The sequence below is a fragment of the Corynebacterium sp. HMSC14H10 genome, assembly GCF_001807105.1.
GTDB classification, from domain to species: domain Bacteria; phylum Actinomycetota; class Actinomycetes; order Mycobacteriales; family Mycobacteriaceae; genus Corynebacterium; species Corynebacterium jeikeium_D.
Genome location: NZ_KV787453.1, coordinates 1 through 49,360 on the forward strand (window position 1 = coordinate 1; position 49,360 = coordinate 49,360).

Below are 49,360 nucleotides of genomic sequence, written 5' to 3' on the forward strand. Positions count from 1 at the left end.
CGGAAAAGACACACTTTTCTTTACTTAACCGGCTCTTCGGAATTTTGGGTGTAGATGGGTTTGGTGATCGGGGTGTGTTGAAGTGGTCGGACGCGATTGATAGAGTAAGCCCGGACTCATTACGGAAGTTGGAAATCCCACATGCTCAAAAGCTGGCTGTTACTGATCGGGGCGGTTGTTGCCGAGGCGCTTGGCACCATGTGCCTGCGTGCAGCCGTTGATCAACCGCTCTATGCCATCGGGGTGGTCATCGGATACATCATTGCTTTCACCCTCTTGGGACTCGCCCTGGGAAGAGGTATTCCAATCGGCATTGCCTATGGAATTTGGGCAGCAGCCGGAGTTGCCCTGGTCGCGGTTCTGGGTGCCGTGTTATTCCATGAAACGCTCAGCTTAACGGCGATCATCGGCATTGTCACCATCATGGCCGGCGTCTTCATTGTCCAAACCGGCCAGCGCGATCCAGGCAAAGCTGAGGTGTTGGAATCATGAGCTGGCTGTTTCTGTCCTTTTCGATCGTTTCTGAAATTATCGCTACCCTGAGTCTGCGTGCTTCGGATGGCTTTCGGAAGAAAATCTGGATCCTGCCACTCGTGGTGTTCTACGGGCTCGCTTTCTTTTTCTTAGCGGTTACTATCTCCTACGGCATGCCGGTGGCCATTGCCTACGGCATCTGGTCAGCTATCGGTGTCGCGCTCATCGCAGTGCTGGCGCGGATCATCTGGAAAGAGCCGTTAACCCCGCGCATGATCTTGGGACTGGTGCTGATCATGGCGGGGGTGGTGCTCGTCGAACTGGGGTAAGCGCTATTGGGCCCGAGCGGCGCGAACCTGCTGCTGGATAGTCTCCATGACCGAAGCATCGGCCAAGGTTGTGGTATCACCAATCTCGCGGTCTTCGGCGAGATCTTTGAGCAGACGGCGCATAATCTTACCCGAGCGGGGCTTGGGGAGGTCAGTGACCACGGTGATTGATCGCGGTGTCGCAATCGGTCCGATCGCGGCACGAACATGATCACGCAGGACCCCGACGGCGTCGTCGAGTTGCTGAGCGCTTTCGCGCAGAATCACAAACGCCTCGATCGCCTGCCCGGTGGTTTCATCTTGGGCCCCGACCACAGCGGCCTCAGCAACCATCGCATGGGCGACCAACGCCGATTCAATTTCTGCCGTCGACATCCGGTGCCCGGAAACATTGAGCACATCATCGACCCGGCCCAGGACCCAAATATCGCCGTCCTTATCGAATTTCGCGCCGTCACCGGCAAAATATACGCCAGGGTACTGTGACCAGTAGGTTTTCTGATACCGTTCCTCATCGCCCCACAGGGTGCGCAGCATGCCGGGCCACGGTTCGGTGATCACCAGATAGCCACCGTTGCCGGGTTCTACCGGAACGCCGGCTTCGTCATAGATATCGGCCGTAATGCCGGGCAGGGCGCGCATCGCGGCCCCGGGTTTCGTGGCGGTCACCCCGGGTAGCGGGCTGATCAGAATATGGCCGTTTTCGGTCTGCCACCAGGTGTCCACGATCGGTGCGTTATTGCCCCCGATGTGCTCGCGGTACCACATCCACGCTTCGGGGTTGATCGGTTCACCCACGCTGCCCAACAACCGCAGCGACGACAGGTCATATTCGGCCGGGATATCGCGACCCCAGCGCATGAACGTACGGATACTGGTGGGCGCACAGTACAGAATCGTCACGCCGTATTTCTGCACGATCTCCCACCAGCGCCCCCGATGCGGAGTATCCGGGGTGCCCTCATACAGCACCGAGGTGGTCGCATTGGCCAGCGGCCCGTAGACGATATAGGAGTGCCCGGTGACCCAGCCGATATCGGCGGCCGTCCAGTAGATATCGGTTTCGGGTTTGATATCAAAAACCGCCCAGTGGGTGTAGGAAACCCCCACGAGATATCCGGCTCTTCGGAATTTTGGGTGTAGATGGGTTTGGTGATCGGGGTGTGTTGAAGGCGTAAAAAGAGTCGAGGTCTTCCGAAGATGGAAGTGACGAAACCACACATCTGAAGAAAGACCTCGACATGCACCAGCTTACCTTCTCGCGCCCAGATCTTGATGCCTTTTGCCTGCTGAGCAATTCCGGCGTCACCGTGACCGGTCAACACGTCACCGCCGAGCAAGCCGTGCTGGAATGTCGAGTCGTGGAGGCCGATCAGTTCTGTCGGCATTGCGGTGCTGAAGCCACAGTGCGAGGCAGTGTGGTGCGCAAAGTCACGCATGTGCCGGTGGGTTGGCGGCCCACCCACTTGCATGTGCGGTTACGCCGCTACCGGTGCGATACCTGTGCCCGTGTCTGGCAACAAGACACCACATCCGTGGTGGCTCCGGAGGCCAAACTCTCGCATGCTGCCGCGTTGTGGGCGTTGAAATCGGTAGTCATCGACCGGTTATCCATTGCCCGGGTGGCGGCCAATCTGGGCGTGTCCTGGCATACCGCCAACGACGCGGTGCTGACCACGGGTCGGCGGTTGCTCATTGACGATCCCAACCGGCTCAATGGGGTCAGAGTGTTGGGGGTCGATGAGCACGTGTGGCGCCACACCCGCTGGGGTAACCGGTATGTCACCGTGGTCATCGATTTGACCCCCGTGGCAGACCGCACAGGCCCGGCACGGTTATTGGATATGGTCCCGGGCCGGTCCAAACAAACCTTCATCACCTGGTTAGAAGCGCAAACCAGCGCGTTTCGGGCCGGCATTGAGATCGTGGCCATGGATGGGTTCACCGGGTATAAAACCGCAGCAGCTGAAACCCTGCCTGAGGCCACCACGGTCATGGATCCCTTCCATGTGGTGGCCCTGGCCGGTCAGGCCGTGGATAAGGTTCGACAACGCATCCAACAAGCCACCCTGAGCCGGCGTGGTCGCAACGGGGACCCATTGTATGGGATCCGCAAAGTGCTAAAAACCGGCAAAGAGTATCTGACCGAACAACAACAAGCCCGCCGGGATGCCGTGTTTGCCAACCCGGACCATGCCCCGGTCAAGACCACCTATGACATCTACCAAAAGATTGTCGCCGCCTACCGCAACCCCAACAAGAAGCAAGCCAAAAAACGGTTCCGCAAACTCATTGCTTCCATCAGCCACGGGGTCCCCAACACGCTCAAAGAGCTGCAGACGTTGGGCCGGACGATGAAACGCCGGGCTGATGACATCTTGGCCTACTTCGATCATATCGGCACCAGCAACGGTCCCACCGAAGCCATCAACGGCAGAATCGAACACCTGCGCGGTACCGCCCTAGGCTTCCGCAACCTCACCCACTACATCACCAGAGCACTGCTGGACACCGGCGGATTCCGAACCAAAATACACTCATTTTTACGATGAGCCACTTAACCCCTCTTGGCGCGGGGGTTTTTGCATTGGAGCGACGAAAAAGGACCCAAAAAGGACGCGAGCACCCTTTAAACCAAAGAACCCCAGGCCGGAAAACTTCCTGACCTGGGGTTTTGGAGCCGGAAACGGGACTCGAACCCGTAACCTACTGATTACAAATCAGTTGCGCTACCAATTGCGCCATCCCGGCAACTTTAAAGCGACCTTTTGGCGTTAGCCGTCGCTGGCTCGAAAGAATCAGAGTCAACCTGAGAATCGAACTCAGCTGTGCCGCTGACAGGCGATTGTACAGGTTGGCAAGCAGAAGTTAAAAACGACACCACAGGAAAACTGCAACCGCACTTCTTGAACACTTTTCCACACGCTAAAAGCCCCGCTCAGATAGGCAAATTCACCGCCTCAAAAACGAATTAAGATTCTCGGTCACTGACGGGGTAGTGTGACTATCGCTAAATCACTGGGGCTATGTTTCTGCAACGTCTCCGCATCGCGTCTTTGCAGCATCACTGCAATGCACCCCAGGCAGTATCGGGGAAAGGAAGTGTCGACATGTCATTCGCTGGTGACAGCAATTCCAACGCCGGAGAAAACTCCGCTGCGAAGAATGATCTCTACGACGCTGAAGCCACTGTCTCTTACGACGACACTCCGCAGACCCAGTTTCCTGCAATCGAAGGTCAGTCCACCTTCAAGCAGCGCGTGATTGATTTCGTTTCCGGCCCAACGGCAACTGTCGACCTAGTGCACTCGACTACTACCCCGCTGCCGCTGGCACCGATCGATTATTCCGACCCGAGTCAGGTCACGGCCGTACTCGATCTCGCTGCTCGCATCGGCGGGCTATTGCTGGCATGTGGCTCGGGCAACCGCGATACCGAGCTACAAATTAAGGCCGTGACCTCAGCCTATGGCCTCACCCAAATCCAAGTCGATATCACGTTGACCTCCGTGACGGTCTACCACCTCATCGGCGCGCGCCGTACCCCTATTACCGCGATGCGCGTTGTCACCGCACCAGTGCCCGACTTCGAGCGCTTGCGTCACACCGACCGTGTCATCCGCCGAATTCGCGCGGGCCACCTGAGCTTGGAGGAGGCTATTGAGGCTATCGACAAGGTCGAGCGTGAGCCCGCAAAATACCGCCTCCGCGTCATCTACACTGGCTGGGCATTGCTGGCTTCATCTGTGACAGTGCTGCTCGGCTCGAGTTTCGAGGTCGCCCTTATCGCGGCTGCGGTCACACTGGCCATCGTCATCGTGATTGGTGAACTCGCTGCCCGCGAGTTGCCCACATTCTTTCAGAATGCAGTCGGCGGTCTCATTGCCACGCTCTCCGCTGCTGTGCTCAATGCGGCGCAGGCGTATCTCCCCTTTGAGATGCAGCCATCCAGGCTGATCGCCTCGGGAATTATCGTGATGCTCGCCGGCCTAACCCTCGTGCAAGCACTGCAAGACGGCATCACCGGCGCACCTGTGACTGGCTCCGCGCGCTTCTTCGACACCATGTTGTTGACCGGCGGAATCGTCGCTGGCATCGCAATGGGCATCGAGTTTTCCGGAATGCTGGGCATTCCGCTTCCCGACGTCATCGCGGGTTCTGACCTCAACCTGGCACAGGCGACAGTGAGGGTGATAGCGGGAACTACCGCCTCAATCGCATTTGCGTTGGCCTCGAATGCTGGGTTCACCGCGTTGTCAGTGTCCGGAACGGTCGCTCTGCTGGGGTCGATGACCTACTACTACGTGTTGACTCCACTGGGAGTTCATCCGGTGACCAGCGCAGGCGCGGCAGCAACGCTGATTGGTCTCATCGGTGGCCTGCTGGCACGACGTTGGTCCATCCCGCCGCTGATTACGGCAGTGGCAGGCGTAACCCCGCTGCTTCCGGGTATGACGATCTACCGCGGTATGCACGCACTGCTGCACGACCACCCGACCAAGGGGTTTACGGCGCTAGCCTCAGCGCTAGGCATTGCGACGGCACTAGCTGCGGGTATTGTCCTCGGTGAATGGATGGCGCGCAGGCTCCGTCGCCCTCGCGCACTGCGCGAAGACAGTGGCCTGACCCGTCCAATCCGGGCCGGTATGCGTCGCATCCGTCCTGTGAATCCGCGGAACAAGCCTCGCCGTCCACGCAACTACCGCTTCAAGGGCGGTATGAACCCGCGTGTGGACTAGCCATTCCGCGGGGCAGCCACTGCTCAATCCGCGGGACAGCCGCTGCGTGGACTAGCCGTATCCATGGGAGCATTATCCACACCGCGCGACCTATCAACAACGTGGTAGAATAAGGTTTTTGAATTGTAAGTAGCGCTTAAAGCTGAAACTGCGTCATCACAATCCCATTCCTTCTTCACTGAACTCGGTTGAGCTCAGTGCCGGGAGCATGTGGCGAGATGGCTGGCAGAAGTAGGTGTATGGGGCGCAATTAAGGCCATGCTTGCCAGGAGGATTCGTGCCACCGAAGGTCACAGACACTCGCACTGCTCAGAACGAGGCTCTTCACAAGGTCGAAGAAAAGACCGCTGCTGGCGCACGGCGAATTGTTGCTACCTTCGCCGAGGATTTCTACGATGCCGTCACTCTGATGTGCATGCTCGGAGTGGAGAAGGAAGGCCTGAGCTTCAAGAAGGTTCACGAGGAATACGAGAAGGAAAACGCTCCGAAGACCGCAAAGCGCACACGCAAGTCCACTAAGAAGACTGCGAAGAAGTCGACCAAGAAGGCCGCAAAGAAGACCACTCGTAAGACGGCGAAGAAGGCTGCCAAGAAGGCCGCTAAGAAGACGACGAAGAAGGCTGCTAAGAAGACCACCAAGAAGGCAGCTAACTAACGGGGTCACGCAGCATGGGTCGGAGCGGGAAAAAAGCGGTTGCCGCAGTAGCTGTCGTTGCGGCAGTGTCCATGACGGCTACCGCATGCCAGGCAAAGCCGGCAGCGGAGATCGTCGGCAAGCAATGGCAGATAACCGCGATCTTTGATGACCCAAACCTGCCCCACGGTGTGCCGGACGGAACTCAGGCGCCGACTATTACGTTGGGGCAGACAACATATACCTTCGCTGATTCCTGTGGCAACGGCTCTGGTTCGCTGCAGTGGAAGGGCGAGGCGGTCGAATTCGGTACCCCGGAGCAGACTCGCAGTTTGGACTGCTCAGACCAGGCGCAGACCTATTCGGAGCGTTTCCACAAGATTGTGGCGGGCGAATTCGTCTACACGCAGGACAACAATGGTCTGCGCATGCGAGAGATGAAAGACCCCAAGCCAGGCGAGGATCGCCGTGGCTGGACTGCGACAACTTCGGGTTACACCGAGGGGCGCTGACGCCACTTCTGATCGACAGGCGCATCGGTGCCGGGGTGAGAAACCCGTGCGTAAGAACCGCGGTGGTAAATGAGCGGATTGATTTCTTCACGCTTGCCGATAGCCACAATATCCGCCGTCACAATCCAGTGATCGCCGCCTTCGTAAACATCGACGACGGTGCAATCAATCCACACGGAGCAGCCGTGCAATAAAGGGTTGCCCAGCTCAGAGCGGGTCCACTTCCCCGTCTTGAACTTTTCGCCATTACTGCGGCCGAAGGCTGCCGAGATATCCTCCTGATCCTCGGCCAACACATTGACGGAGAAGCGTCCAGCGTTCCGTATATGCGGCCAGGACCGCGAGGTCTTCATGACAGTAAACAGAACCATCGGTGGAGTGAGACTCAGCGAGGAAAAAGACTGGCAGGCGAAACCGTACGCTTCGCCTTCATCCTCGGTGGCGATAATGGTCACGCCAGTGGTGAACTCACTCATCGCGCCACGGATAGACATTTCATCCAATTCGACGGGGCCGCCAAGTTCGACATGGTCGTCGCGGGTAGCTTCCGGACTATTGAGAGCCGCAGCTGATCGGTCGGTGCTCGAATTTGTTGAATCTGTCATGTAATAGACCTTAATCTGAATCCGAACACAGTAAAGACGAGGTGGGGTTTACCACCCCAAGAGCCCCCGATAGCGCCACGATGTTGTTACCCTCGTCGGCCCGCTACCCGGCTGACGGTGCCGACGGCGCTGCGGTTGTCGATCCAACGACAAACTCAGTCTCCAACAAGACGCGAGGAGCGCGACCGCTGTCCTCGCGTGCGGCCTCAAGCTCCTCGGCCAGCGCGCGGCCGACGGCAATGCCCTTCTGCCTATTCGGCTGAATTACAGTGGTCAGCTTGTGGAAGAGGGCGCGCTCGATTCCGTCAAAGCCTGTGATGGACAGGTCCTCCGGAACACGAATTCCGTTCTCCTTGGCATATTCCAAGACCGCAATTGCCTGAGTATCCGTGGTACAGACCACCGCCGTGAGATCCGGGTTGTCGGTCAGCAGCTGGCGAGCCGCATCGCGGTTATTCTCGCGGTCATTGAGGTGACGCTCGATGATAGGCACATCTGCCTGCTGAATACCGGCCTCGGCAAGCGCTTCCAGCGCACCTTCGACGCGGTTCTTCTGCACCTGGTGATGAGCTTCTGCCAGCCGCTTCTCCGTGACATATCCCGAGTTCGGGGTACGCGACAATCGCACTGACAAGATTCCCACCTTGCGATGTCCCAGTTCAGTCAGGTGTCGCACCGCGGGCTTGATGGCCTCACGGTCATCGATGCCCACAAACGGTAGAGCCACCGCATCTGCAGGCTGGTCGCACACGACCGTCGGCAAGCCACGGGCGCGCACGGCAGCGAGGAACGGGTCGTTGTCCGCGACGGAGTAGACCACGAAACCGTCGACCACCGCTTGCCGAATCAGATTGAGATCTACGTCCCCGCCCTCCTCGGAGGAAGCTGGAATGACCAACATGGAGTCGCCCATTTCGCCGAGCTCCTCTGCGAGGCCGGCGAGAAAATCCACCGACGCAGGGTCTTCAAAAGCGAACGGGAGGTGCTCGGTGAACAGCACGCCGATGGCGCCAACCCGGCGCATGCGCAGACCGCGAGCCATTGGGTCCGGCCCGGGATAGCCAAGCCGCTCCGCAGTTTCCAAGATGTGCTCCCGCAACTTCTCCGAGAGCTGGTCAGGGCGGTTGTACGCGTTGGACACAGTCGTGCGCGAGACCCCAAGTTCTGCAGCGATGGAAGCCAAGGTGCCACGACGACGCCGACTTTGCACGGAATACCGACCCTTCTTGAAAAACCAACAGCGACTGCCCGCTCAGATATCTTCGTCCAGCTACCTCAGGTAGAAAACCTCGATTTTATGGAAAAGAACTACAACGAGCATCACACGCATCTAATCGCGGACAACTTTACCCAACGAATGTGCGCGACTGTCATTTCGGCCACTCCGGCAGAGGCCCGCCTTGTGACTGGGTCTCCGCAGCCCCTACTATGTTCTTTGAACTAAAAGACAACTGTTTTCAATAGCGGTTGATGCTCAGGAGCTGAATAAAAGGAATAATTCAGCCCGCAACAGGATTGGATACATATATGAAGGCACGCTTTTCCACGCGCATCGCGGCGCTAGTCGCCAGCGCCGGCCTCGTCGCAGGTCTCGGCGCATGCTCCAGCAATGATGACAGCGCTACGTCCGCGGGCAAGTCCGAAGACACCATTAAGGTGGTCACCTCCACCAAGGTCTGGGCAGACGTCGCCGACGCAGTCACCGACGACGAGAAGGTCTCCATCGACCCGATTATCGCGTCCAACGACATCGACCCTCACTCCTACGAACCGGCCGCAGCCGACATGGCAAAGGTAGAGGACGCCGATATTCTCGTCGCAGGTGGCGGGCATTACGACGCATGGCTGACCTCCTCTCTGCGTGACGCAAAGGACAAGGTCATCATCTCTGCGCTGCCGCAGGAAGAAGGCCATGACCACGAACATGACCATGATCACGAGGGCCACGACGACCATGATCACGAGGGCCACGAGCACGACCATGAAGGCCACGAGCATGATGGCGAAGGTCACGACGACCACGAAGGCCACGAGCACCACCACCATGACGGCGAAGCCAACGAACACGTCTGGTACGACACCGATGCGGTTGAAGAAACTGCAGAGCAGCTCGCCGAAGCTCTGACCAAGCTGGGCGCCAAGGCCGACACCAAGGCCGTCGATAAGGAAATCAAGGACATCGAAGAGGCCAAGAGCAAGCTCAAGGCCGCTAAGGTTGCTCAGGTTCACCCGCTGGCCGATGACATCCTGAAGGACACGAAGGTCGAGGACATCACCCCGAAGGGCTACCGTCAGTCCACACTGAATGAGTCCGAGCCGTCGGCAAGCGATGTCAATGAAATGCTGAAGCTGATTGAGTCCGGCGAGTTGGACTACCTCATCGACGCACCGCAGACCCACGACCAGGTCTCGCAGCGACTCGTCGAGGCTGCCAAGGCAAAGGGCGTTAAAATCGTCGATGTTTTTGAGTCGCCGAGCGCTGACCAGTCGTTCTTTGACCTCTACAAGAAAACCCTTTCCGATATGGAGTCCGCATAACTTTGCCCTCACTGACTTTTACTGACGCAGCCGTCGAGCCGCTGTGGTCCGGTCTCAATTTGAATATCGAGCCCGGCGAGTTCTTGGCCATCCTGGGCCCCAATGGCGTCGGCAAATCCACGCTGCTGACCGCTGCCCTTGGCATGCGCCAGCTGACTCACGGTTCAGTAAAAGTCGACGGGAACCTCGGCTACATTCCACAGCAGCGGATGTTCGAGCCCTCACTGCCCATTCGGGTTCGCGACCTCGTCGAGTTGGCGGCCGGCAAGAACCGCTCCGCCACCGACGAAATGCTGGACTTTGTCGGCGCGGGCGGTATTGCAGGCCGTCGCGTCGGCACGCTCTCTGGCGGTCAGCAGCAGCTTGTCCGTCAGGCGCAGGCGCTCGTTTCGGCACCAGATTTTTTGCTTTGCGACGAGCCTCTGCTCTCCCTCGACCCTGCGGCGCAACGGACCACGGTCGAGCGCCTGGACCGGCATCGGAGGGAAAACGACACGGCAGTCGTCTTTGTCACCCACGACATCAACCCCATCCTGGGCGTCTGTGACCGGGTGCTCTACCTGACGCCGCACGGACATGCGGTCGGGTCAGTCGAGGAAATTATCACTTCAGAGACGCTCTCGGAGCTCTACCAAACCAACATTGCGGTTGCCCGTGTCGAGGGAAAGCTGGTTATCGTCTAATGACCCTACTGACTCAGTATTTCTCCGACACCGCTGCTCTGCTCCAAGTCGGGTTCGTCCACAATGCTCTCATCGCGGCAGCTCTACTCGGGCTAATCTCCGGCATCATTTCGCCCCTGATCGTCATGCGACAGATGAGTTTCACGGTCCACGGCACCAGCGAGCTGGCACTCATGGGCGCATCCGCGGCTCTATTACTGGGTGTCAGTGTCAGCAGCGGTGCCATTATCGGTTCGGTGCTCATCGCAATAGTCCTGGCGGCACTGTCGCTTCGAGGGCGCCAAGATGCGGTCGTGGGCGTGGTCTTGAGCTTCGGCATGGGCTTATCGGTGCTGTTTATCCACCTCTACCCCGGCCGGACAAGTACCGCGTTTTCACTTCTCACCGGCCAAATCATTGGTCTGACTGACACTTCTCTATGGACGATGGCCATCGTCGCGGTCATCGTCGTCGGCGGCGTTACCTGGAAATGGCGCCCGCTGCTATTCGCCTCCGCCGACCCCATCATGGCCGCCGCCTGTGGTGTCAACGTGAAGGCGCTATCGATTTACTTCGCGATTCTCACCGGTCTCGTCGCCGCCCAGGGCGTACAGATTGTCGGCTCTCTGCTCGTCATCGCCCTCATCATCACCCCTGGTGCTGCGGCCGCATTCGTCACCGCCTCTCCTGTAAAGGCCATCATCCTGTCGACCATCTTCGCCGAGGTCGCGGCCGTCGGCGGCATTGTTCTCTCACTCGCACCGGGCATCCCGGTCAGCGTTCTAGTGACGACAATCGCATTTGTCATCTACCTGATCTGCTACGCCATCGGAACGGTGCAATCGCGCAAGGCAACGCGTGACGACGTCCAGGCTGCCAAGTGGAGCAAATAGACACATACGCTTTTCGGAGTGGCTTTTAAAACAACAAAAACATCGGGCAGCCCCTCGAGTGACGATTGCGGAGAAGGTGCGCACCTTCCCTCTCGCCACCGAGGGGCTGCCCGTATTTTTGCTGGATTCTCTAAAAGCAGACTCCAATACCCCCAGCTCTTTTTAAGACTGCGAGACTGCCGAAATGGGTTGCCCCGGCAGACAGAAAAACTAACGCTGAGGATGTCGTGGTCTGACATCTCAGTGACCCAAAGCTAGCTGTACAAGCCACCGCTAGGTCCGTGCGCTTCCCTAAACTACGGCCAATTACGCCCCCATTTCTAGGAGCATGATATGCCCGCCCTCCCCTTCAGGAAACTACGGATAATTTTCTGTTGGAAGTGATAATAACGCCGTCATTTCTGCAGCGCACGCCGGAAATAGAATTATCTTTAAAGCGCTGAACTACTGGGGGTAGCCATAAGTACCGGCCGCCATTTAGAACGCAAAATACCCCACGTAAACGCCATTACTATAACGAATTGATAATGGCGCCTACGGGGGTATCAAATGCGCTACTGACTGCTCTTAGCCCGGCGCTGGCGGGCAAACTCACTCAGAGTCACACCGGCAGCAACGGAAGCATTGAGAGACTCAACCCAGCCAGTCATCGGAATGGACATGATGGTGTCACAGGTATCGCGCACCAGGCGCGAAAGCCCCTTGCCCTCAGAGCCGACGACCACAACCACCGGGGTGGTGCCGTCGTAAGTGTCCAGAGTGTGATCGCCACCGGCATCCAGTCCAACGACCTGATAACCAGCCTTCTGGAACTGCTTGAGCGAGCGCACCATGTTGGTCGCCCGCGCAACCGGCAGACGCGCAGCAGTACCAGCAGAGGTACGCCAGGCGACGCCCGTAATGGCAGCCGAGCGACGCTCCGGAATCACCACACCGTGACCGCCAAAGGCCGCCACCGAGCGAATGACCGCGCCCAGATTACGGGGGTCGGTGATGTTATCCAGGCAGACGATAAGGCCCGGCTCCCCGGTCTTGGCCACCGAATCAATCAGATCTTCGACAGATGCGTACTTGTACGGCGGAATCTGCAGGCCGATACCCTGGTGCATAGTGTTGCCGGTCATGGTGTCCAACTCGTGGCGGGGTACCTCGCGAATCGGGATACCACGGGAGTTAGCAATACGCACTGCCTCCTGCAGGCGCTCGTCATTGTCGGTACCCAGCGCCACAATCAGCGCTGCCGCTGGCACCTTTGCATGCAGGCACTCCACGACCGGGTTACGGCCAACTACCAGCTCGGTGCCATCCCCCTTGCGCTCATGACGCCCCGAGTCACGGCGGCGCTTCTCTTTCGCCCGCTTATGAGCTGCGTGATAAACGCGGTCCTCTGCTTTCGGGGTCGGCCCCTTGCCACGCAAGCCACGCTTTTGGCCACCGGAGCCGCCAACGTTCTTCTTGCTTGCCTTGCGCACCGCACCACGACGACCGTTGCCTGCCATAGCTACCTGCTTCCTGTTGTTAATAGTTTTCTTTAGCTTTAGTCAGCGACAGACCATGCTGGACCATCCGCGGTATCAGTTACCTCGATACCCGCTTCCTTCAGACGGTCGCGCACAGCATCAGCCGTAGCCCAGTCCTTCTCGGCACGAGCCCGGGTGCGCTCCTCCAACTGGTGCTCAACCAGCACACCGAGCGCATGCATTGCTGCATCAGAACCAGAATCGGAGGTTGCCCACTGCTCATTCAGCGGATCGAATCCAAGGACTGCGGCCATAGCGCGGACAGCACCGGCAATCTCCTTGGCCTTGGTCTCGTCGCCGTCGGCAAGCGCCTGATTGCCCCCACGGACAGCGTTGTGGATTTCCGCGAGCGCGCGTGGGACGGCGAGGTCGTCGTCGAGCGCTGCTTCGAACGCCGGCGTCCACTCACCGATTTCGATATCGCCGAGCTTATCGACGGCACGGTGCATAAACGCCTCGATACGACGGTAGCCCGCTGCCGCTTCCTGCAGAGCCTCCTCGGAGTACTCCAGCACGGAGCGGTAGTGCGCACTACCGAGGTAGTAACGCAGCTCAACCGGACGAACCATGGTCAGGATATGCGGCACGGACAACACGTTGCCGAGCGACTTCGACATCTTTTCGCCGGCCATTGTGACCCAGTGATTGTGCATCCAGTAGCGAGCAAAGCCGTCGCCGGCTGCGTGCGACTGCGCAATCTCGTTTTCATGATGCGGGAACTGCAGGTCGAGGCCGCCACAGTGGATGTCGAACTCCGAGCCCAAGTAGTAGGTGGCCATGGCGGAGCACTCCAGGTGCCAGCCCGGCCGGCCATTGCCCCACGGCGTCGGCCACGAGGGCTCGCCCGGCTTGGCAGCCTTCCACAGTGCGAAATCGTGCGCACCGCGCTTGCCCGGAGTATTGGTCTCGCCCTGCTCCATCTCGTCGACGCGGTTGCCGGACAGGCTGCCGTAGTCGCTGCCTTCAGCCTTGGACCAGGCATCCACGTCGAAATAGACGCTGCCATCGACGGCGTAGGCGAAGCCGTTATCCATCAGACGCTGCATGTACTCCACCATCTGAGTGACATGCCCGGTAGCACGCGGCTCAACGCTCGGCGGGAGAACACCGAGCTGGTTGTAAGCCCAGGTAAATTCACGTTCAAAGCGGGAGACCCATTCCCACCAAGGGCGGCCGTGCTCGGCGGCCTTGTTCAAAATCTTGTCATCGATATCGGTAACGTTGCGCACAAAGGCGACGTCATACCCCTTGGCGATCAGCCAACGGCGCAAGATATCAAAGGCCACGCCGGAGCGAACATGGCCAATGTGCGGCTGAGCCTGCGGGGTCGCACCGCACAGGTAAATGGAGGCATGCCCCTCGCGGAGAGGCTCAAAATCCTTCAGTTGGCGGGTTGCGGTATCGAAGATTTGAAAAGTCACAGCCCCGAGCATAGCGGGGAAATAGATACGGGTGAAAAAGAGAAAACGGCTAGCGCACACGGGCAATGTGTGTGCGCTAGCCGTTAACCGGAAAAGTTCAGAAAATCCCTACTGGAAGGAACCGGGGAAGGGAAACGACTTATGCGTCTGCGTCCAGATCCACCGGCTTATCGTCGGCCTCGTCCTTCTTCTCACCGGCGGCACCTTCCTGTGCCAGGGCGCGGTGACGCTCGATAGTTGCATCGACGCGGGCAAAAACTTCCTCGACCTTGGCCTCATCAACGCCGTCGGCAAGCGCGAGCTCACCGACGAGAACCTGGCGAGCCTTGCTCAACATACGCTTTTCGCCAGCGGACAGACCGCGATCCTGATCACGACGCCACAGGTCACGAACTACCTCAGCGACCTTGTTAATGTCGCCCGAACCCAAGCGCTCCTGGTTGGCCTTGTAGCGACGGGACCAGTTGCCGGCCTCTTCCACGTCGGTCTCACGCAGAACGGAGAAAACCTTCAGCAGCCCCTCTTCACCGACAACGTCGCGGACACCGACCAGCTCGGCATTCTTGGCGGGCACCTGGATATTCAGATCACTCTGCAGAATCTGCAGTACGAGGTACTGAACGGTCTCACCGTTAAGCTCTCGTTCAATGATGTTTTCGATTTTCGCAGCTCCGTGGTGCGGATAAACTACGGTATCGCCAATGCTGAATTCCATGTAATGCACACGCCCTTTCCAACGGCCTTCCACCCTATCATGTCCCCCCATGATTTTACGGGTAGTATGAGAACATCTTAGGAAGACACTAAGGTGTTCTTTAAATACTGAAAATCCTATCGCCCATCCTCAAGCTACTGGAGGAAATCTAGTCATGGCCTTCAAGTCCGTACTTCGCCGCAGCGCTCTCATCACCGTCTCCGCAGCATCCGCAGTTGCACTTGCTGCTTGTGGCGCCGGTCAGATTTCGCAGACCGCAAATCAGCACCCGGCTGTCGACGGTGCGATGAACGGCGGCGAAGATGCTGCCGGCAAGGGTGCTGAGAACACCAACTCGGCTCTTGGCTTCGTCAACATCCGCGACGCTCATATCCTGGTTGACCCGGAGGCTGGTACCGCTGGTCTGAAGTTCTCCGCCAGCAACCAGCAGCGCGCTACCGAGTCGGTCTACAAGCTGAAGTCCGTCACCGTTGAAGGTATCGGCGAGGTTGAGCTGAAGAAGGTCGCTGAGACACCTTCCTTCGCTAAGGCTGCAAAGGGCGAGGACTCCCTGCCGCGTGAGTGCCAGATTGTTGCCGGCCCGAAGTCCGTCATCGATCCGCTGGCTAAGACCGCCAAGGACAACACCGGCTGCATCGCGTACTACACCAATGAGCTGGACCCGAGCACCCTGGTTGGCGACAAGAGCAGCGCTGCTGGCCAGAACCGCGAGGCCACCTTCGAGTTCACCGACCCGCAGGGCCAGACCAACACCTACGACCTGGACATCACCATCTCCGCTGACATTCTGGAAGCTGGCGCACCGAACCGCGGTGCTGACGGCATGATTGAATCCAAGTAATCGCAGCACAGTGGTGTTCCTGCGCTGTTCGCGCGCAGCGCACTTTTAGGCGCTGGTACAGCGCAGTCCTGTCCCGCAAATAACGCGAGGCGCTTCATCGAGCGGGCATGGGCGATTGGTCGCTTGATACGGGTCACGGCAGTACAGTCATCCTTGACACAAGTCATTGACACTGCCCTGGCCCGCTCTCGCGTATCTGGGGTAAATTTTCTCGCGACATTTCCCGCACATCCCGCACCAAACGTTGTCGGGTCTGTCGCCCCCTCGTTTGAAGCAAAGGCGGTTGCACCGTGGCCAAGACCAAAGACGAAGCCTACGAATGCTCGGCATGCGGTTGGCAGGTGTCGAAATGGGTTGGTCAATGTCCCAACTGCAAAGAGTGGGGCACACTGGAGAAGGTCACTATCCGCTCCAGCAGAGGGAAGTCCGGCTCCACCCTTGAGGACAAAATCGCCACCCGGGCAGCCAAGCAACGTCGCCGGAGTGCTGCCACAACGGAGCCCGGCACGCGAGGTGACCGTCGTAAAGCATCTTCCACTTCCGTCGCGGCTGAGAGCCAGCGTTTAGCACAGCGCGCGCTTGACGACGATGCGGAGGAACGTTTCCTCGCCGAGACATCCGCAACAGATCGAATCCCCACTTCTTCTTCTGAGCTGACGGCCATTACCGGGTTTTCCGCCAAAGCTGCGCACGCGGTGCGCACGGGCATCGGTGAGCTGGATCGGGTGCTCGGTTCGGGTATTGTGCCGGGTTCGTTGGTGCTCTTGGCCGGCGAGCCGGGGGTTGGTAAGTCGACGTTGCTGCTTGAAGTGGCCTATCGCTGCGCGGACGGCGATTTGGGGCCGACACTTTACGTCACAGGTGAGGAGTCGGTCGGTCAGGTGCGACTGCGTGCCGAGCGCACTGGCGCGCTGTCGGACTCGCTGTACCTGTCGGCGGTGTCGAATATCGAGGACGTCATCGATCTGACGCTAGAGCTCTCCCCCGGTCTGCTCATTGTGGACTCCGTGCAGACGATGCGTGCCGACGTCGAAGGTGCTCGCGGTGGCGTTGCTCAGGCCCGCGCCGTAACCTCTGCCCTGGCGGCGTTGGCAAAGGAGACCGGGACTGCGATTTTCTTGGTAGGGCACGTGACCAAGGACGGCAATGTGGCCGGCCCGCGCACGATGGAACACCTCGTTGATGTGGTACTCAACTTCGAAGGCGATAGACACTCGGGGCTACGCTTCTTGCGGGGTCTGAAAAACCGCTTCGGCAGCACCGATGAGGTGGGCTGCTTCGAGCAGACCGCGGGCGGTATTGCGGAAGTTGAGGATCCCTCGGGGCTGTTTTTGCATCACCGAACACCGACCTCGGGAACTGCAATTACCGTGGCCATGGATGGCCGCAGACCGCTGCTGGCGGAGGTGCAGGGCCTGGTAATCAACACCGAGGCACATAATCCACGACGCAATGTCTCTGGTCTCGACCCGAGGCGCGTGCCGATGGTCGCGGCCGTGCTGACTGAACACGGTAACTTCAAGCAGTTGGCCCGCATGGAGATGTACGTGTCCACCGTCGGCGGAATGACGCTGTCGGAGCCTGCCGCGGACCTGGCGATTGCGCTGGCACTGGCCTCATCCATGACTAAGCGGACCTTCCAGGACAAAACCATTGCACTCGGCGAACTGGGGTTGGCCGGCGAAGTGCGGCGAGTGACCGATTTGGAGTGGCGCCTTAAGGAAGCTCATCGAATGGGCTTCGACACGGCAATTGTGCCCAGAGGCGCAAAAGGCCCGGCAGGGATGCAGCTGCTGGAAGCAGCCACCGTTGCCGAGGCCATTGAGCTTGGGTTAGGAGCTAAGCGCTAGCGCATGTTGAACGTGTAGGCGTCAGAGTTGTTGTCACCAATCACGCCGTAGAAGATGTACGACCCGGAGGGAACTGGGACCCGGTCTTCTTCGGAGCACTTGTTCGGCGCCGAGGTCAGACGCGACCAGGTGGCGGCATAGTTGACTTCCTCGCCCGGTGCCAATACCAGTTCACCGTGGCCTTCGGAGTCATTGCAATCCACATCCGACCAGACTCGCTCATACGTTGCCAGGTCGTACACCTCGAAGCGCAACTGCTGCTCATCAAGGTTCACGCGGCATTCACCGCCGGTGGGATTGTGGACGGTAATCGCCAGAGTCGGCTGCTCATCGCCGTAGTTCGGCTGATCCGAGGTGGCCGTCACCTGCAGATCTGCAAGGGTACAGTCCTTTTTGCTCGCAAGCGCCGCCTGAGCGTCATCCTTCGCGGAGTCTTCGCCTTCCTTGTCGCCCTTCTTGGCGTCCTTGTCAGACTTGTCGTTCTCCGAGTCCTTGTCAGACTTAGGCGCGTAAGGTTCCTTGGGCTGTTCCGGAGGAGTCACCTCTTTCCCGTCATCCCTGGTGACATTCACCGGTTCAGAATCCTCGCTGTCCCGGTTTACCAGTGCGGAAATACCCCAGCCCAGGAGAACGAGGATGATAACGAGCAACACCGCCGCGGCGATACGCCGACGCCGGTAGATTTCTGGAGGCAGCTTATTGGTCACACATTTAGGTTAGCGGGTTCTCGCTGACTCCATGGGTAACGACGGTCTCAGCGCGTCCGTCCTCCAAGCGGTACCGCATACCGACAACGCCTACCTCGCCGGTCTCCAGTCGCGACGAAATCTCCGGAGAGCGATCAATAATGTGATTAACAATCTCGCGCACGTGGCGACGCTCAAATTCGTCGATTTCAGTCTCGCCATCCTTGCGAGCCGCCAGCAGCGACGGGGTGACCTTTTCAATCAGCACACGCTGGAAACCACCCGGCAGTTCGCCACCATCCAGTGCATTCTTCGCCGCAGCCACAGCGCCGCAGGACTCGTGACCGAGAACAATCACCAGCGGAACTCCAAGACCATCAACTGCGAATTCCAGCGAAGCCAGCACCGACAGGTCAGTAATCTCACCGGCAGTACGGATTACAAATACATCGCCCAAGCCCTGATCGAAAATAATCTCCACCGGAGCGCGGGAATCCGAGCAAGCCAGCACAACGGCCTTCGGCTTCTGCCCCTGCGTCAGCTGCTTACGACGAACCAAGTCCTGGCGAGGATGCGCAGTCTTGCTCTCGCAGAAGCGGAGGTTTCCGCGCACCATCGATTGCCATACACTCTCAGGAGTCCTCTCAGAATTGCTCATAGCTATATTGTGCAACGACTCTGCTGTTTATGGGAAAGCGAGAATGTAGATTGACCTCTGCAATTAACCAATCCGACGACTTCGACGAACACGTCGATGCCGCCTTACGTGATTGGTATCGCACCAACATGCGGCCACTTCCCTGGCGCGAAGAAGGCACTTCACCATGGGCTGTGCTCGTCAGCGAAGTGATGAGTCAACAGACTCCCGTCGCCCGCGTCATCCCCTCCTGGCGCGCCTGGCTGGAAAAATGGCCCACCCCAGCCGATTTGGCAGTCGCGCCCAAGGATGAAGTCCTACGTATGTGGGGAAAACTCGGCTACCCCCGACGTGCACTCCGGCTGCGTGAATGCGCAGAAAAGATCGTCGAAAAGCACGACGGCGAAGTGCCGAGTGACGTGGACACGCTGTTAGCCCTTCCGGGGGTAGGAGACTACACCGCTCGGGCGGTAGCGGCGTTTGCTTTTGGCTCGCGCACGCCGGTGGTGGACATCAACGTGCGCCGCGTACTCCGGCGACACCGCCAGGGCACGTACCTTCCCGGCATCGCCAAACGCGCCGACATGGCGCTCGTCGAAGAGTTGCTACCACTCGACCCCACGACTGCGGCCGAGACTTCCGTCGCGCTCATGGAACTCGGCGCTACCGTCTGCCGAACGACACCCGAGTGCGAGGCCTGCCCCATCGCCACCAGTTGCGTCTGGATTGCCGCCGGTCGCCCCGAACCCGAAGACCACGAAATCGCCGCTGCTAAACGGCGTGTGCAGAAGTTCGAAGGCACCGACCGCCAAGTCCGGGGATTGCTTCTCGACGTGCTCCGCGCTGCCGACTCCCCCGTCGAACAGGCCGCTCTCGATGCGGTCTGGGATGATGCACACCAGCGTTCCCGCGCACTGTTTTCCCTGCTTGACGACGGACTAGCGGAGCAAACTCCCGATGGCCGCTTCCAGTTGCCCCGTTAAAGCCGAGGCAATGCTCCGGTAAAGACCAGATTCGGACAAGTGCGTTGCCTAGAATTAGGAACATGAACACCTCGCTCCATCGATCTCAGCGCCAACGCTGTCTCTTTGGGGCTAGTAAGCGCAGAATTGCACTGAGCATGGTGCTCGGAATTTCTCTGATTGGCACTAGCGCGGGTGGGATCAGCGGTTGCTCGGCGGTGGATGGACTAGGTTCCATCGACTTCGGCTCCTCAGATTCTGACTCTTCTGCGGTGAAGCGATTGCCTCCGGGGCAGGTAATTACGCAGACACCATTTCCGGTCAATGCGCCCGCACGCGCACAGCGGGTCGTGTTTTCCTCCACAGGTGCACGCGACCACCGCCAAACAGCAGTATCTGGTACCGTATTGCAGCCCTATGCCCGCTGGTCGGAGAAGTCCCCACGGCCTCTGGCGGTGATTGCGCCGGGGACTCTCGGGATGGCCGATAACTGTGCCAGTTCGGTTGCGCTGCGCTACGAAGCACCTCCGACGCCTCCGGCACCTCAGTTGCTGGCACAGGGATGGAATGTTGCCATCGTGGATTACCAGGGGCTCGGCACGCCCGGGGTACATCCGTATCTCAACCGTGAGGTTGCCGGGAATAACACGCTCGATATGGCGCGAGCGGCTATTGAAACTTTACAACTACCTGCAGATACTCCCATTGCGCTGTTCGGCTACTCACAGGGCGGAGGTGCCACCGCTGCAGCCGCCGAGCTAGCCGATGAGTACGCCTCGGAGTTGAACATCCGCGCTGTTTACGCCGGGGCTATTCCGGCCGATCTCACCGACACTGCGCTGCATATTCGCGGCTCGGCGTTGGCGGGGCTCGTCGGTTACTTCATGAACGGCTTGATTGCAGAGTACCCAGAGACAAAAGAACCAATCGAGCGCATGCTCAGCCCACTGGGGCAGGACTTCCTGAAGCTCACCGCCGATGAATGCATTGGCGCCACTGTCGAACGTTGGCCTCGCAATGACACCAAGGCATTTACTGCCAATGACTTGGGGATAGCGGAGAATCTGCGCTCGCCCGAGCTCTCCCCCGTCGTTCGACGCCACGTGGACGAGCAGGCTCTGGGCACAAAGACTCCCAGTATGCCCGTGTTCGTTACCCATAATGCATTGGATGATGTGTTACCCGTGACGTCGGCACGCGAGCTTGTGCAGAAGTGGCAAAAGGCCGGCGCCGACATCACCTACGTGGAGGTCGAGACTGACCTCGGTGATGGGACGCACGGCCTTGCCTACGTGCTCACTCACGAAGAGATGCTTGCCTGGGTGAATCAGAAAATGGGGTACTAGCGGCGACAACCGCCACTTTCCTCCATCTAGCAAGTACAGCTACTTTTTCTTCCAGCGACCACGGAAGGTTAGGCCCTTGCCCAGTCGGACGGTGTACCCGCCACGGCTGTTAATTGTCACTGGACCGATACGCTTAGAACCAGAGACTCCCGAACCCGAGTAGTTCAGCCACGTGTCCTTGTCCAGGTTCTGCTTCTTGCGAAATTGAATCCCCATTTAGTTCTCTCCCTCGGAGTTATCAGATTCGGCCTCTGCCTCGGCAGTGGCCTGATCGGCAGTACTTTTGATGTCGCCAGATACAAACGCTCAGGATACCGTCAGCGCTGCCGAGAACGCCCGTCATCTTCCTCAGAATCGGCCAAGGCACCGCTCATCGGCATCAACGTTACCGACCTTGCCTCATATTGGTGAAGGTAACTTCGCCTTGCAGATGTCGTTGAACTCGCCGTCCCTGCGCCATAGATGCCTCAATCCGTTATTTGTGACCGCCCCTAGTGAGCTCATGAAACCGGCCACCGCCACAGCGCGCCGAACAATGACGACAGCTAGTTAGTGCAAACCGCCCAGGGATGCGAATGGCTCCTCGGCCTGGATGTCGTGCAAGGGCACGCGCACCCAAGGCGAATCACTGTGTGCGAGCAGCTCGGTGAGCCGTTGCGATTGATCCTTCATCGCAGCGGTGACGTCGGGCTCACCATCACTCGCCCAGATCATTCGACCCCACCAGAAACTTGCGGCTACGTCAGCCCACGACACGAAGTAGCGCTGCAGCGCCGCCACGGCCTTGTCTGAAATCTGAAGGAACTCTTCTGGAGAGATCCACCCCAGCTCCGTTGCCGCGCCACCAACGCTGTGAACACGGATTATGTCCCATGCGCGAGTAGTGGCGGGCAGTGCCGGGGCCGCTGCTTTGGCAAAGCCCTCCGAGCGCAACATCCGTACAAGGTAACGGAACTTATGTTCTGCACCACGCGGATCCACGCCTTGGACAACAAAGAAGTCTTTCAGAAACTCGATTCGCTCCTCCATCTCTGCCTCGAGCTCGTTCTCAGAGATGTCCTTCACTGCATATGCGAGCGGTAAAAGCAGGTCATTTTCCACGTGCTGGCCACCTTCGAGCAGAGCATCAATAACCTGATACGCTTCCTGTGCACCAGTGACCCCCCAGTTTTGCTCGAGAGATGTTTTGTAGTACTTGGCCGCCCTTGCGTTGATGGCCTCAACCCCTAGCGGGGTCGCAAACGCCTTATTGCTCTTGTACACCATTCCCCAAGAGTGGCGGCGCACCTCATCTTTGCTCGGCGCCGGTTCCGGCCATGGGAACTTTGTAAGGCGGTAGATCCAAGTATCATCAAACTTTGCTGGCGTGAACGTTGAGCTCATACCCACAGAACGTACCGAGGTTTCGGGGTTGAGTCAGCGTTACTTCACACACCACCCCACACCTGGGGTGAGTTATGCCATAGCACTGAACGGCAGGCGCGGTTTTTATTGTGTTGCTAGTCTCGTGTGCATGACAGGACCCCAAATTGCATTGACCGACCGGCCAGATCTCGGTGCCGCACTTGAACGTACCGGTAATTCCGGGATTGTGCGCACTGCCGCCGTCGCTGTTGTAGAAGGTCTTGGTGTCGACGAGATTGTGCTCGAGGCCGCCGCCACGAAAGCAAGTGGGGTGGATGGTGCCGCGTTTGTCACCAACCGCAGGATCCTCGTGACCGCCGATAAGAAGGATCCATCCCATTTTGAGTTCCTTGAACTTGACAACCTGGGCAACGTCACAGTTCTGCCTTACAAGGGCGGCTGGGCCGTCGTGGCCCAGCTCTACAACACATATAAAGTGTGGAGCGGTTTCACAGAAAAGGCTGCGAAACGTGTGCAATTTGCCGCCCAGTGGGCTCTGACCGCAGGCCGAGAGGCACGAACTGAGGCCTCGCGTGCAGTGTCGTCAACTGAGCTGTTTGAGCGATGGAAAGAAAACAAGCACCGTCTCAATCGCAATAGCTTGGAAGAGTTTGCAGAGTCGATGCGCTCCCTGTACTCCGACATTGATTCACGGTGGTGGACTGAAAAATGATTCGACTTGCATACCCGGGTTCGCCCGACCGCTTAAATGGGCCAGAAGACACATCACACATCGAGCAAAACCTGGCTATTGCGCAAAATGGCTATCGCCATTACATCAAGCATGGCTCGTTACTAGAAACTGGAGCGTCTCCAGCAAATACGACGGCCGCCTCAAGGTCGAACGCCAGCGCGGGCACGACAGGTGCCCAGACCAGCGGCGCATCGAAAGGTCTCAGTGTAAAGAAGCAGCTATTACTCCTTCCCTTAGTGATAGCGGGCATCGTGGTGCTAGCGATTGCCTACGTTGCAGCTAAAGACGCGCTCTTTAGTGACAAGTCAGACGAGTCCGCTGCTCCCGCACAGTCCGCCGCTGAAGCACCTGCCGATCCCGGCGCTTCCAACGGTGGCGCCACCGGTGCCACTGGTGGGGATACCGCTGGCGGCCTCACCCCTGCCGACCACGCACCCGAACCGATTGCTAGTTTCGTGCGGGCCTGCACAGACTATGAAGTGGTGTTTAGCTACTATGGTGCGGATAGCGCCCCTGCCCCACAGGCAATGGGTACCAACTGTTCCGTGGATACTACGAAGGCACCCGACGTTGGTTACGTAGTCTTCACCGATGACCCTGCCGCCACCGCCGCCGTTCGTGACGGCAAGCCCGTCTTGGATGCCGTTGAGATTCCGGCAGAATCAACGCGCGGTTCCACATTCAAGGCGCAGAGAGTGGAGTCCCTCATCACAGTTGCGGAAATCCTCCCAGAGGACCAGGGAATCGTTGAGTACATGATCAAAAATGATGACCCCGAAGTGGCAAAGAAAGCATTGGTCGACCTCGGCGTGGCCAAGTAAAACTACAACTATCCGCGCTTTTAGGAAAGACCGCATATAGACACACTGCCGCCCCAGTTCCTCCCATAATGGAGTCGGAACTGGGGCGGCAGTGTTCGTTGGTACTGCTAGCGGCTAAACCTCTTAGAGCGACTGGCCAGCACCCGCACCAGCCGGTGGCGGGTTGTGGCCGTCGTCATCGGAGTCGACCTCTGCCTCGGCAGCGGCTTGGTCAGCAGCACCTTCGATGTCGTCGGCTTCAACGCTCAGGGTGCCGTCAGCATTTCCGAGAACGCCCTTGTCTTCCTCGGAGTCAGCCAGAGCACCGCCGTCGGCATCAACGTTACCGGCCTTGCCCTTGTTGGTGAAGGTGAACTTCGCCTTGTCGACGTCCTTGGACTCGCCATCCCAGCCTTCGACATCGATGAAGACGGTCTCGCCGAGACCAACCTCACCGTAGAGAATCTTCTCGGAGAGCTGATCCTCAATCTCGCGCTGGATCGTGCGACGCAGCGGACGGGCACCGAGCACTGGATCAAAGCCACGCTTGGCCAGCAGGTTCTTGGCGCGGTCGGAAATCTCCATGGTGATGCGCTTCTCGTCGAGCTGGTCGCTGACGCGGGCCAGCATGAGGTCGACCATCTGGACAATCTCAGCCTGGCTCAGCTGCTTGAAGACCACAATCTCGTCGATACGGTTCAGGAACTCCGGACGGAAGTGCTTCTTCAGCTCGTCGTGGACCTTGTCCTTCATCCGCTCGTACTTGCCATCTTCATCGGCCTCGCCGACACCCGAGAAGCCCATACCAACAGCCTTGGAAATGTCGCTGGTACCCAGGTTCGAGGTGAAGATCAGAACCGTGTTCTTGAAGTCCACCACTCGACCCTGCGAGTCAGTCAGACGACCGTCTTCCAGGACCTGCAGCAAGGTGTTGTAAATCTCCTTGTGGGCCTTCTCAATCTCGTCGAAAAGCACGACGGAGAACGGCTTGCGGCGCACCTTCTCGGTGAGCTGGCCGCCCTCTTCGTAGCCGACGTATCCGGGAGGAGCACCGAAGAGACGAGAAGCAGTGAAGCGGTCGTGGAACTCACCCATATCAATCTGAATGAGTGCGTCTTCCTCACCAAAGAGGAACTCGGCCAGAGCCTTCGACAGCTCGGTCTTACCAACACCGGACGGACCAGCGAAGATGAACGAACCGGACGGACGCTTCGGGTCCTTCAGGCCAGCACGGGTACGACGAATAGCGCGGGAGACAGCACTGACAGCCTCTTCCTGACCGATGATGCGCTTGTGCAGCTCATCCTCCATGCGCAGCAGACGCGAGGACTCTTCCTCGGTGAGCTTGAACACCGGAATGCCAGTCCAGGAAGCCAGGACCTCCGCAATCTGTTCCTCGCCAATCTCAGCGATGGTGTCGGACTCGCCCGCACGCCACTTCTTCTCGCGCTCGCGGCGCTCTTCGCCCAGCTTGCGCTCCTTGTCGCGCAGACCAGCTGCCTTCTCGAAGTCCTGCTCGTCGATGGCGGCTTCCTTCTGGCGGCGCACATCGGCAATCTTGGAGTCGATCTCCTGCAGGTCAGCCGGGGCAGTCATGCGCTTGATGCGCATACGAGCACCGGCCTCGTCAATAAGGTCAACAGCCTTATCCGGCAGGAAGCGGTCGTTGATGTAACGATCCGAGAGGGTAGCTGCCGCAACCAGCGCCTTGTCCGAGATGGATACGCGGTGGTGAGCCTCGTACTTATCGCGAACACCACGCAGAATCTCGATAGTGAGATCCACGCTCGGCTCCGGCACGTTCACCGGCTGGAAACGACGCTCGAGAGCGGCGTCCTTCTCGATGTGCTTACGGTACTCATCCAAAGTGGTAGCACCGATGGTCTGCAGCTCACCGCGAGCCAGCTTCGGCTTCAGAATCGAGGCCGCGTCAATTGCGCCCTCTGCAGCACCGGCACCGACCAGCGTGTGAATCTCGTCAATAAACAGAATGATGTCACCGCGCTGGTTAATCTCCTTGAGCACCTTCTTCAGACGCTCCTCGAAGTCACCGCGGTAACGGGAACCCGCAACCAGGGAACCCAGGTCGAGGGAGTAAAGCTGCTTATCCTTCAGTGTCTCCGGCACACGGCCGTTGACGATGTCCAGCGCGAGGCCTTCCACAACGGCGGTCTTACCAACGCCCGGCTCACCAATCAGCACAGGATTGTTCTTGGTACGGCGAGAAAGAACCTGCATAATGCGCTCGATTTCCTTCTCACGGCCAATGACCGGATCCAGCTTGCCCTCACGTGCAGCCACGGTCAGGTTACGACCGAACTGATCGAGCACCAGCGAACCGGACTGGTGGTTACCCTCCTGCACACGAGCGCCGGAAGTAGCACCGACTGGACGCTGCTCCGGAGAACCATCGGACTCATCGCCCTGGAAACCGCTGAGCAGCTGAATAACCTGCTGACGTACGCGCGGCAGGTCAGCGCCGAGCTTAACCAGTACCTGAGCGGCAACACCTTCGCCCTCACGAATCAGTCCAAGCAGCAGGTGCTCAGTACCGATGTACTTGTGCCCCAGCTGCAGAGCCTCGCGCAGAGAGTACTCCAGCACCTTCTTTGCACGCGGAGTAAACGGCACGTGACCGCTCGGCGGCTGGGAGCCACGACCAATAATGTCGACTACCTCAGAGCGCACAGCATCCAGGGAAATGCCCATGGACTCGAGCGCCTTGGCAGCCACACCGTCGCCTTCACTAATCAGGCCGAGCAGGATGTGCTCCGTGCCGATGTAATTGTGATTGAGCTCGCGTGCCTCATCCTGTGCCAGGACGACAACGCGACGTGCTCGGTCCGTAAACCTCTCGAACATCACTGCCCTTTCAAGTGTCTATTTTTGCCGTAATTCAATAAAGGTTGTTTCACCTAGCTTAAACGCGACGCGTCGCAGATTAATCCCTATAGCCGTACGCCAATAGCGAACAGTCTGGTCAAGAGAGGTATCACTGCTCATACGGCAGCAAAAGCTCCCGGCGGCAATGCCACCGGGAGCTAATGGGAAACGACGTTATCCCCCACACAACTAGTCAGTTTCGATTGCGGTCCAAAAATCAGGTTGAACTTCACCACGGCACTGTTGCTTCGGAGAACTGAAGTACAAAGTGCCGTTCTTGCCCTGAACTACGATGCCGTTAAAGAGGTACTTCTTACCTTCCTTCAGCTTGAAAACATCCAAATTGGCATCAAAGTCAGCAAAGGTTCGCTCAACCACTTCACGTTCTTCGAGATCTACCTCGAACATGTTGTAGTCAGGCTTAGCCTTGTCACTCCACGATTCGGTGGTCTGACAGCTCCAAAACCCATACTTCGCGGAGCCATCACAGAAAACTCGACCATCATCGTTGCCGTACGAAACGAGGTCCGCATGAATCCTCGGATACTTCGTAGCTGCATCGGCGACGGACGGATTGACAACAGCAAGCGCAGTGGCGGCAGTGATTGCGGCGGCTACAGCGGAAATCTTCTTGGTGAACATGATCTCAGATTAAAAACTCTCGGACACAAAAGAAACGGGAGTTCTCCCCGGGGAGTTCTCCCCTAGCTAAACCATGCTGGACTGCCCAAATCTGGACAGTGGTGCCATCAAACGCACCACGATTTATCCGCTTATGTCACCGGCACAATGCAGTCAGAGAGCGATGCTGTCCAAAGCAGCACGGTCAGAGCGCATGGCAGTCTGTGACGCACCGAGAATGGATTTATATCAATGGCTTTCAAACTATTCAGCTTCCGAAAGACCTTCCGCCCCACCCGCAACTCCCGGGTTACGCTATCGCGTTCTGGCCTCGGATATTCCTATCGCATGGGGCCCGTTCGGTGGACGAAGAATGCCCGTGGCGGCCGAACCACCACTGTGAACACGCCAATTAAAGGATTGACTTATCGCAAGTACCGTCGTTAAGCGAGCAGTTTCAAGTCGTCTGCAGTGACCAATCGTGCTTCGATTGCAGCGACAACTACCAGCTGCAGACGGCTCTTTTGATTAACCCGTTGCCACTCCTTGCTTGAGACCAGCCCCTTGCTCAAAGCGGATTCAAAAAGTGCGGTGCGGTAATGCTCGACTGCCTTTGCGGTCTTGCCTCCCAGCTTTCGGCCGGCCTCGGCATCGGTGCATGAAACCATAATGGTGTCGATTCGGCCGCGCAGATAATCCTCCGCATATGCAGCGATCAGAGCACGCTGGCGCTCCGGCAGCTCCCCAACCGAGATGGTTTCAGTCCCGTCAGTTGGCAGCACGACCTTCGCATCGGCGTGCTCAATATCCTGTTTAATCTGAATTTCGTACTGGTCATCCTTGACGGAAAAGCGGATGAAATACTCCGGGTAGCTCAAATCAAAACGCTGTTGCGGAGCCAGCCGGAATGACCGCGACACCTCCGGAATGTGCACCATTGCAGTCACGTGCTCGCAGTTATTGAGCAGAAACCACATTCCGGATTCCGCATACACATACATTGCTATGCGGTGCATGTAGCGGTTATCTTCGCCCACTTTGAGGTCGGCGTCACGCCCGATGGTCAATCCCTCACTCGGATTGGCAACAATCGCATCCCCACACAAATTATCAACCACAAGTGTTGGGAGCGATGTCACGTTGACCAGGCCTTTCTCTCGCACCACCAGCCACCAACCGCGAATCAGGAACCCTACCCAACGCTCCTGGGGGAATCGCCCAACGACGGCTGAAGTGACTGGCATTCATGATAGTTATCCGAAATATAACAAATATTCTCGGCGTTATCGCTTAATTCGTCGTGGTTTGCATTGCCCACGCCGCCACCGTGTCATAGGCAGCAGGACAAGGATCGCCTTCACTCAAAACGACAAATACCGGACGAAGCACTTCGGGACTGGATGGCGCAGAACTTTCCGCCGGCTGAACCAAGCAGTAATTAATCGGCCGTGTTGCCTCGGAACCTTCGCTGTTCACAGCTTGAAATGAGCCTGACGTTTGTAGGACATCCAGCCGGCGACCATCGGGCTCCATTCGCAGTTTCACCACTTCAGAGCCAGCTGGTTCAGCCACTGACCGGTTCTTGCTCACGGCATCCAGAATTTCACCCCGCCATTTGTCATTTTCAGCCTCTGCAATCGGCTTCTTCTCATCAATACCGTGGCGAAATGGCAGCAAGAATTCATCTGCCGAAGCAAACTGCGTCGCGTGATATGCAGCACCGTTGAATGTTCCCATCCGCTGAATCCCCTGCCAGCTCTTCTCACCGATGGGGACGTCGCTTAACGACGTAAGGGTCCATCGGTCACCCACCGGAATCCGAGGCCCCTTCGCCAAATCGGGAGCGCGAAGTCGCATCGGTTCCGCAGAACCTCCGATAGCTACTGGCTGTGCCAAGTGCTTGGCACTAAAGAGACCGCCATCTCCAATGCCGCTACGTTCGGCAACAACAATGCCACCACCAATAAGGCCTAGACATGCCACTACGGAGAACGCTGCAAGGGCTTTCTTCCGGTTCTTCGGATTGCGAACCTCGACGGCACCACCATTTAGCGCAGCAATGAGATCGCTAATAAACGCATTGCAGGATTCGTAGCGTTCATCGGCGTCAACCGCCAACGCCTTGGCGAAGACCGAATCAACTACCGCACCGAGGTTGGTAACCGGTCGCTTACCGCAGTGCAATTGCCGCGCACTGGCCGCGTCAGTAGCTGGAAATGCCTTATATCCCTGCAACAGCTCGAATATCGTGCACGCAAACGCATACTCGTCACTAGCTGCACTAATGCAACCCTTAGTGAAGATCTCTGGCGCCATGTAGGGCAATGAGCCGGCAACACGATTGGTCACGCCAACACTGTCGATTTCAGTGGCGGTTGATACACCGAAATCCACAAGCGTCGCGCTTAACACAAGCCCCGACGAATCTCGCTCTACGACGATATTTGATGGTTTTACATCACCATGAATCACCGCTGGTTCGTGCTTTGCTAGCCGATCTAGCGCGGTAGCAATCTCCACACCAATCGACATGACCTCGCTCTTATCGAAAGTGCGCGGCGGATATTCGGCCAGTTCAGCGCCCAACGAATTACCGCTAATAAGAGTCATGGTGAACCAAAGCAGGTTCCCGGCTCGCCCGCCATCGAACACGGTCACAACGTTGGGAACGTGAACAGTGGCTGCGATAGAAACCTCGTTCTGGAACAGTGCCTCCATTCGCTTAGAAGCACTGGCCTCTTCCGGCAGTGGGACGATTTTCAGTGCTTCGTTTCGGCCCAGCTTGGGATTTCGTACTCGAAAAACAGTCCCCATATTGCCGGCACCGATGAGAGCTTCAACCTCGTAGCCCTCAAAAATATCGCCTACCTGGGGAAGATTAGTCATCGGTTCCGTTGCCCAGACCCATCGAGATTACCCACCATAATCTGAATCCCAGACTCAGAGCGGCAATCATAATTAGGCGAAACTTCTTGGCATTCCATCGTCAGTGGCTGACCGTCATACTCAATCTCGATTGTCGTCTGCTTTGGCAGTGTTCCTTGCTCTTGCCGCTGTTTACTGAGCGCCCGCACTACCTCGTAATATGCTTCACAGTCCATATCGGAGCCCTGGTTTGACCAGGCACTCTGCAGCATCGGGCACGTCGGATCAACGGTCGACGCTAAGACCTCTGGGTCTACGAACCGATCGTCGGCAGGCGGTGCGATTGTAGTCGAGGTTGGTTCCTGATCATCGCCCACATAGTAGGACGGCGAGACTTCCACTTCGGTGCTTTCAGTGGTTTCAAACAACCCGTCGGCGTTATCCTGCTGGTTAGAGCGGAAATTTAGGATCCAGACCACCATTGCCAGGATGACGACAACCAGAATGGCGAGCACGAACAGCAGAATCTTCCGATTTCGACCATCAGTATCGGAATTTGCACCGCTGTCAATGTCATCGACGCCCGGGATTAGAGTGCGATCGTCGGTCATCAGTTATCTCCTTGGCTGACAGAAACCTTCATCATCGTCGTGCGAGCAGCCGAAATCTCTTCCTCATTCATCACACCAATGCGCACGTGGGATTCGATTGAGCGACCCGATGGAACGTGAGTGCCTTCCACGGTAATCATGCCGTCTGCTGCTACAAAGAACTTAACCTGAATTGGCTGACCCTTGGGCAACGGCGGGATACCTGTCAGCATAGATTCCGATCCACTAATGATGTCATTGAGAGCGACATCTTCGGATGGAACGTCACTGGCCTGCTGATACAGCGTCAAATCTACTTCCTCTTGGCCATCAGCTACGGTCGAATACTCCCGGACCACCGGCTCAGACAGGGGAATCATGTCATTCTGGTTGACCAGATAGTCGATGTACGGGTTGTTCAGATGATCGACAACTCGAATGCCAATCGACTTTGGCAATACATTTGCCACCTTCTTCTCCGACAGCGCGGCTAGCTGCCCGGCGTCAATCCCTGTCTCAGCCGCGATCTGCGCAATTGACTGCTGTTGGACAGCAGGGCTGGACTCAGCATTAACCACTCCCCCGAGCTTGCTGATCATCGCAGCAAGGGCAGCACCCTTAGCAACGGCTAGATCAGGCTCAACCAACAGTGGCTTCTTACCCGTCAGACGCTCCACCAGTTTGGTTACGGCGGTCATTCGCGAAGATCCACCCACCAGGATGACCTCATCAATTGTCAGTCCCGGCTCCTTTTCCTTTGCCGTCTCCAATACACGGGTCAAAGGAATCTCCGTCTGCTCGAGCAATGGCGCCGTGACACGCTCCAAGTCTTCGCGGGTAACGGCAATCTTGGCGCGGGAACCAGAGTCACTGGCAAGTCGCACAGTGGCGCTTTCCGCATTACTCAGCGCCTCTTTACAGTTCACCGTCTGCTCATGCAACTTAGCGACGAAGGTCTCATCGTTTTCCGCCTCCTCGTCACCAGTCTGCTCAATGAATTTATCCAGGATAAATTCACCAAGCGCCTTATCCCAGTCAGCACCGCCCAGTCGAGCATCACCGTCGGTGGCAATAACCCGGAAGGTGTTGTCAATCCCCTGCACAATCGTGGCATCGAATGTACCGCCTCCGAGGTCATACACCAGCAAGGTCTTGTCCTTTAGAGGCTGCTTGGAGTCGTAGTAGAGGGCCGCAGCAACCGGTTCTGCTACCAGCTCCAACACATTGAAATTAGCAATCTGCCCTGCGTTGCGAGTTGCCTCGCGCTCCTTCGCACCAAAATATGCCGGCACAGTAATAACTGCCGAAATCTCGTCGTCAGCTGCTTCGTCTGGAACCAACGAGCGCAAAATCAATGAAGAAATCTCCTCCGGGGTATACGCCTTCCCGCTGAAATTCCATTTCTTATCGGTGCCGATGCTCCGCTTCACCAGCTCGATGACGTCATTGGGGCTGAAGAGCTTCTCTTCACGTGCCAGCTTTCCGACAACGGTATTGGCCTTCGATTCAAACCACACCACACTTGGTGTCGACAGATCTCCGTCGAGGTTTTCTTGAATGACAGGAACACCCAGTGAGTCCACGTAGGAAATTGCGCTATTGGATGTGCCCAGATCGATGCCGTAAATACGTTCAGCCATGATTTTTCTCCTTATTCTGAAATCTGTTGGATTCTTGACTTCTTTTGCCGTGTCAGCGCTCTAGTTGTGTGCTGGCCGGACTCGAGCTGTGCTCTGTTCAGACTCGAGTTTTGGCCTAGTTGCCGCTGTGCCGGTACACCGTGACCGGCGCCTTGGCCACCACAATTGGACTGGTAGAACTGGTGAAGGTGTAGTAGTGCGAGATTCGTCGTGATGGCGCCAGCGTGCGGTGCAGCGCGGGGTTATCCGAATCCGCGAATTTGGTACGACGGTGAATTGAAGAATCAAAGGCATCGCCCACCTTCGCCTCTGTAATTGCCACTCCCATGGACTGAAGCGCATCTGCGATCGAGTCCTGCAGGAAATCCAGGGTCGAATACAGGTCACTGCCATCAGTTTCGGTAGTTTCTTCGAGCCGCGAAAGGTCAGCGCAAATCCCGTCATGGATGGCCGCCAACTTTTCCGCCAGCGGCATCAACTGGGCGTACCAACGACGATCAGTCAGCGCTTCCAACTCTTCACTTTGAGAGCGCAATACTGCGTTCATTGTGTCCAGCCGTGTTTGAATCAAATCCAACTGCTTTACGACGTTCCCGGCCGCAACACCTGCGGTACTTTCAGCATCCGTTTCTGGGAGCTCTTCCACTGTCGCGGGAGGAAAATCCTGCTGGGCTGGAACTCCTTCCGCGGTGTCTTCATCATGGCCAAACTCGGCACCACCAAATTCAACACCGTCAAATTCGACGTTCTCAACCTTGGACCATGCAGCTTCGTCGGTGTCTAGTTTTGGATCTCCGGAATACTCGACCGGCTCCTGACCTGTGGTATCACCATTGTCGACCGTGCCCCGGGGGCCGAAGGACTCATCAAAATTCGGCAGCGGGGCGAAATTATGCGCTCCACCGAAGTCAACCTCCGGATACTTAGGATCTCGTTCCTGATACTCATCAGCACGACCGTCTGAATGTTTAACCGACCTTTTATTTTCATCCTTTTTGTTATTAAAGAACCCCATTTTTATATTCCTTCCCCTTAGCGAATAGATAGGCAATCGACACAAATGTAATGATAAATATAGAAAATAGAACCCATCCTAATTCATAGAAATTATCATTTATAACCCCCATGGCAATGAAATATACGATTCCAAAAACAGCAATCCATCGTTTTGCCACTCGCTTCTTTACCAACGCCCACAAGATACCGACAAAAATAGCCAGAACCGGTACAGCAATAAATCCATTACCCTCCTGCATGAACTGCACTATTAAACCGAGCACAACAAATGGAGAAAGAAATCGTAATAACTCCTTGGCAATCGCATCCCCTTCACCGGCATGGGGCGTCTTAAAATCCGATTTTCCCCTTCCGGTATCAGCCTTCAGGACATCGTCAGGATTGACGTTTTGAAGAACGCGATTCTCAATTGTTGAATCGGAACTAGAACAGTAGGCTCCCTCAGCAATTTGCAATTCTTTACGAAGTCTCATTGGGTCCAGCGACGTTCCGTCGTTAAGCAGACCGAAAGTATGTCGAGTCACTAAATCCGCTGGATCATCGACTGCTTGCAACCTTCGAATAAAACCGGTGCGGGTTTCAGCCTCTGGCGAACCGGTACGAAAGTTCGCACCGATGGATTTAGTTGCACTCTTCAGCATGTCGCTATCGATTGGCTTGCCGTCAATAAAGCCTTCGGACTGTTCACGAAAACCGCTCGCAATGACGTCTGCAATCGACCGAATGTCGGTATTTGCACTACTGGCCTCATCAAAGGCCGCCCAGACTCGTTTCTCCGCGTTGTTCGTCGGATCAGTCTCAATTTCCTGGCTATCTTCAACGTCGACGTATTCACGGAGCTCCATGCGGTTAGACGTTGGAACCAATATCCGATCGAAGAACTCTTCAAGCCCGTGCTCGGTAATCGCTTTTCCGCTGCCCTTTGCATACGGCTTCAAGAACCCCTCTTTAACTGCCTTCATCTGCACATCAGTGAAGAAGTACTGAGGACGCTGTACTCGTTTGAGAACAAGTCGAAAAGAAACACCGAACTTCTTTCGCACTGCGTCGACAAAATCTTCGGTGTGCAGCTCATCGATAATGTCCAGTGCGCGCTGGGACTGCTTACCGAAGAACAACAGGTCTCGAATTAAACGGACACGCGCTTCCCAAAAATCCGAGGAAGAGGCATCTCCGCCCATGGGAATGTCAGCAATCAGCTGAGCTAACTTGGCGCCCGTTGGCACTGCGCCTGGTGAAAATAAGTTTTCAGCTAGGTTGTCTCGAACTGCGGGATTCAGACTCACATCTGCTCCTGAATCTCACTGATGCGAACACGCTGTTCTGGAGATAGGCCTGTCATAAACCGCCTGGCGGGATCTACTGCGATAAGCCATCCGGGGTCTACATGCTCCGGCAACAGTCGAATCATTGCCCGAGCAGGGCGTCCCGAATCAAGCGCGGAGACAGTTGTCAGAGTCTCTCCGTTGACGTTGGTGTCCTCTCGTTCTTCAAGCTCATAGGCAGTGCCGTACGTGGAAAGCGCCTGCTTCATCTCTTCAAACGCCGCGGCAGTGTTGTAGTCGAATGCGGCGCGAGCGTAGATGTATTCCACTAGGACTACGAGAGCGAAAAGGATTAATGCTTCGAGCGAAATAAGGACGCTTTTAGACATAAGCGATGCTGCGGTGACTGCCAGCACCGTGATAATGAGGCCGGGAATCCAACTAGTCTGATTTCGCAAGAACCACATCGCAAACCCCATGGCGAATGGAATCAACATCGCCGTATCTGGATATGGTCCACTATTGATGGATTCCAAAATTCCGCCAATTATGAATCCGGCGATAATGAGTACGACTCGAAACATCCAGGGTGCCCACCAAACAAAAAATGGCGGAATGATACGACCTTCTTGATCTACACCAACACGGTTTGGAATAATTCCTTGATCCTCCAAATCACCGCGCCAACCTTTAGTACGATCTGGAACACCCTTCACAATATCTGTGGTTTTTGAGAAGTAGCTTTTGGCCACATCTTTCAGCTGTTGGAGGTTCATTAAACGGTTCTTTCCCTCAATCCTTTGTCCAACGATTAATTCGCTGAACCCGACAGGATTTAGTTAAACCTGCACGGGTAGTGAAAGTCACCGGGAGAACTCCCGTACCGCTTCTGAGGCCTCCGCTATAGCGTCGTCAAGCAGATGAAGAAAACGCTTATTCGGCGCTTAACTCGGAGGTTTTTAACGCCCATGTCATCCCAGTTTCATTCAAAGCACGTTTTGGCTGCGGCAGCCGCCGCGACTGCCCTGACCCTGATTGGCTGCTCAGGTATGCCCACTAACAACGCTGCCCCGGAGTCCCCCGCAGTGGTGACAGTTACAGAAACGTCCCCTGCTTCTGATGCACAATCCGAACCCCCTAACTCGACTGAGAGCTCGACCGAGTCGGAAGAGCCAGAGCAGGAATATGCCAACAGTTCGCAGGATAAGAATTCTCCAAACAGCGAACTTTCGGATTCGGGCGATGACTCCGGTGCAATAACGCTGAACAGCTCGATGGAGCTGACCAAAATTGGTGGCATGGAACCTGGCAGCGCCAAGCGCCAAAACGTCAAGATTGACGCAACTGCTCACCAGAAAGAATTGGGTGGCTTCGACACTGCTCGGATCACGTTTCCCTTCGAGGGGTCCAATAGCCTGTTGACCTATCCCCTGGTTGATGGCGAAGCAAACGTCAGGTTGATGTGGAATTTCAGCCAGACCGGAGGAACTGAAACTTGTGAAAACAAGGTGGATGTCTACGATGCCGAAGGCAAACCGACTGCAAGTGCCAGCGCAGGTGTTACTGGACAACATACTCCTTGCCAAATCGTTCGCCGGTTTGGGGAAAAGGCCTACGCAACGTTTACAGAACCCGGTGAATACATCGTTGCTGTGACAGCTCAGCAACCGGGATTCGAACCAATCACAATCGCACAGAAAGTAAAGGTAGTCGGGTAAAAATGAGCACATATGAACCCATCGATCCATGGAACAACGACCAGTCAACCTCCGCGGTGGACTCGTCTAGCAAAACTTCTGATACCAAGCCGAGAAAGAATAGAACGCTGACATTGCCACTCGTTGTCGGCGCAGTCGGAGTGATTGTTGCCGGCGCGGCAGGTTTTGCCATGGGTGGCAAGAATGCTGAGTCCGAGCTCGCAAGCGCGAATGAAGAGATTTACTCATTACAACAACAGCTAGAAGAGCAGGAAAGCGAGCTGCAAGCACAGATTGATGAGCTGAAGAGTAAGAACTCGGAAACTCATCGCGAGAGTCTCGAGTCCAACCAAGCTGCCGCAGCCGCTTATAACTACAAAAAGGCGCTTGACTGGCTTAACGTCTGCGACGCACGCGACTATATGCCTGCAGAAACAGGGGCTGGACAGTATAACTGGGGCTCCCTAGGCATCGGATGCTCGTACGAATTCGAAGATCCCGACGGAATGATTGTCATCCTAGTTAGCGGAGAAAACAGCGACGCCGAGACAGGAGAATTAACCAACGGCGATATTGACGGCTACTTAAAATCAATCATCCATGCTGATTTTCTTAGGCTCAATGTATGGGTCTCTGACTCTGGGCCATGGGCCGACGCAGAGGAAAAGGCCACAGATATTGCCGAAAAGGTAAGCAATGCCGCTGAGCTCAACAAGAAACAGGACACTGCAGAGCAATAGCTAGTTGTACTGACCGGAGACGTTGATCGACGCGATCTGGCATCAGTCGACCATGTGCAGGGCGATTGATTCCTTGACCTGTTCGATGAACGCTCGAGCGGCGGGGCTCGGATTGAAAGATCCCCACGCGATGTACTCGGTCCGGCAAGGGCCATCGACCACGGGAATGGCTCGCAGCGCTGGGTTGGCTGGCACACAGTCGACGGGCAGCAGGCAGACGCCCAACCCGCGTTCGACGAGGGCGAGCATGAGCTCGGTCGACATCGCCTCGAAGCCCACGCGGCGTTGAAGGCCTGCGGCAGCGAATGCCCGATCGCCTTGGAGCCTGCCCGGTGACCCGGCCGGGAAGTCAACGAACGTCTCGTCGGCCAGGTCGGCCAGGGCTAAGGTGCCCCTGTGTGCTAGCCGATGCTGTGACGCCATGACAGCGACGAGACGCCCTCGGGCGATCTCGTGCGCGGTGAGTCCGGACGCTGGGGTGACGTCGGCGTCCACGCCGAGGAATGCTACGTCGAGTCTCCCGCTGCTGAGATCGCGCATGAACTCATTGCTTCCCCCGCCCCGCACGGTGAGATCCACGTGGGGATGGCTGGCGTGGAAGGCTGCGACGATGTCGGGCACGCTGACGGCTGTGACCGTCGGGATCACACCTACCGACAAGCTTCCGCGGACCTGGCCCACGGCCTCGGCGGCGACCGCCACGGCGCGGTCAGCGGCTGCGAGGCTGATCCGTGCTTCCGTGAGGAAGGCTTCGCCGGCGGGGGTCAGCTCGACCCGGCGGGATGAGCGCACGAACAGTGCCGTGCCGAGTTCCTTTTCGAGGGCCTTGATCTGGTGGCTCAGGGCTGACTGCACGACGAAGCAGCGTTCTGCTGCTCGCGTGAAGTTGCGTTTCTCGGCGATCGCCACGACGTACCTGAGCTGTTGGAGTTCCACCCAATCATGATAGCAGCTCATTGTTTGGGTGAGAACAATGTGTTGGACTCACTACTGGTGAGCGACTGATGCTGGATGCATGAACACTTCTTCTCATGGGCGCCGCGGTTCGTTGCTGTGGACCTGTTTGACGGCGCTGGCCCCCGCTACGTGGGGGACGACATACATCGTGACCACACACCTCCTCCCAGCCGGGCATCCATTGTTTGCTGCGTTCATGAGGACGCTGCCGGCAGGGATCATCGCCTTGTGCCTGTCGAGGCAGCTGCCGCGCGGTTCGTGGAGGTGGAAGAGCTTCGTGTTGGGCGGTCTGAACATGGCCGCGTTCTTCCCCCTGCTGTTCTTGTCGGCGCAGCGTCTTCCGGGCGGGGTAGCGGCCACGCTGAATGCGGTACAGCCCATCATCGTTGCCCTGCTGGCCGTGGCTGTCCTCCACGAGCAACTCTCCGGATGGCGTCTGGGATGGGGTGTCGTGGGTGTCGTGGGCGTGGCCCTCGTGGTTCTCGGTCCAAGCGCTGCCCTGAACCCGGTGGGCGTGGTTGAAGGACTCGGCGGCGCAGTGGCCATGGCCACCGGCGTGGTCCTCACCAAGAAGTGGAAGCTCCCGGAAGGTGTCTCGCCCGTCGCACTGGCCGGTTGGCAGCTGACGTCCGCCGGCCTGCTGCTGGCGATTCCGGCGCTGCTGGTGGAGGGACCACCGCCGGTAATTCCTGTCCATGGCTGGCTTGGGTACGCCTGGCTCGGCCTGGTCGGGGCGCTGGTCTCCTACAGCCTCTGGTTTACCGGCATCCGACGGCTTCCGGTCACGTCCACAGCCCTCCTGGGACTCCTCTCGCCGTTGGTCGCCGCCCTGCTCGGCGCCCTGATCGCGCATGAACACCTCGGAGCCGAGCAGTACCTCGGCTTCGCGATCGCCCTGGCTGCCATGGTCTGTGGCCAGCTCCCCGCCCCCACCAATTATCGAAAGGACAATTCATGAACATCACGATTCTCGGAGCCACCGGCATGGCCGGTACCGCGATCGCGCAGGAGGCCACACGCCGCGGCCACCACGTCACTTCCGTATCGCGTAACCCACCGGAGACCAACGACCCGCATACTACCGTCGCTCGTCTCGATCTGACAGATCTCGAGGCACCCCTGCAGCCCGTCCTGAACGACTCAGACGCCGTCGTGCTCGCCGTGCGCATGGCCCCCGGCGATGAGAGCAGTGTGGCTCCGCTGACCAGCCATGTCCTCGACCACGCCGCTGTCGCGGGGGTTCGGGTTCTGGTCGTAGGAGGAGCAGCGCCCTTACGCTCACCTCACGATCGGGAGTTGCGCGTCCTGGACGACCCCACCTTCGTGCCGCCCCAGTGGCGTGACGTCGCATCGGCCAGCCTCGACCAGTTCAACGCATGTACAGAACATCCGAACCAGAACTGGACCTACCTGAGTCCGTCGGCAGTCTTCGAGCCCGGACAGGGAACCGGCGCTTATCGCCGAGGCGGTGACACGCTTCTGATCAACCACGACGGTACGTCGCGGATCACCCCTGCGGACCTGGCCCTGGCCGTACTCGATGAGCTGGAACAGCCCAGCACCCAACGTCACTTCACCGCCATCGAGCAAGCAAAGGGTCTGTCCTAAAGTTAGCGGTTCACAGAGGAATCCTCGCTAACAACCGTGAGGGGGTCGAGTTATCGGCCCCCTCCGTCTATTCCAAGGGGACGCTCTTGCTCCACGCCTACGCAGCACTGGCCTCACACGGCTTGCGGGAACCAGCCGCCCTTCTCACGATTGACCAACGTCTCCGGTCAGTACAGCTAGTGGCCCCTGATAAAGAACCCCAGCTCACCGATGAGCTGGGGTTCAGGCTTTGAGAAGACCGCTAGCAATTCACGCACTCAACAGTGCGAATAAGGACACCTAGTTGTTCACACGGTTATCGTCGTCGTGATCGCCATCCAAATCGCCGTCATCGTCATCACCATCGCCGCGATCATCGTCGTCCATGTCATCGTCACGATTATCGTCGTCACGATCGTCTTCCATGTCATCGACGTCATCAGAGTCGTCGCGATCATCGTCCTGCTTCTCAGTCGAAGTCACCGTAGTGGTCTGGACAGGAGCCGGATCGACGTCATCGCTATCGCCACATGCTGCAAGACCGAAAGCAGCGCCGGTTGCGACTGCCCCAGCTACTACCACTCGAGCTGACAAAATCCCCAGGGACACTCGAGCCTTGAGAGCGGAATCCATAGATTCTCCTAAGTCATATCGACTAACTTTGCCCTCCACAACGGAGACGTGGGCGTAGTTGGATTGGAACATGTTTGAAGGAATTTTTCTAGAAAAACAACTTCAATACAGGGCCTTCTATCTAACAGACGCCACCTTTGGAAAAGAGAGCATCTGCACGTTTGACCATTTTCACTGGTCACAATACAGGTCTTCACAAATATTCGTTTCTCATAAAAAAATTTTGCAAAAACCTACACAAGAGTGACCTAGGACACTTATTCTTACTGTAAAAGAAACTAAATCGGCGGTCCTACCGATGCGGTTTCGCCTGATTAGGCCTCTCCGAAGACCACAGGACATGAACCACGGAAGATGAGTGACTATGACATCTGACCCACAGACCTCGATCCTCAATAAGGTGCGCAAAGCTTCGCGAGCTACCTCGGACCTCGTCCTCGGACTCGCACCGGTGACGCAGGCTGGTGTCCTCGGCTCGATGGGACCCGGCGCGGCTGGTAAAGCATTAAATTCCATCTACCGCTGGGACTTCCTGCCAGCTGGTCTCCTCGGCATTGCAGCCGGCCGCGATCCGCACCACACCGCAATTATTGATGACGGCGGCTCGCTGACCTACGAGGAACTGCACGAGCGCTCCACTGCCCTGGCGCGAGCACTCCGCCACGGCGATATTCAGCAGCGCGACCGCATCGGTGTGTTGGCTCGCAATCACCGCGGTTTCATTATGGCTCTGTGCGCCCACGGTCGCCTCGGCACCGACCTGGTACTGCTCAACACCGGTGCCTCTGCCGAGCAGACTCTGGCCGTGATTCGTGAGCAGAAGATTGACTTCCTGTTCATTGATGAGGAATTCACTCACATGCTGCCGGAGGACTTCGATGAATGCCCGGTCGCCGTGTCGTGGTTTGAAAACTACGGTGACACCTCCTGCGTTCGCGAAGGCTGGACCTCCATGCAGGAGATGCTGAAGACGGCACCGCCGGCAAAGTGGCCGACCGCCGAGCTGCCAAGCCGCCCGCGCCGTGGCCGCGTTATTATTCTGACTTCCGGAACCACCGGCACTCCAAAGGGCGCCAAGCGTCCGGAGCCGCGCAGCTGGATGCCGGCATCTTCCATCATGAGCCGCATTCCGCTGCGTCAGCGTCGCCCGGCTTACCTTGCGGCTCCGCTGTTCCACACTTGGGGCTTCGCAACTGCACAGCTGTGCATCGCACTGCGTTCCACCATGATTATGCGCCGCAAGTTCGATCCAGCCGACAGCCTCCGCATTATCGAACAGCACTCTCCGCACACCATCTTCCTGGTGCCGACCATGCTGCAGCGCATGATTGAGATTCTCCCCGACAACTATGACATCGGTGCGACATCACTGAAGGTCATCGCATCCTGCGGTTCGGCCATTCCGGAGGGAATTGTCACCAAGACCCTCGAGCGCTTCGGACCGGTTCTCTACAACCAGTACGGCTCCACCGAGGTCAGCTGGGCAACCATTGCTACCCCGGATGAGCTCAAGGCAAATCCGACCACGGCAGGTCGCGCACCGCTGGGCACTCGTGTCCAGATTCTCGACGAAGACGGCAACCGCGTTGCTGACGGCGAGACCGGTCGAATCTTCGTGGGCAACAACATGTTGTACGAGGGCTACACCCGCCCCGGCGCGGACAAGCAGGTCATTGACGGCATGGTCTGTACCGGTGACCTGGGTCGAATGGAAAATGGCCTGCTCTACATCTCCGGTCGCGAGGACGACATGATTGTCTCCGGTGGCGAGAACGTCTTCCCACGTCAGACCGAAGATGCGCTCAGCCAGCTCGAAGGCATCCGCGAGTGCGCAGTCGCAGGTGTTCCGGATGAGCGCTTCGGCCAGGCCCTGGTTGCCTGGGTTGTCCGCGACGACTCCCCTGAGGGTCGCGCCCTGACCAATGAGCAGATTCGCACATATGTCAAGCAGCACCTCAGCCGATTCGCCGTTCCGCGCGAGACCGTGTTCCTCGATGAACTGCCACGCAACGCAGTCGGCAAGGTGGTTCCTCGCCACCTGCCGAAGCCGTGGGAGAACGCCGCCGAGGAGAAGGCGGCTTAGGGCGCAGGGACCGTCGTAAAGCGAACGGCAGACACGAAAAGGACGCGGTAAAAACTTCCATTGTGGAAGTTACCGCGTCCTTTTTGCGTGTCCTAGGAAGAACTAGAGCTGATTAGCCGGCGTTCAAAACACCGTAGTCCGTGACGGGCTCACGGAAAATCTCTTCGCCGTCCTGGGTCACGGTTACCGCATTCGGAGTGACGGTATACGTGTAGCCACCATTTTTCGCGACAGCACGGTTCCCGGAGAAACTATCTACTGTGTACGCATCCGGGGTATCCGAAATCTCACCGAAGTCACCAATGTAATGGCGCTGCTGGCGGTTATTGGAATTCTCACAAATCACGGCCTTACCCGAAGAAGTCTCCGCCAACACACGCGCGTAATACCCACCCGAGCAGCGGGCGGTACTGCCAACCCAACCTTTGGCATCGATATCATCGCGATTCATACCGAACGCGCGAAGACCAAAATTTCCCCGCTGCGTAGTGGTAGGAGCGCTGCTCTCCGGCTGCTTCGTCGTTTCCGGCTCGACGGTCTGGGTATAGGTTTCCGTGTACGTCTCCACCGGCGCCGGGGACGCAGTGCTTGACGACGAGTCCCCTGCCGCAACCGTATCGGGAGACTGCGGGGAATGATCGGAGGAATTATTCAGGTAGTACGCGCCACCGATACCGGCGACCGCTGCAAGTGCGACACCGACGATGCCCAAAACCACGTACAGACCGTTGTTGCTCTTCTGCTCAGGTACCGGAGCCTGCTGATAAGCCGGATATTGCTGGGGTGAACCTCCCTGGTTCGGCCCCTGCGACTGGTACTGGTACTGAGGCTGGTACTGGCCTTGAGCCCCACCCTGCGGCTGCTCCCAGGCAGATGTTGCATAACCGTCCTGCTCCCAATCCTGCGGGGAGGACGAACGCGGGTTGTACTGGTCGGTCATCGCTAAATTCCTTATTACTTCAGAGCCACACTTGTACTCGGCCAATAACGTGGCGGCTTGCGACTTCGCCCACAGCGGAACTTGCCACTACGTATTTTCCATTAACACTATGCGTTGCCCAGCGTACCCTGCTAGAAGCTAGCACTAGCTCAGAGCGGCACTTTGTTCTTGAAGAAATTGACGTAGTTCCGATCGGAGATCTTTCCCAGCATAAACTCTGGCTCCAACCCGAACATCGACCAACGAGTCTTCGTTGACCAGGCCAGCGACTGCGGTGTTGTGGTGCGGTGGTAGCTGATCTGGTAACCGTCAGTGTGCACTCGAATCTGCGAGTATCCACCCGGATAGCCAAGTGCAGCACCCCGCTCACAGAAGTCCGTATCCCCATAGTCAGCGATACCACGACGGCTGCGGTGCGTATGACCAGCGAACACACCTTTGGCACCCGGCGTGGCAGCCAGGATCTCCTGGAAAATCTTGGCCTGCTGAGCCTCGACCATGAATGCCTCACCACCGAAATGCGAACGCACCGCATCCTGAGTAAACGGGTGGTGCGCAAACAAAATTGTCGGACGCTCTGGCTCCTCTGCTAGTTCAGCACGCAATGCACGCATCTGGCGCTCATTAATACGCCCACCTGCATAACCAAACTCGGCGGTATCAACACCGATGAGGCGCACTTCGCCGACGCGAGTCGACCAGTGCTGCTGCGTCGGCACAAGACGCTGGCTGAAGTAATCCGGAACAGCGGTCTTGCCCTTGCGGATTCCGCGTCCCCGGAAACCATTGATATTGGGTAGCCCGGGCGGGTGCACATCATGATTACCACGGGTGACAAACCAGTTTTTCCCAAACTCACCGAAAGTATCCAAAACCCTGATGAGCTCGTCATACTCCTCAGGACGGTTGCTATCCGTGCAATCGCCATTGACGACGAGAGTGTCTAACCCGGCAGCCTTTACCGTGTCCACCAGACCCTGCAACTGCATAGAGGCGAAAGGCTGCTCTCCCGGATCGGAGGAAAGACCGAGGTTGCCAATGCGAATGCCGTCATGATTGGGCTTACCAATGTGTGTGTCATTCGTCAGCGCGAACGTCGCCAAATGTGCACCCGCCAACGCTGGCAGAGTACTTACGACGCCTGTCTTCTCCGGCGCCGTCTTGCTCATGGTGATATTCAGCGACGGGACCGCGCGGCAGTTGTGGGACCAGCACTCAAAGCGGTATTCCCGTCCCGGCTCCAGCCCATCAATGACCACATGGTGGTAGCCCGACTCTGAGTACCCCTCGTGCACGAGCTCTAGCTGCGTTGAATCCGCTGGAGCAAGCAGCACCCGCTCATCCGAAGGAACGGTCGGCTTAATAAAGCCATACGCTGTCTGCACTCCCGGAGCATATGTTGCCCATGTAAATGCCACTGACGTATCTGTAACAGTAATGACCTCCAAGTCGCTAGCCAGTACCTGCCATGACTTGGAATCCGACTGGGTAAGCCCCAGCCCCGACGTGACGTACTCCAGGCCGTACGCTCCCGAGGTTTTCGCGACGGCCATTGAACTTGCAGCAAGAGTTGCAACAGAGAGGTAGGCCCGGCGGGAAATGCTCATGGCCAATAAGCCTAGAACCTAAAGATGAAAAATAGATGAACTCTTCCTCTAATCTCGGAAAAATAGGAGCACAACAACAAAAGACACACGACTAAAACAGCGCAAAATAAAACACCGCCCTACCAGGTCATGGAAGGACGGTGTTTTAAGAAATGTGGCTTGAGCATCTAAGTGAACTTTTACCGGCTCACCAGTATGTAGATTGCTCTGAAGCTGTAATTACTTCAGTTCCTTGGAGGACAGCCCCAGGGTGCGGCGAGCAACAACTAGCTGCTGAATCTGCTGGGTGCCTTCGAAGATATCCAGGATCTTGACGTCGCGGGACCACTTCTCCAGCAGGTTACGCTCGGAGTAACCGAAGGTTCCTGCCAGCTGAACGGCACGCAAGCAAATCTCAGTGCCTGCGCGGCCGGCCTTGGCCTTACACTCAGAAGCCTCCAGGGTGTTCGGCTGCTTGTTGTCAGCCATCCACGCAGCGCGCAGAGCCAGGAGGTACGCAGCCTCCCAATCGGACTCCAGCTTCAGGTACTCAGCTGCAGCAGCGCTCTGGGTGTGTGCCGGTGCATCGTAGTCAATCTCGATGCCGGCCTCTTCCAGAATGCGACGCAGCTCTTCCAGCGAAGCACGGGAGACACCGATGGCCATACCGGCAACCAGCGGACGAGTGTTGTCGAAGGTCGCCATTGCGCCGGCGAAGGACTTCTTAACATCAATGTCCGGGGAACCCAGCAGATTCTCCTTCGGGACGCGGACGTTGTCCAGGCGGAGCACTGCAGTATCCGAGGAACGAATACCCAGCTTCTCTTCCAGGCGCTCCACGGTGAAGCCCGGGGTGCCCTTCTTCACCAGGAAGGACTTGATGGCAGCGCGGCCCTTGGACTTGTCCAGGGTCGCCCACACAACGACGGAATCGGAACGCTCACCAGCAGTAACGAAGATCTTCTCACCGTTGATGACGTACTCGTCACCATCGAGCTTGGCAGTGGTGGAAACAGCGGAGGAGTCAGAACCGAAGGACGGCTCGGTAATTGCCATGGAAGCCCAGGTCTTACCGAAAGCCTCCAGCTGCTCATCAGTAGCAACAGCTGCGATAGCTGCGTTACCCAGACCCTGGTACGGCAGGGACAGGGTCAGACCCACGTCACCCCAGCAGGTCTCAATAACGTTGAGCAGCGAAGCCATGTTGCCACCGTTCTTTACACCGGTGCGCTTCGGCTTCTTATCGTCGCCACGTCCACCAGAAGCACCGGAGAAGCCACGGCCACCATCTGCCATGCCGTCCATCATGGAGGCAAGGGTGTCGAGTTCCTTCGGGTACTCGTGCTCAGCGAGATCGTACTTACGGGAAATCGGTCGGAAGATCTCAGCGGCGGCCTGATGCGACTGGGACGCGCCCGCCTTGAGGAACTTCGGCAGTTCGAGGTTAATCATTTTCTTTCCTCTTAATTCTTTTCGGCTGAAGTATCTAGCGGTTTACAGAACGACGATGCCTTCGGCGACACCAATTGCGCGGAGGTCACGGTACCAACGCTCAACCGGGTGCTCCTTGGTGAAGCCGTGTCCGCCGAGCAGCTGCACACCGTCGGAACCAATCTTCATACCCTTTTCAGTGGCGAAGGTCTTAGCCAGAGCTGCCTCGCGAGCGAAGCCGCGACCCTGGTCAGCGCGGGAAGCACCGCGGAGGGTGATCATGCGGAGACCATCGAGCTCAATCTTGATGTCGGCGACCATGAAGGCCACTGCCTGGCGGTGGGAAATCGGCTCGCCGAATGCCTGACGCTCGTTGACGTAAGGAATGACGTAGTCGAGAACTGCCTGAGAAGTACCCATTGCAAGAGCTGCCCAGCCGAGGCGGGAACGACGCAGAATGTCGAGGTATGCCTCTTCACGATCTGCAGCCGAGGTGCTAGCGCCGCCGAGAATGTTCTCAGCCGGAACCTTGACATCCTTCAGGATGACACGGCCCATTGCGGCACCGCGCAGACCCATGGACGGGTCAGCCTCAACGTGGAGGCCCTCAGTGTCGGACTCAACGATAACCAGAGCCGGCTTACCCTCGAGCTCAACACCGATGATGAACAGCTCAGCTGCGCCGGCGTTCGGAACGAAGGACTTCACACCGTTGAGGACCAGCGAATCGCCCTCGCGCTTCGCGGTGGTTTCAGGCTTGCGCGCGTCGAAAAGCGGGCGCGGCTCTGCGAGAACAACAGCGGCAGCCGGGACGTTCTCGCCAGCGAATGCCGGCAGGTAGGTCTTCTGCTGCGAGTCAGAGCCGTGAGCGGTCAGGGTGGCAGCGACACCGGCCGGAGCCAGCACAGCCAGAGCCAGACCCATGTCTCCGTAGGACAGAGCCTCTGCGACCAGCGCGTTGGTGGTGACGTCCTCACCTGTAGCGATGCCTTCGAAAGCCTCCGGGACGTTGATCATGGTGACGCCCAGCTCAGAAGCCTCAGAGACGAGGTTCTCCGGCGGAGTTGCCTCGTGGTCGGACTTGTAAGCAGCCTCGCGTAGACGAGACTCAGCGAACTCCTTCACCGTCTCGACGATCATCTGCTGATCCTCGGTCGGGGTGAGGTCGAAGAGCTTCTTTGCCTTCTCCTCGGCTGCGGCCTCCTGTGCAGCCTGGGCTTCCTCAGCCGGACGCTCCGGCTTACCGGAACCGGAAATCTTCTTAAACTGACGATTCGCGGCACCAAGGGTCTTGAAACCGGACTTGGTGGACTGGTACACCACGCGGTCGATTTTTGGCTGAAGGTCGTACTTCTGGGCGAAGTCCGAACCAGTAATCGACGTGATGAACCGCATTGCCGCTCCGATAGCGTCGCGACCAGGGTTATTGCGGCCGACAGTCGAATCTTCGCGGTTCTTCTTCTCGCTCATGTGATCATGGCCTTTCGAGTCAGAACTATTACTGGCATAACAATAAATGAATCACGTGACCGTTGTCACAGGAATTGAAAAAACATTGCCAAGTAACAGAAAACTTTCAGGTTTCTAACTTGTCAGGCGATAACGCGGTTAACAACGTAGTTGCGATCAGAGAGCTCACCAAGCAGCGCCTCAGGCTCGAAGCCGTACATCGCCCAACGGGCACGCGCAGTCCATGCAAGCGCATCTTCGCTGCTCAAACGATGGAAATTAACCTGGTAACCACCGGAGTAGACATGCAGCAGTGTGTAGCCACCGGGGTATGCCTTGCACGCGCCGGTCTCCAAATAATCAACGCCGGCACCAAAATCACCGCGAGTACGCTTTGCACGGTGGGTGTGACCTGCTCCCGCGAAGAATACACCCGGAGCGTCGTTAAGCAGCTGCTGCAAACGTCGTGCATCAGCGCTATTGAGAATGAATATGGGGCCGGCAGCATTTGTCCAGCCAGCCTCGGAAGTAATTGGGTGATGAGCCAGCACAACCGTCGGCTTGTTGGGGTCGCGCTGTAGTTCTTGCTCTAGTGCATCGAACTGTCCCGGGCTAATTTCGCCGCCGGACTCAACCAACTTCGATGAATCCAGACCGATGACGCGGACCGGCCCCTGCTGAGTGACCCACAGTTCCTGTCGCGGACGCCCCAGTAGGACTCCGAAGGGATCGCGATGATCTTCGGTGCCCTCCAAAACCGGAAATTCGTCGTAGCCAGCAGACGAATCGGCATCCGGCTTATGCGGACGATCATGATTGCCGCGGGTGACAAACCACTGCCGCTCCGGAGCACCAAAAGTATTCATAATCTCGGCAAATCGACGTACCTCCGCCGGACGTGCTTCCGACGTGGCATCACCGTTGACGAAAACCTTTTCAATACCCATCCCCCGAAGCTCAGCGAGGGCAGCCGTCAACATGACCTCGGGGTACGGTGCGGCACCGGCTTCAGGGAAAATAGGTGCAGGCAAATTGCCGACAACAATACCGTGCCCGTTTTCGCCAATATGCGCGTCATTAAGGATGGTAGGGTCAGGCGGTCATTGCATCATGG

46 protein-coding genes, 1 tRNA gene and 1 pseudogene are annotated in these 49,360 nt (G+C 57.5%); 21 read left to right on the forward strand and 27 right to left on the reverse strand.

What is annotated here, in order from left to right; genetic code table 11:
- Positions 1-141: 141 nt before the first annotated feature.
- Together HMPREF3135_RS10805 and HMPREF3135_RS10810 are read left to right on the forward strand one after the other, a co-directional pair.
- Positions 142-492 carry a DMT family transporter gene (locus HMPREF3135_RS10805; RefSeq protein WP_035757987.1) on the forward strand — a complete coding sequence of 117 codons (351 nt, stop codon included), beginning with the start codon at positions 142-144 and terminating at the stop codon, positions 490-492.
- The gene (locus HMPREF3135_RS10810; protein ID WP_035757985.1) at positions 489-803 is read left to right on the forward strand and encodes a DMT family transporter; all 315 of its coding nucleotides are present in this window, start codon (positions 489-491) and stop codon (positions 801-803) included. Before HMPREF3135_RS10805 ends, HMPREF3135_RS10810 begins: the two co-directional genes overlap by 4 nt.
- A 3-nt stretch (positions 804-806) precedes the next feature.
- On the opposite strand, the pseudogene HMPREF3135_RS10815 reads toward HMPREF3135_RS10810, so the two are convergent.
- A pseudogene (locus HMPREF3135_RS10815) lies at positions 807-1,922 on the reverse strand (AMP-binding protein); the annotation flags it as partial.
- A gap of 122 nt (positions 1,923-2,044) precedes the next feature.
- Between HMPREF3135_RS10815 and HMPREF3135_RS10820 the strand changes: the two are divergent.
- On the forward strand, positions 2,045-3,355 hold the full coding sequence (locus HMPREF3135_RS10820; RefSeq protein WP_070439683.1) for an ISL3 family transposase: 1,311 nt from the start codon (positions 2,045-2,047) through the stop codon (positions 3,353-3,355).
- A gap of 123 nt (positions 3,356-3,478) precedes the next feature.
- Here HMPREF3135_RS10820 and HMPREF3135_RS10825 read toward each other — a convergent pair.
- Positions 3,479-3,554, reverse strand: a tRNA-Thr gene (locus HMPREF3135_RS10825).
- A 359-nt stretch (positions 3,555-3,913) separates the two neighbouring features.
- Here HMPREF3135_RS10825 and HMPREF3135_RS10830 point away from each other — a divergent pair.
- The 3 genes from HMPREF3135_RS10830 to HMPREF3135_RS10840 all read left to right on the forward strand — a co-directional run bounded on the left by HMPREF3135_RS10830 (position 3,914) and on the right by HMPREF3135_RS10840 (position 6,688).
- Positions 3,914-5,542 (forward strand): threonine/serine exporter ThrE, encoded by a 1,629-nt coding sequence (locus tag HMPREF3135_RS10830; protein WP_016421439.1) that lies wholly within the window; start codon positions 3,914-3,916, stop codon positions 5,540-5,542.
- Between the two features lie 277 nt (positions 5,543-5,819).
- Positions 5,820-6,197: a hypothetical protein gene (locus HMPREF3135_RS11425; protein ID WP_016421440.1), complete on the forward strand. Its 378-nt coding sequence runs from the start codon at positions 5,820-5,822 to the stop codon at positions 6,195-6,197.
- Between the two features lie 14 nt (positions 6,198-6,211).
- Positions 6,212-6,688 carry an META domain-containing protein gene (locus HMPREF3135_RS10840; RefSeq protein ID WP_016421441.1) on the forward strand — a complete coding sequence of 159 codons (477 nt, stop codon included), beginning with the start codon at positions 6,212-6,214 and terminating at the stop codon, positions 6,686-6,688.
- Here the strand turns inward: HMPREF3135_RS10840 and HMPREF3135_RS10845 are convergent.
- Complete coding sequence (locus HMPREF3135_RS10845; RefSeq protein ID WP_016421442.1) at positions 6,670-7,293, reverse strand: flavin reductase family protein; 624 nt, start codon at positions 7,291-7,293, stop codon at positions 6,670-6,672. The genes HMPREF3135_RS10840 and HMPREF3135_RS10845 overlap by 19 nt on opposite strands.
- 103 nt (positions 7,294-7,396) lie before the next feature.
- Positions 7,397-8,503, reverse strand: a complete 1,107-nt coding sequence (locus HMPREF3135_RS10850; RefSeq protein ID WP_070439686.1) for a LacI family DNA-binding transcriptional regulator — start codon at positions 8,501-8,503, stop codon at positions 7,397-7,399.
- Between the two features lie 317 nt (positions 8,504-8,820).
- Here HMPREF3135_RS10850 and HMPREF3135_RS10855 point away from each other — a divergent pair, with 317 nt between their 5' ends.
- From HMPREF3135_RS10855 to HMPREF3135_RS10865, 3 genes are read left to right on the forward strand one after another with little or no spacing between them, the layout of a single operon-like run.
- Positions 8,821-9,831 (forward strand): metal ABC transporter solute-binding protein, Zn/Mn family, encoded by a 1,011-nt coding sequence (locus tag HMPREF3135_RS10855; RefSeq protein WP_016421444.1) that lies wholly within the window; start codon positions 8,821-8,823, stop codon positions 9,829-9,831.
- A 2-nt stretch (positions 9,832-9,833) separates the two neighbouring features.
- On the forward strand, positions 9,834-10,514 hold the full coding sequence (locus HMPREF3135_RS10860; protein WP_016421445.1) for a metal ABC transporter ATP-binding protein: 681 nt from the start codon (positions 9,834-9,836) through the stop codon (positions 10,512-10,514).
- Entirely contained in the window at positions 10,514-11,386 is an 873-nt protein-coding gene (locus tag HMPREF3135_RS10865; RefSeq protein ID WP_016421446.1) for a metal ABC transporter permease, read from the forward strand. Before HMPREF3135_RS10860 ends, HMPREF3135_RS10865 begins: the two co-directional genes overlap by 1 nt.
- Positions 11,387-11,940: 554 nt before the next feature.
- Here HMPREF3135_RS10865 and rlmB read toward each other — a convergent pair.
- The 3 genes from rlmB to HMPREF3135_RS10880 form a co-directional block, all read right to left on the reverse strand.
- Positions 11,941-12,885, reverse strand: coding sequence for a 23S rRNA (guanosine(2251)-2'-O)-methyltransferase RlmB (gene rlmB, locus HMPREF3135_RS10870; RefSeq protein WP_070439689.1), 945 nt, complete (start codon positions 12,883-12,885; stop codon positions 11,941-11,943).
- A 38-nt stretch (positions 12,886-12,923) separates the two neighbouring features.
- The gene (gene cysS / locus HMPREF3135_RS10875) at positions 12,924-14,327 is read right to left on the reverse strand and encodes a cysteine--tRNA ligase (protein ID WP_042388940.1); all 1,404 of its coding nucleotides are present in this window, start codon (positions 14,325-14,327) and stop codon (positions 12,924-12,926) included.
- Positions 14,328-14,466: 139 nt separating this feature from the next.
- Entirely contained in the window at positions 14,467-15,042 is a 576-nt protein-coding gene (locus HMPREF3135_RS10880; protein ID WP_005510159.1) for a CarD family transcriptional regulator, read from the reverse strand.
- 154 nt (positions 15,043-15,196) lie between these two features.
- Here HMPREF3135_RS10880 and HMPREF3135_RS10885 point away from each other — a divergent pair, with 154 nt between their 5' ends.
- Together HMPREF3135_RS10885 and radA are read left to right on the forward strand one after the other, a co-directional pair.
- Complete coding sequence (locus tag HMPREF3135_RS10885) at positions 15,197-15,883, forward strand: hypothetical protein (RefSeq protein ID WP_016421450.1); 687 nt, start codon at positions 15,197-15,199, stop codon at positions 15,881-15,883.
- A 290-nt stretch (positions 15,884-16,173) separates the two neighbouring features.
- Complete coding sequence (gene radA / locus HMPREF3135_RS10890; RefSeq protein WP_070439695.1) at positions 16,174-17,733, forward strand: DNA repair protein RadA; 1,560 nt, start codon at positions 16,174-16,176, stop codon at positions 17,731-17,733.
- Here the strand turns inward: radA and HMPREF3135_RS10895 are convergent.
- Together HMPREF3135_RS10895 and HMPREF3135_RS10900 are read right to left on the reverse strand one after the other, a co-directional pair.
- A complete protein-coding gene (locus HMPREF3135_RS10895; RefSeq protein WP_038626593.1) occupies positions 17,730-18,440 on the reverse strand; it encodes a hypothetical protein in 711 nt (236 codons plus the stop codon). The genes radA and HMPREF3135_RS10895 overlap by 4 nt on opposite strands.
- Positions 18,441-18,444: 4 nt before the next feature.
- On the reverse strand, positions 18,445-19,077 hold the full coding sequence (locus HMPREF3135_RS10900) for a carbonic anhydrase (RefSeq protein ID WP_038626595.1): 633 nt from the start codon (positions 19,075-19,077) through the stop codon (positions 18,445-18,447).
- A gap of 29 nt (positions 19,078-19,106) precedes the next feature.
- Between HMPREF3135_RS10900 and HMPREF3135_RS10905 the strand changes: the two genes are divergently transcribed.
- The gene (locus HMPREF3135_RS10905; RefSeq protein WP_070439697.1) at positions 19,107-20,039 is read left to right on the forward strand and encodes an HhH-GPD family protein; all 933 of its coding nucleotides are present in this window, start codon (positions 19,107-19,109) and stop codon (positions 20,037-20,039) included.
- A gap of 137 nt (positions 20,040-20,176) precedes the next feature.
- Entirely contained in the window at positions 20,177-21,364 is a 1,188-nt protein-coding gene (locus tag HMPREF3135_RS10910; RefSeq protein WP_048731803.1) for a lipase family protein, read from the forward strand.
- A gap of 39 nt (positions 21,365-21,403) precedes the next feature.
- Here the strand turns inward: HMPREF3135_RS10910 and HMPREF3135_RS11430 are convergent, their stop codons facing one another.
- Together HMPREF3135_RS11430 and HMPREF3135_RS10915 are read right to left on the reverse strand one after the other, a co-directional pair.
- Positions 21,404-21,580 (reverse strand): hypothetical protein, encoded by a 177-nt coding sequence (locus tag HMPREF3135_RS11430; protein ID WP_005510144.1) that lies wholly within the window; start codon positions 21,578-21,580, stop codon positions 21,404-21,406.
- Between the two features lie 333 nt (positions 21,581-21,913).
- A complete protein-coding gene (locus tag HMPREF3135_RS10915) occupies positions 21,914-22,747 on the reverse strand; it encodes a DUF1266 domain-containing protein (protein ID WP_016421456.1) in 834 nt (277 codons plus the stop codon).
- Positions 22,748-22,877: 130 nt separating this feature from the next.
- On the opposite strand from HMPREF3135_RS10915, the gene HMPREF3135_RS10920 reads away from it, so the two are divergent.
- The gene (locus tag HMPREF3135_RS10920) at positions 22,878-23,441 is read left to right on the forward strand and encodes a hypothetical protein (RefSeq protein ID WP_042388222.1); all 564 of its coding nucleotides are present in this window, start codon (positions 22,878-22,880) and stop codon (positions 23,439-23,441) included.
- A gap of 272 nt (positions 23,442-23,713) precedes the next feature.
- Positions 23,714-24,283, forward strand: a complete 570-nt coding sequence (locus HMPREF3135_RS10925; RefSeq protein ID WP_246818347.1) for a hypothetical protein — start codon at positions 23,714-23,716, stop codon at positions 24,281-24,283.
- A gap of 123 nt (positions 24,284-24,406) precedes the next feature.
- On the opposite strand, the gene HMPREF3135_RS10930 is transcribed toward HMPREF3135_RS10925, so the two are convergent.
- Positions 24,407-27,124, reverse strand: coding sequence for an ATP-dependent Clp protease ATP-binding subunit (locus HMPREF3135_RS10930; protein ID WP_070439699.1), 2,718 nt, complete (start codon positions 27,122-27,124; stop codon positions 24,407-24,409).
- A gap of 210 nt (positions 27,125-27,334) precedes the next feature.
- Positions 27,335-27,787, reverse strand: coding sequence for a hypothetical protein (locus HMPREF3135_RS10935; protein ID WP_070439701.1), 453 nt, complete (start codon positions 27,785-27,787; stop codon positions 27,335-27,337).
- A gap of 231 nt (positions 27,788-28,018) precedes the next feature.
- On the opposite strand from HMPREF3135_RS10935, the gene HMPREF3135_RS11240 reads away from it, so the two are divergent.
- On the forward strand, positions 28,019-28,213 hold the full coding sequence (locus HMPREF3135_RS11240) for a DUF4236 domain-containing protein (protein ID WP_016421461.1): 195 nt from the start codon (positions 28,019-28,021) through the stop codon (positions 28,211-28,213).
- On the opposite strand, the gene HMPREF3135_RS10940 is transcribed toward HMPREF3135_RS11240, so the two are convergent.
- The 7 genes from HMPREF3135_RS10940 to HMPREF3135_RS10970 all read right to left on the reverse strand — a co-directional run bounded on the left by HMPREF3135_RS10940 (position 28,210) and on the right by HMPREF3135_RS10970 (position 35,727).
- Complete coding sequence (locus tag HMPREF3135_RS10940; RefSeq protein WP_224433510.1) at positions 28,210-29,010, reverse strand: hypothetical protein; 801 nt, start codon at positions 29,008-29,010, stop codon at positions 28,210-28,212. The genes HMPREF3135_RS11240 and HMPREF3135_RS10940 overlap by 4 nt on opposite strands.
- 46 nt (positions 29,011-29,056) lie before the next feature.
- A complete protein-coding gene (locus HMPREF3135_RS10945; RefSeq protein ID WP_016421463.1) occupies positions 29,057-30,652 on the reverse strand; it encodes a serine/threonine-protein kinase in 1,596 nt (531 codons plus the stop codon).
- Complete coding sequence (locus HMPREF3135_RS10950; protein WP_016421464.1) at positions 30,649-31,242, reverse strand: hypothetical protein; 594 nt, start codon at positions 31,240-31,242, stop codon at positions 30,649-30,651. Before HMPREF3135_RS10950 ends, HMPREF3135_RS10945 begins: the two co-directional genes overlap by 4 nt.
- Complete coding sequence (locus tag HMPREF3135_RS10955) at positions 31,242-32,861, reverse strand: Hsp70 family protein (RefSeq protein WP_016421465.1); 1,620 nt, start codon at positions 32,859-32,861, stop codon at positions 31,242-31,244. Before HMPREF3135_RS10955 ends, HMPREF3135_RS10950 begins: the two co-directional genes overlap by 1 nt.
- Positions 32,862-32,976: 115 nt before the next feature.
- Complete coding sequence (locus HMPREF3135_RS10960; RefSeq protein ID WP_016421466.1) at positions 32,977-33,876, reverse strand: hypothetical protein; 900 nt, start codon at positions 33,874-33,876, stop codon at positions 32,977-32,979.
- Positions 33,863-35,164, reverse strand: a complete 1,302-nt coding sequence (locus HMPREF3135_RS10965) for a hypothetical protein (protein ID WP_016421467.1) — start codon at positions 35,162-35,164, stop codon at positions 33,863-33,865. The genes HMPREF3135_RS10960 and HMPREF3135_RS10965 overlap by 14 nt, the downstream gene beginning before the upstream one ends.
- On the reverse strand, positions 35,161-35,727 hold the full coding sequence (locus HMPREF3135_RS10970; RefSeq protein ID WP_224433512.1) for a hypothetical protein: 567 nt from the start codon (positions 35,725-35,727) through the stop codon (positions 35,161-35,163). Before HMPREF3135_RS10970 ends, HMPREF3135_RS10965 begins: the two co-directional genes overlap by 4 nt.
- Before the next feature lie 384 nt (positions 35,728-36,111).
- On the opposite strand from HMPREF3135_RS10970, the gene HMPREF3135_RS10975 reads away from it, so the two are divergent.
- Together HMPREF3135_RS10975 and HMPREF3135_RS10980 are read left to right on the forward strand one after the other, a co-directional pair.
- On the forward strand, positions 36,112-36,861 hold the full coding sequence (locus tag HMPREF3135_RS10975) for a hypothetical protein (protein ID WP_224784054.1): 750 nt from the start codon (positions 36,112-36,114) through the stop codon (positions 36,859-36,861).
- Between the two features lie 2 nt (positions 36,862-36,863).
- A complete protein-coding gene (locus HMPREF3135_RS10980; protein ID WP_070439703.1) occupies positions 36,864-37,580 on the forward strand; it encodes a hypothetical protein in 717 nt (238 codons plus the stop codon).
- 42 nt (positions 37,581-37,622) lie between these two features.
- On the opposite strand, the gene HMPREF3135_RS10985 is transcribed toward HMPREF3135_RS10980, so the two are convergent.
- Positions 37,623-38,537 (reverse strand): LysR family transcriptional regulator, encoded by a 915-nt coding sequence (locus tag HMPREF3135_RS10985; protein WP_070439705.1) that lies wholly within the window; start codon positions 38,535-38,537, stop codon positions 37,623-37,625.
- 58 nt (positions 38,538-38,595) lie between these two features.
- Here HMPREF3135_RS10985 and HMPREF3135_RS10990 point away from each other — a divergent pair, with 58 nt between their 5' ends.
- Positions 38,596-39,495: an EamA family transporter gene (locus HMPREF3135_RS10990; RefSeq protein ID WP_070439707.1), complete on the forward strand. Its 900-nt coding sequence runs from the start codon at positions 38,596-38,598 to the stop codon at positions 39,493-39,495.
- Complete coding sequence (locus HMPREF3135_RS10995) at positions 39,492-40,145, forward strand: NAD(P)-dependent oxidoreductase (protein WP_070439709.1); 654 nt, start codon at positions 39,492-39,494, stop codon at positions 40,143-40,145. The genes HMPREF3135_RS10990 and HMPREF3135_RS10995 overlap by 4 nt, the downstream gene beginning before the upstream one ends.
- Positions 40,146-40,424: 279 nt before the next feature.
- On the opposite strand, the gene HMPREF3135_RS11000 is transcribed toward HMPREF3135_RS10995, so the two are convergent.
- Positions 40,425-40,757: a hypothetical protein gene (locus HMPREF3135_RS11000; protein WP_070439711.1), complete on the reverse strand. Its 333-nt coding sequence runs from the start codon at positions 40,755-40,757 to the stop codon at positions 40,425-40,427.
- A gap of 364 nt (positions 40,758-41,121) precedes the next feature.
- Here HMPREF3135_RS11000 and HMPREF3135_RS11005 point away from each other — a divergent pair, with 364 nt between their 5' ends.
- Positions 41,122-42,840, forward strand: a complete 1,719-nt coding sequence (locus HMPREF3135_RS11005; protein ID WP_070439713.1) for an AMP-binding protein — start codon at positions 41,122-41,124, stop codon at positions 42,838-42,840.
- 112 nt (positions 42,841-42,952) lie between these two features.
- Here the strand turns inward: HMPREF3135_RS11005 and HMPREF3135_RS11010 are convergent, their stop codons facing one another.
- From HMPREF3135_RS11010 to HMPREF3135_RS11030, 5 genes are all read right to left on the reverse strand, one after another.
- Positions 42,953-43,780, reverse strand: a complete 828-nt coding sequence (locus HMPREF3135_RS11010) for a hypothetical protein (RefSeq protein WP_070439715.1) — start codon at positions 43,778-43,780, stop codon at positions 42,953-42,955.
- A gap of 149 nt (positions 43,781-43,929) precedes the next feature.
- Entirely contained in the window at positions 43,930-45,387 is a 1,458-nt protein-coding gene (locus HMPREF3135_RS11015; protein ID WP_070439717.1) for a purple acid phosphatase family protein, read from the reverse strand.
- A gap of 219 nt (positions 45,388-45,606) precedes the next feature.
- On the reverse strand, positions 45,607-46,818 hold the full coding sequence (locus tag HMPREF3135_RS11020) for an acyl-CoA dehydrogenase family protein (RefSeq protein WP_016421475.1): 1,212 nt from the start codon (positions 46,816-46,818) through the stop codon (positions 45,607-45,609).
- Positions 46,819-46,860: 42 nt separating this feature from the next.
- A complete protein-coding gene (locus tag HMPREF3135_RS11025; protein ID WP_048731769.1) occupies positions 46,861-48,267 on the reverse strand; it encodes an acyl-CoA dehydrogenase family protein in 1,407 nt (468 codons plus the stop codon).
- A 122-nt stretch (positions 48,268-48,389) separates the two neighbouring features.
- Positions 48,390-49,277: a metallophosphoesterase family protein gene (locus tag HMPREF3135_RS11030; RefSeq protein WP_246818348.1), complete on the reverse strand. Its 888-nt coding sequence runs from the start codon at positions 49,275-49,277 to the stop codon at positions 48,390-48,392.
- Positions 49,278-49,360 lie beyond the last annotated feature (83 nt).

Excerpts from the sequence above, each read along its gene's own strand:
- HMPREF3135_RS10880 (WP_005510159.1), bottom strand. The coding sequence starts at position 15,042 with ATGGAATTCAGCATTGGCGATACCGTAGTTTATCCGCACCACGGAGCT.
- HMPREF3135_RS11010 (WP_070439715.1), bottom strand. The coding sequence starts at position 43,780 with ATGACCGACCAGTACAACCCGCGTTCGTCCTCCCCGCAGGATTGGGAG.
- HMPREF3135_RS10935 (WP_070439701.1), bottom strand. The coding sequence starts at position 27,787 with ATGTTCACCAAGAAGATTTCCGCTGTAGCCGCCGCAATCACTGCCGCC.
- HMPREF3135_RS10940 (WP_224433510.1), bottom strand. The coding sequence starts at position 29,010 with ATGCCAGTCACTTCAGCCGTCGTTGGGCGATTCCCCCAGGAGCGTTGG.
- HMPREF3135_RS10955 (WP_016421465.1), bottom strand. The coding sequence starts at position 32,861 with ATGGCTGAACGTATTTACGGCATCGATCTGGGCACATCCAATAGCGCA.
- HMPREF3135_RS11005 (WP_070439713.1), top strand. The coding sequence starts at position 41,122 with ATGACATCTGACCCACAGACCTCGATCCTCAATAAGGTGCGCAAAGCT.
- HMPREF3135_RS10970 (WP_224433512.1), bottom strand. The coding sequence starts at position 35,727 with ATGTTTCGAGTCGTACTCATTATCGCCGGATTCATAATTGGCGGAATT.
- HMPREF3135_RS10820 (WP_070439683.1), top strand. The coding sequence starts at position 2,045 with ATGCACCAGCTTACCTTCTCGCGCCCAGATCTTGATGCCTTTTGCCTG.
- HMPREF3135_RS11020 (WP_016421475.1), bottom strand. The coding sequence starts at position 46,818 with ATGATTAACCTCGAACTGCCGAAGTTCCTCAAGGCGGGCGCGTCCCAG.
- HMPREF3135_RS10995 (WP_070439709.1), top strand. The coding sequence starts at position 39,492 with ATGAACATCACGATTCTCGGAGCCACCGGCATGGCCGGTACCGCGATC.
- HMPREF3135_RS10920 (WP_042388222.1), top strand. The coding sequence starts at position 22,878 with ATGACAGGACCCCAAATTGCATTGACCGACCGGCCAGATCTCGGTGCC.
- HMPREF3135_RS10885 (WP_016421450.1), top strand. The coding sequence starts at position 15,197 with ATGGCCTTCAAGTCCGTACTTCGCCGCAGCGCTCTCATCACCGTCTCC.
- HMPREF3135_RS10810 (WP_035757985.1), top strand. The coding sequence starts at position 489 with ATGAGCTGGCTGTTTCTGTCCTTTTCGATCGTTTCTGAAATTATCGCT.
- HMPREF3135_RS10830 (WP_016421439.1), top strand. The coding sequence starts at position 3,914 with ATGTCATTCGCTGGTGACAGCAATTCCAACGCCGGAGAAAACTCCGCT.
- HMPREF3135_RS11240 (WP_016421461.1), top strand. The coding sequence starts at position 28,019 with ATGGCTTTCAAACTATTCAGCTTCCGAAAGACCTTCCGCCCCACCCGC.
- HMPREF3135_RS11015 (WP_070439717.1), bottom strand. The coding sequence starts at position 45,387 with ATGAGCATTTCCCGCCGGGCCTACCTCTCTGTTGCAACTCTTGCTGCA.
- HMPREF3135_RS10985 (WP_070439705.1), bottom strand. The coding sequence starts at position 38,537 with ATGAGCTGCTATCATGATTGGGTGGAACTCCAACAGCTCAGGTACGTC.
- HMPREF3135_RS10805 (WP_035757987.1), top strand. The coding sequence starts at position 142 with ATGCTCAAAAGCTGGCTGTTACTGATCGGGGCGGTTGTTGCCGAGGCG.
- HMPREF3135_RS11430 (WP_005510144.1), bottom strand. The coding sequence starts at position 21,580 with ATGGGGATTCAATTTCGCAAGAAGCAGAACCTGGACAAGGACACGTGG.
- rlmB (WP_070439689.1), bottom strand. The coding sequence starts at position 12,885 with ATGGCAGGCAACGGTCGTCGTGGTGCGGTGCGCAAGGCAAGCAAGAAG.
- HMPREF3135_RS10855 (WP_016421444.1), top strand. The coding sequence starts at position 8,821 with ATGAAGGCACGCTTTTCCACGCGCATCGCGGCGCTAGTCGCCAGCGCC.
- HMPREF3135_RS10865 (WP_016421446.1), top strand. The coding sequence starts at position 10,514 with ATGACCCTACTGACTCAGTATTTCTCCGACACCGCTGCTCTGCTCCAA.
- HMPREF3135_RS10915 (WP_016421456.1), bottom strand. The coding sequence starts at position 22,747 with ATGAGCTCAACGTTCACGCCAGCAAAGTTTGATGATACTTGGATCTAC.
- HMPREF3135_RS10975 (WP_224784054.1), top strand. The coding sequence starts at position 36,112 with ATGTCATCCCAGTTTCATTCAAAGCACGTTTTGGCTGCGGCAGCCGCC.
- HMPREF3135_RS10910 (WP_048731803.1), top strand. The coding sequence starts at position 20,177 with ATGGTGCTCGGAATTTCTCTGATTGGCACTAGCGCGGGTGGGATCAGC.
- HMPREF3135_RS10900 (WP_038626595.1), bottom strand. The coding sequence starts at position 19,077 with ATGAGCAATTCTGAGAGGACTCCTGAGAGTGTATGGCAATCGATGGTG.
- HMPREF3135_RS10990 (WP_070439707.1), top strand. The coding sequence starts at position 38,596 with ATGAACACTTCTTCTCATGGGCGCCGCGGTTCGTTGCTGTGGACCTGT.
- HMPREF3135_RS10845 (WP_016421442.1), bottom strand. The coding sequence starts at position 7,293 with ATGACAGATTCAACAAATTCGAGCACCGACCGATCAGCTGCGGCTCTC.
- HMPREF3135_RS11000 (WP_070439711.1), bottom strand. The coding sequence starts at position 40,757 with ATGGATTCCGCTCTCAAGGCTCGAGTGTCCCTGGGGATTTTGTCAGCT.
- HMPREF3135_RS10840 (WP_016421441.1), top strand. The coding sequence starts at position 6,212 with ATGGGTCGGAGCGGGAAAAAAGCGGTTGCCGCAGTAGCTGTCGTTGCG.
- HMPREF3135_RS10945 (WP_016421463.1), bottom strand. The coding sequence starts at position 30,652 with ATGACTAATCTTCCCCAGGTAGGCGATATTTTTGAGGGCTACGAGGTT.
- HMPREF3135_RS10980 (WP_070439703.1), top strand. The coding sequence starts at position 36,864 with ATGAGCACATATGAACCCATCGATCCATGGAACAACGACCAGTCAACC.
- HMPREF3135_RS11025 (WP_048731769.1), bottom strand. The coding sequence starts at position 48,267 with ATGAGCGAGAAGAAGAACCGCGAAGATTCGACTGTCGGCCGCAATAAC.
- HMPREF3135_RS10950 (WP_016421464.1), bottom strand. The coding sequence starts at position 31,242 with ATGACCGACGATCGCACTCTAATCCCGGGCGTCGATGACATTGACAGC.
- HMPREF3135_RS10960 (WP_016421466.1), bottom strand. The coding sequence starts at position 33,876 with ATGGGGTTCTTTAATAACAAAAAGGATGAAAATAAAAGGTCGGTTAAA.
- HMPREF3135_RS10905 (WP_070439697.1), top strand. The coding sequence starts at position 19,107 with ATGGGAAAGCGAGAATGTAGATTGACCTCTGCAATTAACCAATCCGAC.
- HMPREF3135_RS10930 (WP_070439699.1), bottom strand. The coding sequence starts at position 27,124 with ATGTTCGAGAGGTTTACGGACCGAGCACGTCGCGTTGTCGTCCTGGCA.